The sequence below is a fragment of the Paenibacillus thalictri genome (genome assembly GCF_004307995.1).
In the GTDB taxonomy this organism is placed as follows: domain Bacteria; phylum Bacillota; class Bacilli; order Paenibacillales; family NBRC-103111; genus Paenibacillus_AF; species Paenibacillus_AF thalictri.
Genome location: NZ_SIRE01000027.1, coordinates 57333 through 115003 on the forward strand (window position 1 = coordinate 57333; position 57671 = coordinate 115003).

Here is a 57671-nt window from a genome sequence, read left to right on the forward strand (position 1 = left end):
GATGCGCCGGACATGTGCCCCATATGCTCCGATTGAGCCAAATGCAACATAGATACAAACCCCTTTCTTTGTAGGTTGTTCAAAAAATCTACTTAACGAAGTATTTCAAGATAAAGATTCGTATACTTTGTGAAAATTATTGCAAATTCGCCTAAAAAGAAGAGGCTTTTCGAATGGAAAAGCCTCCAGCTAGTTGAAATTTTCAATGATATAAGAGGCTTGGGGCCTCAAATTACCACCACAGCCACCATACAGCCATCGCTACCGCGGTTAATGCGATAATGAAGCCAAACATGATGCCGATAATCGGGAACAGGTGTCCCTTGTCTTTCATATGCATCCAATAAGTCAATTGAAACACGGCCTGAATCAAGGCAAGACCTACTAGAAACATCAGAATAAACGATCTGTCCAATTCTCCGTACAAAACAACGGCAAAAGCGAGCATTGTCAGCAGAATGGAAATAATATACGCCAGGTAGTGATTGCGCGGGCCTTCTTCACGTGGGTGTTGTCCAGCCGCGTTTGTGTCCGAATGGTGTTCACTTACCATCTTAGTGACCCACCTTCCCCATAAGATACACTACTGTAAAGATGAAAATCCAAACTACGTCGACAAAGTGCCAATACAAGCCGGCTACATAATATTTAGGAGCCGTTACGACCGTTAAGCCCTTCTTCATCCCTTGAAGAATAAGAAGCGAGATCCACAATACACCAAACAATACGTGAGCGCCGTGGAAACCGACCAATGTGTAGAAGGAAGTACCAAACGCGCTGCTTGTAAATTTGTGGCCTTCATGCACGTATTCGTTAAACTCGAAAATTTCAAGGCCAAGGAAAGCAAGACCAAACAATACGGTAATGAGCATCCAGAAGTTGAGCATTTTCAAGTTGCCGCGATGCAAAGCCATTGTGCCGAATACGCTGGTCAGGGAGCTGGTAAGCAAGATAAATGTCGACCAGCCCACTGTAGTAAGGTTAAACAGTTCCGCTCCGGTCGGTCCTTCCGGAACCTGATTGCGAAGAGCGATAAAAGAAGCGAACAAACATCCGAACAATACGCATTCGCCGCCAAGGAAGAGCCAAAAACCAGTGACTTTATTTTTGCCTTCCAGCGTGGCGGTTTCCGGATGATGCGGAAGCGCTCCACCGTGATGTGCTTGAGCCATTAGGACTTAACCCCCTTGTCTTCTAGCTCTTCGGGTTCGATATGGAAGCCATGATCGTCATATACGGATCTCAAGAACATGGAGCCCAGCATGAGCACGCCGCCGATGCCGGAAACAACATAGTGATGGTACATAAATCCGTAACCCGCAATAAAAAATCCAAGAGACAACACAAACGGCAAGATCGATGGAGATGGCATATGAATCGAACCAATTGGCTCGGCCGGAGTCATCTCTTTGTTGCCGGCTACTTTCTCTTTAAAGAAAGCGTCTAAACCGCGAACAAGCGGAGTTTGTTTAAAGTTGTATTCCGGCGGAGGAGAAGGAATCGTCCACTCCAGCGTCCGTCCGTCCCAAGGGTCGGCAACTGCGTTAGCAGGTTTCGCCCAGGAAGCTGCGATATTGATCAAGAAGATGATAAAACCGATACCCATGCCGAAAGCGCCGATGGAACTGATTAAGTTCCCCACGTCAAGATCCTGATTCGGCAAGTAGGTGAACACCCGTCTAGGCATCCCCATCAGTCCGAGGAAATGCTGCGGGAAGAATGTCAGATGGAAGCCGATAAAGAACGTCCAGAAGTGCCATTTACCAAGCGTTTCGCTCAACATGCGACCAAACATTTTTGGCCACCAGTAGTAGCAACCCGCGAACAAGGCAAGCACCAAGCCACCGACGATAACGTAGTGGAAATGCGCTACGACGAAATACGAATCGTGATATTGGAAGTCTGCCGCAGGTACCGCAAGCATAACCCCAGTGACGCCACCCATAACAAATGTCGGGATGAAAGCTGTCGCCCACAGGTTAGCCGTTGTAAAGCGGATCGAACCGCCCCACAGCGTAAACAGCCAGTTAAAGATTTTGACACCGGTCGGAACTGCAATCGCCATCGTTGCGATACCGAAGATCGCATTGGCCACAGGACCGATCCCGTCCGTAAACATATGGTGAACCCAAACCATGAAACCAAGGAAACCGATCAGTGCGGTTGCGAATACCATCGAGCTGTATCCGAACAAACGCTTATTGGAGAACGTGCTGACGACATCGGAAATGATACCGAAAGCCGGAAGGATCAAGATATAGACTTCGGGGTGCCCGAAGATCCAGAATAAATGCTGCCATAACATCGGGTTACCGCCGCGTCCCACATCGAAGAAGGCGCCGCCGAAGATCCGGTCAAACATCAATTCGACAAGACCTACTGTGATAACCGGGAAAGCGAACAAGATGAGAGCCGAAGTGATAAAGGAAGCCCATGTGAACATCGGCATTCTCATGAAAGTCATGCCAGGTGCACGCATGTTAATAATCGTTACCAGGAAGTTAATGCCGCCGATCAATGTTCCCGCACCCGCAATCTGCAGACCGAGCACATAGAAATCGACGCCGTGGTATGCGCTGTTAGGATCCTGCAAGGATGCGAGCGGAGAATACGCCGTCCAACCGGCAGCAGGAGCGCCGCCAAGAAACCATCCTGTGTTCAGCAGTACACCGCCGAAGAAAAACAACCAGAAACCAAGCGCGTTTACAAAAGGAAACGCAACGTCGCGCGCGCCGATTTGCAGTGGGATAACGGCGTTCATGAAGGCGAAGATAGCCGGCATCGCCGCCAAGAAAATCATTGTTGTTCCGTGCATTGTCGTCAACTGATTAAACGTGTCGCCGACAAAAATGTGCTGATCTGGATACATCAGCTGAACCCGGATCAGAATCGCTTCCAGACCGCCGAAGATGAAGAAAAGTCCGCCAGCCAATAAATACAGGATGGCTATCTTCTTATGGTCAACGGTAGTAAGCCAATCCATCAACCCGCTGTAACGTTTTACAGTGTGTGAGTGTGACAACGTATGTACCTCCTTTGGTCAAGATGTTTGTTACTTAAGGGAATCCAGATATTTCACGATGCTGTTGATTTGGTCATCCTTAAGGGTGGCACCAAATGCAGGCATTTTGTTGCCCGGTTTTTCCGCTTGCGGATCTTTAATCCATTTCACAATGTTCTCATCGGTATGGGCCAAAATGCCGGCTACCATCTCGCGAGACGCAAATCCGTTCAAGTTAGGTCCCATGCCAAGTCCTTGTGGACTTACCGCGTGGCAGGACATGCAGTTGTCTTTAAACAGCTGCTCGCCAGCTTTGGCATCGGCCGGAACGACAGCAGGCGTCTTCATTTTGTTGACCCATTTGTCGAAATCGGCTTGTTCCAAAGATTTCACTTTAAAGTCCATTAGGGCGTGGGACGCACCGCAAAGCTCCGCACACTTCCCTTTGAACGTGTCGACTTCGTCGGCTTGGAGATACAGCACGTTCGTGTTGCTTCCCGGGTTCGTATCAATCTTGCCGCCCAGAGACGGTACCCAGAAAGAGTGAAGCACGTCGGCAGAAGTAAGCTCAAACGCCACTTTCTTGCCTTTCGGAATAACCAGATCCTGCGCTGTAGCGATGCCAAGCTCCGGATACTCAAACTGCCACCAGAAAGCGTGAGCCGTTACTTTGACATGTACGGCATCTTTGTCTCCGATGTGGTTTTCAGAAAGCTTGAACGTATAAGCTACGGTTGGTACCGCAAGAACAACCAGCAGGATAATCGGAATGACTGTCCAGACAATCTCCAATACGTGGTTGCCTTCCACTTGCTTCGGAATCGTGTTGTCGCCTTTCTTCTTCCGAAAGCGCATCAGTACGTATATGTACAGTACGATAACGATCAGCACGACCACCATCATGATGCCTAATGACAATTTCATCAAAAACAGCTGATCCCGTGCGACCGGACCTCTTGGCTTCAAGGCGGATAACGTGTCTTGTCCGCACCCAGTCAAAAGGAACATCATCACCGAAAACAGCGGGATGAAACGCCATATTTTTTGCCATCGACTCATTCTCATAACCCCACCTTACAAACCCATATTTTTCGAACAAAAGGTCATATCTTGTCAATGAACCTAATCACCATATTAACTATAAATTCGCAATATCTTTTTGTCAATGAATCTGGGGAAGTTCACAAATTGTTCTCAAACCCTGAAAATCCTGTGATTTAGGTCACCGTTTCAGCATATTGCCTATCTTGGTTATTTCCATAAATAAGCCCTTTTATGCAAATTAGACTGTCCTGCTTTCACATGAATAATCGTCTCAAAATGAAGAATCCTATGAACAGACTTGTTACTTAAGAAGGGGGAATTCATATGCGTTTCATACGTCATACGGCGCAGCTCGTTTGCCTCGGCGCACTGGTCGCCTTGATCGGCTGCGGCACGGTGAAAGACGGCTTGAGCGAAGACAATTTCGGAAGCAAGAAAACCGCCGATCCGCAGCTCACGAGCCGGGCTTATCAAACTCAGCAGCAGGCGACGTCCGTCTCCCATAACTACAGCAAGCTCGAAATGAGTCAATATTTATCCGATCAGGTGCAGAACATCAACGGAGTCAACAGCAGCATCGTTATGCTTGCCGATAACAATGCTTTTGTTGCGCTTATGATTGACGACACCGCCAGCGGTACGCATGGCTCCACGCCGAAAGGCCGCAGCGGCGGCTACTCCGGTGAAACCAACAATGCCGGATTGGTACGCGGTCTGTACAATGCCAACAATCCAATGGATGATAATTACGATCCCAATCAGCTGAATCTTGGCGCCAACAGCTACGAAACGGTTAAGCACCATGAATATTTGTCCCACCCGTTTAAACAAACGATCGCCGAGACGATACGCAGCAAGCAGCCGACCGTCCATGATGTATACATTTCCGCTAACCGCGACTTTCTGAATCAGCTGAACATGTATGCGCAGGAGGCCTGGAAGGGCAACTCTCTTCAAGCGTACCTCCCCGACTTTAACGCCTCGGTCACGAAAATATTCGGGACTGAACCGAAGCCGTAACGGACATCTGCAAAAAACGCTTCTATAATAGATGGGCAGACGCAGCAATTGCGATCTGCCTGTTCTTTTGCTGCAGGTTGCTGTACAATGGGTTTCATCCCCTCATACGAATAGTTTGAAAATAGGAGTATATAATATGAAGCAAAACTTTTTATCACTTGGAATTGGAGCCGTTTTTTCAGACGCTCTGAAGACTTCGGGCATCACGGAACCGACGCCGGTTCAACAGGAAACGATACCGCTTGTGATGAGCGGTCATGATGTCATCGCCGAAGCGCAAACCGGTACGGGCAAAACGCTGGCGTTCGTACTGCCGATCCTGGAGAAGATCGACACCGCCAAAGACGAAGTGCAGGCCTTGATTATGACGCCGACACGGGAACTCGCCATCCAAATCACCAATGAACTGAAAAAGCTGGCTCCGCTCTCCGGTGCCAGGGTGCTTGCCGCTTACGGCGGTCAGGATGTGGAACGGCAGATCCGCAAATTGGACGGAGCTGTACATATTGTCGTGGGCACACCGGGACGGCTTGCCGACCATTTGAAAAGAGGCGCCATTCATTTCGGCAAGCTGGCGTTTCTCGTGTTGGACGAAGCGGATCAGATGCTGAATATGGGTTTCCTGTCCGATGTGGAAAACATTATTACGCAAAGCACGAGCCGCAGGCAGACCTTGCTCTTCTCTGCAACGATGCCCGCCGGCGTAAAAAATTTGGCCAAGCGTTTTATGAAGGCTCCGCGGCAGGTGTCACTTCCCGGCAAACGCATTACGCTGGAGGAAATCGAACAAACCGTTGTGCGTACGCCGGCGAATAAGAAAACCGATGCGTTATGCGAGCTGATCGACCGGCACAATCCTTATTTGGCCATGGTGTTCTGCCGGACCAAAACCGATGCGGCGGCGCTGACCGCCGAGCTCATTAAGCGGGGTTATGAAGCGGATGACCTGCATGGCGATTTGACGCAAGCCAAACGTGAGCAAGTGATGAAGCGATTCCGCGAAGCCAAGATTCAGCTGCTTGTTGCGACCGACATCGCGGCCCGCGGCATCGATGTAGAAGGCATCACGCATATTTACAGCTTCGACATCCCTCACGACGCCGAAACGTACATTCACCGGATCGGCCGTACCGGGCGGGCGGGTCAGCATGGAGCGGCATTTACCCTGATGACCGATCAAGAGCAGCGTTATTTGGACTTGATAGAAAAAGGCATTAAGATGAAGCTTCGCAAAGTGCGGCCGAACGGTGAAGCGGAGCCGCAAGCGCCAGCCCGGACACGGCAGGATGCTACAGGCAAACCTTCACCCAGAACCGGCGGACAAGGCCGCGGCGGTGAGCAACGCGCTGCCGGAAGAGCTCCCGGAGGACGCGGACGGCGAGCAACGTCTGGATCGTCCCGCGAATCTTACGCGGAAAAATCGAACCGCGGCAGAACGTCCGGTGCTGCTGAGGAGCGCCGCGGCGGCTTCAGATCGAATGGGACAGCCGGGGCCGGCGGGGCCGGAGAGTCTTTGGACGGACCACGCACGGCAAGCCGAAATGCCGGCTCTGGACGTAGAACCTCCAATACAGGGGGGACTGGACGCGGCGGCGGGCGGAATACGGCCGAATCCGGCATCAGTGGACGCGCCGGGCGGAGCTTTGATGAGGCCAAAAGCGCAGGACGCGGTGGACGGAATACCGACGAATCCAGCATCAGCGGACGTGCCGGGCGGAGCTTTGATGAGGCCAAAAGTGCAGGACGCGGTGGACGGAATACCGGCGAATCCAGCATCAGCGGACGCGCAGGGCGGAGCTTTGATGAGGCCAAAAGCGCGGGACGCGGTGGACGGAATACCGGCGAATCCGGCATCAGCGGACGCGCCGGGCGGAGCTTTGATGAGGCCAAAAGTGCAGGACGAGGTGGACGGAATACGGGCGCGCCTGGAAATACCGCACGTGGCGGACGGAGTTCCGACGATGCCGGGAACCCGGGACGCAGCGGTCCGGGTAGGAACCATTCGGGTACGGCTGGACGCGGGAAACGCCGAGGGAGATAGGAGAACTTGGAAGCAATGTTAAAGCTTCACTTTACCTGTCAAGGCAAAACATGTAAAATATAATAGTAGGCCTGCCGTTCTCCCCTTCTTCGGGCCGACCGTCAGGTACTCCTGTGTTTCTCGCACCTTCCCTCTTAGGCAGATGTCTCGCACCTTATAAGTTCAAGTTCATCTCGCCATCCGTGTTAGTTCTTTCTCATGAAGTATTCGAACTACAATCTATTGCCATTATATGAATAGGAGGGATTCGATGTACGAACTGAAGGACCAAGAAATGATTTTCGTTTTTACCGGACCCAACGGTGCCGGACGCAGAACGGTAGCAGAAATGTCGGGGACCACGCTTGGCATCAAGCAGGTGCTCTCTTATACGACCAGACCGCCGCGGCCCGGTGAAGTCGACGGGGAGGATTATCACTTTATTTCCGGAGAAGCTTTTATTGAAGCGGACCGCCGCCAAGAGTTTATGGAAGTCATTGAGATCGACGGTTTTATGTACGGGATCAAGGATTCCGACTTGGCCGAGATGATCCAAGCCGGCAATGCCATTTACGTGGTGCTTAACAGGTACGGCGCGGAAATGCTGAAACAGCTCTATGGAAAAAATGTCGTGCGCATCTCCATATACGCCGACCGCGAAACGATATTGGCCCGTCAAAGGGATCGCGGGGATTCGGCTTTGATGATCGAGCGATATATGTCCCATTATGATGAAGAGATGGCTTACCGCTCGGAATGTGAGCATGCCTTCGAAAATATTGATTCGGCGCATACGATGTTTGATTTGACCAAAATTTTGGACGGTTATTTAAACCGCAACCTGCTCGATCTGGACTAAAGCGAACAAGACTGCCGGGACCCGCACGGGTGCTGCCGGCAGTCTTTTCGTTTCTGCGGTTTGGCTGTCCCAGCAAAGCTTCATCGCTTGGGCAGTGCCTCACAGGCAGACATTGCCTTTGCCGTTATACACCTTTGTCCCGCGAGCTTGAAGCCGGCCGATCAAGTCATACTTTACAGGAGGGTATACGATGCGGATTCACTCTATTGAACCGACGCCAAGTCCAAACACGATGAAAATTAACGTTGACGAAAAAATTCCGGACGGTGTGCGGGTTACCTATACGGCCGACACCTCCGCGAAAGCGCCGGCGTATATTCGCAAGCTGCTCGGTATTTCCGGCGTGGCCAGCGTCTACCGCGCCGCCGATTTTATCGCCGTGGACCGTACGGCTAAAGCGGACTGGCAGGCCATCCTCGCCGGCGTCAGGGAAGCGCTGGGCGGAGACAATGCCGCAGGCGGTCCGGCCGCCGCGGGAGATGCCGGTACCGAAGCCGATGCCGCCGGATTCGGCGAGGTGACCGTGCTGCTGCAGACGTTCCGCGGCATTCCGCTGCAGGTGCGCGTCAGCCTTGGCACCGAGCAGCAGCGGGCGGCGCTGCCGGAGCGGTTCTCGCAAGCGGCCGTGCAAGCCGGCACCGCTGCGCCGAACCTGATCAAGGAGCGCCAGCTCGAGGAGCTCGGCGTCCGCTATGGAGAACTGCGCGACGTGCTGGACGCCGTCGTGCAGGAGATCGACGCCGCGTACGACCCGCCGCGGCTGGAAGAGCTGGTGCGGCTGGCGATGGCCGCGCCGACGCAAGAAGCCGTCGCCGCGCCGCCGGAGCGGCGGGAGCTGTCCGCGGCCGAGGTCGCGGAGCGCTTCGCGAGCGCCGACTGGAAGCAGCGCTATGCCGCGCTGCGGCAGATGCGGCCCGCGGCCGATAAGCTGCCGCTGCTGGAGCGCGCGCTCGGCGACGCGAACGCCTCGGTGCGGCGGCTCGCAGCGGTATACCTCGGGGACCTCAAGTCCCCCGAGGCGGTGACGCTGCTCTGCCGCGCGCTCGAGGACGATGCCGCGGCGGTGCGGCGCACGGTCGGCGACACGCTGTCGGACATCGGCGATCCCGCCGCCATCCCGGCGATGGTGCGCGCCCTCTCCGACCCGAGCAAAATCGTGCGCTGGCGGGCGGCCCGCTTCCTGTTCGAGGTCGGCGACGACACGGCGCTTCCCGCATTGCGCGCCGCCGAGAACGATCCGGAGTTCGAGATCAGCATGCAGATCAAGATGGCGGTGGAGCGCATCGAAGGCGGCCATGAAGCGGAAGGTTCCGTCTGGCAGCAGATGACACGCCGCGATCGTTCGAAATAACGCATGTTAACGGCGTTTCCAGGGGCATCCACCCGGAAGCGCCATTTTTTTTCATTTGGTCACCTTTCTTGGCATGGCAAGGTTCTCAATCCACCGCCGCTTTATAGCAGATCGATCCTGATTTAACATTACCATTCAGGTAGTTGATGGGCGGTTACACCTGATTCGCTTTAACGAACCTCGCTCGGGGACTTTTAATTCATTACGCATAGCCCACTGCCCCCTCTAAACGGACATGACCTGATCATTCATTGCGCACATGCCAATATGAGGTCAGCCTCCCCGCCTCTCTTACGGACATGATTGTTATTTCGTTGCGCATATCTCAATATGCGATCGGGCTGCTCCCTCTTACGGACATGATTGTTAATTCATTGCGCATATCCCAGTATACGATCAGCCTGCCCCTCTTACGGACATGAGCGCCGCAATTTAAACAAAATCAGAGGTTTGCCAAGCGTAACGGACACAGGGGTCCTTATTTTGCCTATCACCTATGGTTTCCCTGAGTTTTTGAGCGAATAAGTGCGTCTCTGTCCGTTAAAAAAGCAAAACTCGACTTTTTTGCCAAATAAGCGCACTCCTGTCCGTCAGAATTGGGCCGTGACGGTTCGTAGGTTAATGGTCTTCAGAACTGCCATTCGGCGGCCATCTCATATTGTCCTGATGAAATCGCAAAGGCACAGTACTGACTGTAAGCCCTGTCCATTAGCCATATTAACTGAAATTACGGATCGTGCTACTAGTATACGTTGGCGCCGACTATTCTTGGAGCCTGGCTCGGGCGCAGACCTAAGAACATCATTGCTCCACGCGCACGAACCACCGGGGGCGGCACCGCGTGGCGGTCGGCCACACCATCGGTGACGGCACGGCGCGACGGTCGGTGGCTACACCGGTGGCGGCACCCCGTGACGGTCGGTCGCTCAACCGTCCTCTCTCCTCAAAAGCGCAGCGTTTCTCCCAACGCCGGTACAAGCAGGCGCTCCGCCGGCAGTCCCCTTCGCTGCCATTCGGCATACAGCCGGTCCAGCGCTTCCTTCGGCGTATCGTCAGCCAGCCGGAACGCGCCGTAATGCATCGGAATCATGACCTCTCCGTTCGCATCAAGGAAAGCCTGCACCGCTTCCTCCGGGGTGACGTGCTGCAGCGCCATAAACCACTCCGGCTCGTAAGCGCCGATCGGCATCAGGGTATAATCCGGCTTGAACCGTTCGCCGATCAGCCCAAATCCGCGGAAATATCCGCTGTCCCCGGCGAAATAGATCGTTTGCTTGCCTGCGCTGTCTTCCCCTTTCCTGCTCTCGCCGGCTTGCGTAAGCCCTGCTGGTTTTGCTCCCTGGCTGCGGCCGCCTGCCTCCCCCGCTTCCTCCGCTGTCTGCCCATTCCGTTTCGCGTAATCCGGTTCGGCTGACTTCCAGCCGCCGTCATCCACTCGCCCAGTTCCTTCTACCGATAAGCTGCTCCCGCTCCGCAGTTCCGCTTCCTTAAGGTTGTTACCCGATTCTGCTCCCACTCCCGACGCTCCGTCGTCGCCGGACTTCTCCAGCACCCAGCCGCCCCAATGCGAGTTGTTGGTATCCCACAACGTTCTTCTTGTCCAATGCTGGGCCGGCACAAAATGAAACTCAACTCCGCCGGCGCGGGTTGTCCCCCACCATTGCAGCTCTTCGACGCGGCGGAAGCCTTTTTTTCGCAATGACTCGGAGAGTCCGGCCGGCACTAGCAGCATCGGCTCGCCGGAAGGCTGCCGCCGCAGCGATGATAAAGTTTTCATATGCATATGGTCATAATGGCTGTGCGATAACAGCACCACATCGATCGGCGGCAGCTCGGCCAACGTAAGCCCCGGAGCGGAAAGTCTTTTTTGAAACCCCATGCTCTCCGCCCATACCGGATCGGTTAACACGTTCAAACCGCCGATCTGAAGCAGGAACGTCGAATGACCGATCCATGTAATGGACATTTCCGACCGGTTCTGGCGCAGCCAGCCGATTTGCTTGGTTTTCGCGGACGGGACGACATACGATAAATCTTTCTTTTTGGCCTTGCGTTCTTTACGCCATTTCCGCAAATCTGCAAACGATTTGTTGACCCATTCGATATCCATATTGCCGTATTTATGACTCACATTTATCCCTCCACCCGCCGGTTTGTGCACTTTTTATATCTTTTCCTATGTTCGGGGCCACTGCATCAGGGGTTTGCAGCTCGAAATATTCCTTTATCAAGGCTTAACTTAACAAGGATCGGAAAATCAAATACCCATGGTCCCTGCTTCCAAAACAAGCCCCTATCTCATGTGATGGCCCGGTATCTATTATTCTCTCATATTCCGCGAAAATACGAAAACTGCTATAATGGAAGAAATGAAATTAGGGAGAGAGCACTATTGACTTTCAAATGGGCCATCGCTATAATAGCGGCTTTATCGTTATCCTCAGCCCTGCCCTCCGTCGCTTCCGCTGCACAATCTACCTCCCCCCAGGTCGTTTTTAACGGTGAAGTCATCTTCTTCGAACAGACGCCTTTCATGCAAGGAGAAACGTTATATGTGCCGATGCGGTCTTTTCTGGAAAAGCTGGGTTTCGAGGTTGCCTGGGAGGCGTCAGCCGGTTCGGTTACCGCAACCAATAAAGAGTTGAAGCTGGAATTCAGACCGGGCAGCGCTATCGTGCTTGTCAACGGCATCGTCACAGATATCGGGTATGTCACCCTTTCCAAAGAAGACTCCTTATGGATCCCGCTGCAGCCGCTCATTACCTTAATCGGCGGGCGTACCGTGTGGAATCCATTGTCGCAAACCGTTTACGTCAAACCCGATTTGGCGACCTATATTATAAACGTGCTGCAAAATGAAGCCGACCGGCTCACCTACGAGGGCGACACGCGATTTGCTCTAAAGCAAGGTGCCGGCAAACTGTTCTTGGACGGACAGCTGTGGTATGAAGGACTGTTTACAGATAACCAGCTTGACGGAGTCGGACAAATTTATGAGAACGGGCGGCTTTTATACGACGGGACATTTCAAAACAATATGCCCAGCGGCAGCGGCACTTTAACTTATTCGAACGGAGATACATATACCGGACAATTTGCCGGCGGCAAACCGCAAGGCAGCGGCACTTACTCCATCAGAGGCAAGATCGCCTATTCCGGCGACTGGAAAGACGGGACGATGGACGGCTTCGGCAGACTGTACACAAGCGACGGCAAATCGGCGTTTGAGGGCGGCTTTGTCCGCAACCAGCGAACCGGCTACGGTGTCAGCTTTAACGAAAACGGCAACAAGTCTTACGAGGGCAATTGGAAAAACGGCCTGAAAGACGGGCAAGGCAAATCGTTCGATAAGGACGGCAAAATCGAATATGAAGGCGGCTGGAAAAACGATAAAAAAGAGGGTTCCGGCACGACCTACATGCATTACGCTGGCAATTTCTTGACTACCTCGGGTGAAAAAGTGCTCAATACGGTCAGCGAACCCGCTATCGAAATCCAAAAAGTCCGCTACGTCGGCGACAGGCTGCTGAGCTCCGAGGATAAATTCGTTTACCGCGGACCGCAATCCGGCGACGGCCTGCCCCACGGTTTGGGCGAGCTGTTGAGGTCGACTTCCAGATCGGCTACCGAAAAGGGGGTTATTAGAAATAACCAGATCTATTACGAAGGTGATTTTGTCTACGGCGAAATGACGGGACGTGGGATCCTTTACGATAACAGCGGTAATCCGGTCTATGAGGGTGAAATGGTGAAAGGCGTCCGCCAAGGGCAAGGCATTCTTTACACCGGAGGTGTTGTGTATTACGAAGGCGGCTGGTATGAAGGCAAGGAAAGCGGAACCGGACGAATCTACAAATATGACAGTGAATTCACCGGGCCCGATTTCGCAGGACGTGCCGGAGTGTACATGTTCGAAGGCCAATACACGGCTGGCAAGCTGGTGAAAAACGGAAATATTTATAAATACTACGGACCTTTCTCGGGAGGCAAAGCGGAGGGCTTCGGACATATTGTGCTGCTTTACGATTTGGACAGCGAAACGAGACCGTCGCTGCCGCTGCTGGAGAAAACGGAAGGCAAGCTGCTGTACGAAGGCGACTTCAAGAACGGCCTGCGCGAAGGCAAAGGCAAGCAATACAAGGACTACCAGCTTGTCTACGACGGCGACTATAAGAAAGGCGTCAAAGAGGGCACCGGCAAATATTATGAGAACAGCACCGTATATGAAGGACCGTTCGTCAACGATGTTCGTTCCGGCAAAGGCATCGTGACCAACCGTTACGGCAGCAAAATTTACGAAGGCGAATACAAAAACGATATGAAAAACGGCTATGGCAAGCAATATGACGATTTCGGCAAGTTGGCGTACGAAGGCGAATTCAAAAGCGATCTTCGCCACGGCTATGGCAAGCTTTATAATTCGGACGGCGAAACAACGTATTATGAAGGCGAATTCCGCGAGGATAAGCTTTTGGCCGACTGGCTCAGAGACAGATAAACCGGCGGGCGCCATGCCCGCTAACGTTTTTTTCAATTGGATGGAGGAATTGACGTGAACAGCAAGACCGTCGTTTATATCGTTTTGTTCGCTTTTTGTTTACTTGCCGGAACGATGGGCTTTTGCGGCATCGACGGTCCTAACAAGTCGTCCGTTGTCAACCCGCTTGCTGCCGGCACGGTCTCTGCGGCCACTTACAGCAGTCAGGACAGTACCTCGCTGCTGAACTCCCTTGCGCTTAGCGTTTCGGGAGCGGATTTGACTCCGGGGTTCAGCCCTACCCAATATGCTTATTCGGCAACGGTCGACTATTCGGTAGACAAGCTCAATATCAACGCAACGGCGGAAAATCCGGCCGCTAGAGTGCTGATTAGCGGTTCGGAAACCAACTCGTATCCTGCTGCATTAAACGTCGGCAAAAATACGTTCCAGATCGTGGTGACCTCCCCCGATAAATCGAGTATCTCAACGTATACGATCGTCATCACCCGCAGTCTCGCTTCCGCAGACAGCTATCTCAGCGGATTGTCGGTAAACACCGGCCGCCTGGATCATAGCTTCGAACGCGACCGGTTTGAATATTTGGTCATCGTGGACCACTCTGTGGATTATCTCTATATCTCCGCGGCGGCTTCCAACATCAACTCCAAAATTTCGGCGGGCAGCAACTCGGTGACCGGATCGGGGATGTTCCGGAACATCGACAAGCTGACAGACGGAGAAACCTTGATAAACATCACCGTCACCTCCGAAGACGGCACATCCCAGGTATATAAAATTACCATCCGCCGGGGAACGGAAGTTATCGTCACCTCAGGCAGCCAGACGGCTTCCGCCGGTCTCGATTATGTCTCCCCCGCAGCCCAAACGGAATCCAAAGACGAAAACTCGGGTTCCGTGCTGAACGTCAAAGCTTCGGCCGATGATATCAAAACGGCGCTGGGCAACCCGTCGGTTTCCAGAGCCGTTATCGACGCTACCAGCTATTCCGCGATCGGCAAAACGGTTGTGACGTTAACCGGCAGTCTGTTGAAAGCCGCTGCGGACAAAAACAAAGCGATCGTGATTCAGACCAACAAGACATCTTTGGAGCTGCCGCCGGGTTCGGTCACCGTTTCCGCCGATGACGAAGAATTCAAATGGACGATCCGAGACATGGAAAACGGCGAAGCCGCCCTGTTAGCCAGACCCGCAGGGGTGGTTTCCGTACCGGCCGCCGTTGACATTACTTTATTCAAAAACGGAGTGCAGGTACCACAGCCGAACAAGCCGCTTCCTATTTCCATCAAAGCGGATCCTACGAAATACAAAAACGCAAGCAAGCTGGGAGCCTATGGATACAATGCTTCCAAAGGCGTTTGGGAATATATCGGCGGCACGATCAACTCCGACGGCGCCATACTGTTCACCATCGACCGGTATGCCAATTATGCCATCATGGAATATGCCGCTTCTTTTAGGGACACCGCAGGGCATTGGGCTGAATCTTACATTCAAGCGCTGGAGGCCAAACATATCGCAAGCGGAGTATCCGACCAGTTGTTTGCCCCGGATGCCAACATTACGCGTGCGGAGTTTGCGGCTTTGCTCGTTCGGGCGCTCAATGTGAATGTTCCGGAAAAAAGCGGATTTAACGATGTTCCTTCCGATGCCTGGTATCGCAGCGAAGTCGGCAAAGCTTACGCCGCCAAGCTGATCGACGGAATCGGCGAGAACACCTTCGCTCCAAATCAGACGATAACACGGGAACAGATGGCGGTGATGATGATTCGCGCCTATTCTTTCAAGACAGGCGTCCGGGTGCAGGACATGGTTAGCCCCCGCGAATCAAAATATACCGACGAGAGTGCCGCCTCCGATTGGGCCCGTCGCAGCATTCGGCTTACCGACGCCGCGGAATTGATGAACGGTAACCCGGACGGGACGTTCCAGCCTCAAGAGCGGGCCACGCGCGCGCAAGCCATCGCGGTGCTGAGCCGCTTGCTCGACCGCACGGCAGCGGCGGCCCCTTCGTCGCGATAACGCCGCACACTCCTGCGGCGATTTTGGGAAACAGGTGCCTGCTTTGTGCTATTGAGGGCGCTCATCCTCTACCTACAAAGCGGCATTGATAACAAAAATAACCTTGACCCGCGTCTTTGCCGAGCGGCCAAGGTTATTTTGCGCTCACAGCTTCTTGCGCACTTCAGCGATGTCCAGCCTTCGCTGCGAGCCAGGGCGGCTTGGAGCGGCGACAATTGCCGGGACGGCTTCACCGGCCTGCTGCATGCGGCGAAGCAACCGTCCCTTCAACTCTTCCGCCACGCCGTGAAACGACTCGACTCCGACAAGATTGTTCAGCTCGTAAGGATCCGCCTGCAAATCGTATAAAAATTCCTCTGTGTATACATCCGAACCGGCATCGTTCCAGCCATCTTTCTCCGGCGCGGAAACGCTGTATTTCCAGCGAGGCGTGCGCACAGCTCGGGCGACTTGGCTTTCGCTGATTTGCAGAAACGCTTCCTCCGGCCATTCGGTTCGTTCACCGCGAACCAGTGGCATAACGGATCGTCCCTGCATGCGCTCCGGCACTTCAAGGCCTGCCGCATCAAGCAGCGTCGGCGGCAAGTCGATCAAGCTGACCATCTCGCGGATTTGCCCGCGGTGCCGGAAGCCCGGACCCCATACCGCCGTCGGGACACGAATCGAACTTTCGTGACAGGAACGCTTGTATTCTCCGTTGCGTGTCTTGAAATGGCAGCCATGATCCGAGGTGAACAAGATGATCGTATCCTCCAGCATGTTCAGGCTTTTCAGCGCGTCCATCAGCCTCCCAAGCGCTTCATCCAGCCGTTTGACCATGCCGTAATAGCCGCCCAGGTGCTGTGGCGCGGTCCCTCCAAGCGCCGCCAAATCCGGCGGTGTCCAGCGTCCCGTATACATCTCGGCATAACCGTCCGGCGCCGGATAATCGTCCCGATGATTTTGATGATGCGGCTCCAGGTACGACAGGAACAGGAAAAACGGCTCGTGCCGGTGCGCATCTATATATCGGATAGCCGCATCGGTCTGCGCATCTACCCGGTAACCCGGCAGCTTGACCTCTTTCATATCGTTGTCATACAGCACGGTATCGTAAGCGTCTGAGGAAAACTCCAGCAGGTTGGCGGCAAGCCAATATTCATATCCGCCCCGCTCGTTTTCCGGGACCGGCTCTTGCCCCGCCAAATGCCATTTGCCAATATACCCGGTGGTGTATCCGGCTGCCTTGAAATCATGGGCCAGCGTCGGCTCGTCCTCCGGCAGCGGAATGCCGTTGCGATAGCAGCCGCTGGCGGTAGCATACCGCCCGGTTTGCAAACAGGAGCGGGCAGGCCCGCAGACCGGCTGACACGTAAACGAGTGAAACAGATGTGTCCCTTCTCTGGCAATCCGGTCGAAATTCGGCGTCAGCTGCAGCGGATTGCCGTGCGCGCCGGTCGTATCCCAGCGCTGCTGGTCGGTAAAAAACACAATCACATTCGGCTGGTCTTTCCCATCGTTACGATTTTCTGTTGCTTCGCTCATTGCGATTCCTCCCTGTTCTCGGCACGTCGCCCAAACCCGGAGGCGGCATAACTCCGGACTTCTGCCGCTTAAGCCCGCCTCCCGGCGGCGCACTTTCCTCCGTTATTTCACTTTACCATAATCCGCTGCCGCCGAGCCGCCTGGCCGCCCAATTAGAGAACAGCAGCATCATCAATCCTACAACCGACTGAAACAACCCGGCAGCGGCGGCAAGCGGATATCTCCCCATCGTCAGTCCGACGCGGTACACGTATGTATCCAAGATGTCAGCTACATTGTAAACCAGCGGATTGTACAAAATAAACACCTGATCGAAACCCGCCGACAAAATATGTCCGGTACGCAAAATAAGCAGGATAACAATCGTGGAAGCGATAGCCGGCAGCGTCACATATTTGACCATCTGCAGCCGGTTGGCCCCGTCCATCCGGGCGGCCTCGTAGAGCTCGGGGTTAATCCCGGCGATCGCCGCCAAAAAAATGACCGTGCCCCAGCCCGCTTCCTTCCAAATGTTCGACCATACAAGCAGCGAGCGAAAATGCTCGGGTTGCATCACCGGCGACTTCTCAAAGCCAAGCAGCGCCAATATGCCGTTGCTCGGCGACAGCAGCGTAAACATCATCCCGCCCAGCACTACCCACGAAAGAAAATGCGGAAAATAAACGATCGTTTGAATAATCCGTTTGAACGTGCCGTTCAGCACCTCGTTGAGCAGCAAGGCCAGCACGATTGGGGCCGGAAAACCAAATATCAGCTTATAGAAGCTGATGATGATCGTATTTTGAAAAGCGGTCCAGAAATCGTCCGTCTGAAACAACATACGGAACCATTTCAGTCCCGCCCAAGCGCTGTCCATAATGCCGACAGACAATTTATAGTCTTTAAAAGCGATCAATATCCCGGCCATCGGCACATACTTAAACACTAGAAAATAAACAAGGCCGGGGAACAAAAGCAAATAATGATACTTATACCGTTTTACGTTTCGGATGAGCCTGCCGGTCCGGACTTTGCCCATTCCGGACGATGCAAGCGCAGCTGGCTGTCCCATCGTTTCAACCTCCGTTGTCATTCAATTCCGCTCATGCCATCCGTGCCGTTTCTAACAGCTTCATCCTGCATTTGGCCTGCGGCAGATATGCAGCCCCCGGCGGCAGCCCCGCATCCGTCTTAAACTCCGGTCTGTTCATCCGGAAGCGGCGATTTGTTTTTCAGCAGCTTTTTGCGGTATTCTCCGGGTGTAATGCCTTCGTATTTTTTAAAAAACCGGATGAAGCTGTGGGCATCCTGGTAACCTACCAAACCGCTGATCTCCTGCAGCGAATATCGTGATACGGCCAGCAGCTCCTTGCTGCGGGCGATGCGCAGCCGGGTCAAATATTCGAGCGGCGGCTTGCCCGTTTCCATTTTAAAAATCCGGCTTAAATAGCTGCTGCTCAGCCCCACATAATCGGCGATATCGGCAATTGAAATGACACTGTGAAAGTGGCTTTCGATATATTCAACCGCCTTGGCGACGTACACGTTGTCGCCCGTTTTATCGAGCTGGTCTCCGAGCCTTGTAGCGAGCATATGCACATAACGGGAAATAAAGCGGTGCAGCTCCTCGTTATTCGGGCATTTGCTAATATCGAGCAGGTTCATGCCAATCGTCGTATCGTAGCCCTGTTGGTATAACTCGTGAATCGTATTGCTGAGCAGCATCAGGATTGTTTCCAGCAGCCTTTCACGGGAATCGTACCGGCTGTAAATATACTGCTTGAAAAAAGCGTCGACCGTCGATTCGGCCAGCTCCGCATTAGCCGCAATCAAATGGCCGGCCAGCTCCTTTTGGATATGAAGTGGATATTCCAACCGGGTGTCCGCCTCCATTTCCTGCATAAACACAATGTCGTTTTTGTTAATCAGCGCTTTACAGGCAATCACCCGCTTCGCTTCCAGATAAGATTGAGAGATGCCCGCATAATGAAAGTGGCATCCGCCGACCGCAAATTGTACGGAAATCCCCAGCTCTGTTTGCAACATGGCGTTGATGCCGTTGAAATGCTCCGTCATCTTCGTTTTGAGATCCTGATCGAAGTCCGCTCGCCCGATATTGAGGATAAATCCGAGCTGCCCGTGCTCCAGCATCGTTCCTGCGGCCCAGACCAGTTCGGGTAAAGCGTTTTCAACGATACTGAATACCATCAGCGACAGCTGGCTGTCCTTCTCCTCTTGATAATTCGGGACTACAATTAACACCGCAAAATATTCATAAGCAAAATACAACCCCGCCTGCAGCAGCTGCGTTCGAATCAGTTCGGTGTCGACCACATGATCGTTCAGCAGCATATAGATCAGCCTATGCTTAACGATCGGCTTATTTTGCTCCATCGCCAGCTTGATCTGCTCGTTCTCGCGAACGATCCGTTTCCAAGGCCGGTACATGCGCAGCGACAGCATATACGAAGCGATCAGCCCCAGTATAGTAACCAGCAGCGCAATGCGCAGAACCTCCCACTTCTTCACGTCCATGCCTTGCTGGTACGCGCTGTAAGGCGCATCCATGACATAAATCCATGAATTAAATCGCGATTTTACATAGGTGACGAGATGCTGTTCGCCACGTTCATCCGTGACGACACGGGATCCGGAAGCGCTGGATGCGGGTATACCGCCGATCGAAGCGCGAATCGCGCCCGGCTGGCTTTCGTAGACGGTCTCCCCGGTGTCGCCGCGCACAATGTACACGTTGCTGAGATCGGCACCCGCCATTTTGCCTAATATCTCAAAAAATACGTCCTTCTTCACATTAACGACCAGATAACCAAGCGCGTCCTTAGATGTGAGCGGCAGCGGTTTGGCGAAGCTGATGACATCCACCTCAGGGTCCATATTGCGGTGCAGACGCCGAACCTCGTAGTCGTTGGGATTAGCGGCCGGCCCCCGGCTGGCGATACCGTCGATAAACGCCTTATCGTAGAACTCCGCTCTGCGGTAAAAACCTTCTCCCGTCGTCAGCACCTTATCGTTCAGCTTGAAAAACACGTACAGCGAATAAATCAACCTGTTCGTCGAAATCTGGTTTCTGATCGTTTCCTTGAGCTGCTGAAAATCGTAAATATCATATACAAACGGGTTCATCAGCTTTTCGTTCAAATTCGGATTCATCGAGAACTGGACCGCCAAATTGTCGATATTGTCCACAACCATGCGGGTTTGCGACATCAAATACTGCAGATCGGTCAAGGCGTATTTCTCGAACTCTTCTTTTTTCTCCTTGGACAGATGATAATAATACATCACGCTAATGACCGCCACCGGAATAAAGACGGTTATCAAATAAGAGACGAACATTTTGTACAAGAACGGTTTTCGGTTGCTTTGGGCCACACGCTTCCCTCCCGAATGCGCTGCCTTCCGAAGAGCAGCGGCAAACCTATTATTCATCATAAGTTCGATATTCGGAAACGATACCCTTTTTTTGGCATGGGAAGGAGCGTGGGCCCGCGGCGGCCGCTGCATCATTTTTTCGTCTTTTTCCACTCCTCGTTAACCTGCTTTTCGATTTCTTTGCCGCCTTGGCTGTAATACTTCGTGACAAATTCGTCCCATTTGTCGACAGGCCATGTGCCGGTCACGATTTTCGCATAATATTCGGACCACAGCTTCGGCAAATCCGGGTAATCGAGCATCGCTTGAGTTGTGCTCCAGAACTGGTTTTTCACCGTGTATTTGTTGGCCGTTTCCATGGCGGTCAGCGCCTCGTCCACCATCCACCTTCTGTCCACGACCTGGATAAACCGGATCGGGTTGGAGAAGCCTTGAGCGTACAGGTCGGAATACGAATTCACGGTCATATTGATGCGGTTTTTCGCTTTGTCGAAGGTGTAATGCTCGTTTTCCACGCCATAGGTCACCAGCGGGAACCCCGCATCCGATGCGGACCAGTCGATCAGCTTCATCAGCTGCTCGGGGTTTTTCGCCTTGGCGGATATCGCGCGGATATCGTTGTAAGCCGGCATATTTTCAGGCCATCCATTCTTCCCGCCCGCACCCGACGGAGGGGCCAGCAGCTGCACATTGGCGGTCGGCGTCGCTTTCTTTAACGCCAGATTGACCGGCTGCTTCGGATCCACATTAAACGCATTGCCTTCGAAAATGCCTACCTTGGACCCTACCACCTTCTCATCCAGCTGCTTTTGCTCGGTAATGACAAATTCGGGGTCGATCAGCCCTTCCTTAAACCATTTTTGCAGCAGCGCAAGCACTTCTTTCGATTCCGGGAGCACCATGCCTTGCTTGAGCTGCCCGTCGCGTTCATGCCAGAAGTTGGGGATAATGCCGTAAGCCCCGAAGATCGCGGCAAATGTCGTATTTTGCGGATTGGATGGCTTGGCGGCACCCAGTCCGTACGTATCCTTCTTGCCGTTTTTATCCGGATCGTCGTTCGTAAAAGCCTTCAGCACGTTGTAAAATTCGTCCAGCGTTTTCGGCTGCTTCAGGCCAAGGTTGTCGAGCCAATCCTGGCGCACGTTGAACCCGCTGACATCCGGACCGTTAAACGCCTCCGGCCTGTAGCCGACCGGCAGCCCGTATTGTTTCCCTTTGTACTTCAGCGCGTCCAAATCTTTGCTGATTACAAGTTTGCCTACATTGGGCGCGTTTTTCAGCAAATCGTCAAGCGGCATAATCAGCCCTTCATCGGCAAAGCGGGTCAACGTCGGAATATCGACATTAAAGAAGTCCGGCAAATCCCCCGAGGAGGCGAGCAGGTTCAGCTTCGTAAAATATTCCGTACCGCTCGCCAGGTTAACCTGGTAATCGATTCCTTTAAGTCCGGCTTTCTCGAGCCCGGCCAGCACCTCTTTGTGGCCCTTGCCTCCGTCTGCCGGATATTCGGGTGCTCCGAAATTACGGAATATTTTGTACGTAACCGGCTGCGGGGGTGCGGCCGTCTCTTTCTTCTCCGGCTGTTGCGGGGCCGGGGTCTGCGGCTGTGCGGCGGACGGTTTATCCGGCGTGCCGGAGGAGCATGCGGCGACCGACAAGGCAAGCAGCGCGGCGACCGAGCAGCTGCCGATCGTGTTCAGGCGTTTTATCTTTTTCAACGAAAGACCTCCATTCAAGATTTCGTCTCTTTAGCTTTTGACCGATCCAATCATGACACCCTTTACAAAATACTTCTGCAGATAAGGATATACGCACAATACGGGAACTACAGCTACGATAATCGTTGCGGCAACAACGGAATCGACGGACGAGCCGGTCAATTCTCCGGTCATACGCGCCGTAATTTGGCCGTTGATGACATCCCGCAGCAGCAGGGGCAGCGTGTACTTGCTTTTGTCGTTCAAATAAATGACCGCGTTTAAGTAATTGTTCCAAATCCCGACGGCTTCCCACAAGGCGACAGTCGCCAAAACCGGCTTCGAAAGAGGCATCACAATGCCAAAGAAGATGCGCAGCGGATTGGCTCCGTCGATCATTGCGGAATCCTCCAGCTCGGCAGGAAGCGTGCGAAAAAAGCTGAGCATGATAATTACGTTAAAAGCGGAGATCGCGGTAGGCAAAATCAGCGACCATAAGGAGTTGATCAGTCCAAGCTGCTTGACGAGCAAATAAGTCGGAATCATGCCGCCGCTGAACAGCATCGTAAAAAGGACTAGAAACAAAATGACATTTTTGGCCGGCATCTCCTGCTTCGTCAGCGGATAGGCCGTCATTGCCGTAAGCAGCACGCCGATCAGCGTGCCCGCCACCGTCGAGAAGACGCTGTTGCGGTAAGCCACCCAGATGTAGTCCGAACCGAGCACCGTATGATAGGCGGCCGTTGTAAACGCCCTTGGCCATAGGAAAGCTCCGCCCTTCATCGCTTCCTCCATGGAGCTGAACGATAAGGACAGCTCGTGCCAAAGCGGATAGAAGGTGATGACGGCCACCAGCAGCAGAAATACCGTATTCACACCGTCAAACCATCTGTTTTTTAACACATTCAATGCCGATACCAACTCCTTCGCACCCTATGATGAATACGCTCTCATTCTGCCATTTTCCTTCCTCCCTTGAACAGAGGCACAATTTACGATCGTGTCGCATTTCCCGCGATAGGCGGGTGAAGTCAAAAAATAAACAGGATCAACAATTTTTAACATCCACGCCAAAAAAACATCGGGACCCTCCAACTTAAGGAGAAACCCCGATGCTTAAAAACTGCTGCCGGTATGAATCGTATCATTTGCCCAATTCGTTTGGCGCGAGCGAATCCTTTATGCGCGTTTTGCTGCTGTGAAGCAGCCGTTACAGCTTGAACTGCGACAGCCGGTCCAGCAGTTCCTGCACCATGGCGCTTAACGCTGACGAAGAGGAGGATATTTCCTCCATGGAGGCAAGCTGCTCCTCTGAAGCTGCGGCGACATTCTGCGAGCTTGCCGACGTCCCGCTTGACAGCTCGCTGAGCTGCTCGACCGTCGCTGCGATCTGCTGCGTGCCCGCAGACATTTGTTCGGCTGCGGCGGAAACTTCCTGAATTTGAATATTCACCGATTGAATTTCCGTTAAAATGGAAGCAAACAGCTTGCCGCTGTCCTCTACCGTGACAACCCCTTTACCTACCTCAACGGAGCCTTGAGCCATTGCCGCAGCTGCCGACTTCGTATCTTGCCTGATTTCACCGATCAGCTCAGACACCTGCTCTGCCGCCGTCTTGGTTTGCTCGGCGAGCTTGCGCACTTCGGTCGCCACGACGGCAAAACCTTTGCCGTGCTCGCCGACCCGCGCGGCTTCGATCGCTGCATTCAGAGCAAGCAGGTTCGTCTGTGTGCTGATTGTCGTAATCAGCGAAACGATGCCTTCAATTTCTTCGGATCTCCGTTCGAGCTGAAGCATCGCTTGTTCGGATTGACGTACGGTTTCGGAAACGACGCCCATCTGACCGATAGCTTCCTGCAAAGCTGCATTCCCCTGCTCCGTTTGTTTGGTCACTTCTTCGGCCGATTCCGATACGGCATAAGAAGATTCCGCAATCCGCTGGACGCCGGCCGATAAATCGCTCATCGTTTTGGCCGATTCCTCCAAGTGATTATGCGACGCTTCAGCCCCGATAGCCGTCTCCTGGATCGATTGGGTGATCGTCTCCGCCGCTTTGCTGGTCTGCTCCGCACTGGCCGTCAACTGCTGCGAGGTTGCGCCCACCGACATCGCCATATCCGTAACCATCTGCAGCATGGTGCGCAGCTTCGTGATCGTCTCGTTAAAGTGCCGGGCCATCTGGCCAAATTCGTCCTTGCCCCTGACAGGCAGCGTAAACGTGAAGTCGCCTCCGGCAAGCCGCCCCAGCGTTTCGACCGTTCTCTGAATATTACGGACCACCATATAGCGGATAATGACAATGAGCAGCGCTGCAAGCAGCAGCAATGAGAATATGGCAATACTGACGGATACGAGCATGTTGTCCCTATAGGTGGACAACACATTTTGTTCCGGAATCACTGTTTCTACGTACCACGTCTGATCGCTTCCGCTCAGTTGAATCGGCAAGAACGTGCGAAGCACGGAGTCACCGCTAGAATTGATCGAGAAATTTTGCAGCTTTCCGCCCCGGAGTTCCTCCCACACCCGCTGCTTCTCCGGTGTATCGATGTACGACTTGCCGACCGATTCAGGCGAATTGCCGTTGGCGATATAATTCCCCACGCTGGAAACGATGGTCATGTAACCGCCGTTCGGTTTGGTTTCCGCTGCTTTTTTCTGCAAACTGTCGATTGGAAAATCCACACCGACGATACCTACGAAATTGCCCGATTCATCGAGTATCGGCAGGACAAGCGAGGTCATCAGCACTTTTTTGTCGCCTACCTGATATGTATAAGGCTCCATCAGAACAAGCTTCTTCGATTTTTTGGGAAGCTGATAATAATTTCCTGCACCGCTCAGCTCATAATCCTTTAACGGTTCGATCGTCTTCTTGTCGCCGTTGCGGGCTATGTACGGAACGAATCTGCCGCTATCGTCGTCGTAGGCATGCAGCTTGGCGTTAGCTTTATCGTTATTGTCAAAAGCATTAGGCTCCCACGCGGTATAGATGCCGATGTAATCGGGATGCTTATCGAGCAAATCCCCCAGTATCCGAGTCACATCTTCTCGGGATAGTCGCTTTTTGTTCCGCGCATCTAGCAGCACGGTCGACATGGTTTGCAGCATGGACTGCGTATTGACGAGATTGTCCTCGAATTGCGTTGAAAATGCATTGCCCGCCTCATTTGCTTCCAACATGCCTTTACTTAAGCTGACTGTGCGAAGTTGATTCAAATTAAAGCCAATCATGGTGGTAAAAATAATGACCAAGATGAGACAGACAATGCCAATCAGTTTAATTGAAAGCCTTAAATTCCGATACCATGTCATAAGCAGCCACCCCTATATGTGCGAATATGACATATATCGACAAAAAACGAGTCTATTTTTAGTAGTGTTCCGCAGGTTTTGTAAATTTTTTTAACAACGTTTTCAGTAAATCCCGGGCACCTCCTTCATTCGCTCCAGCATCGGGAAACGCTGCTTCATTTCAGCGCCGGGCATCCGCATCACGCCCTCCCTCACATACTGCATATAATCTCTAACGTAGGGGAAAGATGTAAATGCTTTTTTAACAATCAGGATAAGGAGCTGAGGAGATCAGCATGCGTCACTCACCTGATGATAACAGCTCTTCGCCTGCTCCATCGTCATCTTCGGCTTCCGAAGCACCGTCTTCACCGGAGGCCATTTCTTCTTGTCTGGAACGCAATAAGGCGGCTATGGAAAATGCCTTTGTGCAGTGCGGCGATTTCCAGATCGTCCATTGGAACTACGGGCCGGATCTGGGACAATCGGCTTTCTCCGTTTATTTCGAAACGCTGACGAAGACAGCTCCCGCCAGACACCTTAAGGACGCACTGCAAAATCTGGTCACCTGCGAGATGGAATCGGCGACATCGTTTACGATTGAGGAGGTCATGGAGTTCTTTGAACGCTTCGGTGTATCTTCGCTTTCCGCTGAGCTGATAGAGGATCTGGAGCAAGCTGTTACCGGCGTTCTGGATGGGAAAGTAGTGATTTTCTTCAACGGCTGGTGCAAAGCGATCGCTTATATGGCGCTAGATGTCGAACGCCGGCAAGCTTCTGAGCCGATATCCGAGCCTTCGGTACAAGGGCCGCAGGTTGGCTTCACCGAAACGCTTGACCGGAATCTGGGAGTTGTTCGCAGCCTGCTTAAATCGCCCAAGCTGAAATTCGAATTTATACAAGCCGGAGAAGAGAGCCGGAGGGCCGTGTCATACGGCTATCTGGAAAACTCGGTCAAACCGGAGCTTCTCGATGAGTTCAAGAAGCGCTTAAATTGCATCGGCAAAGCGGAAATTTTGGAGGTTTCCTACCTGGAGGAATGGATCGGCGATAACCGCTTCTCTCCTTTTCCCCAGGTTCGTTATACGGAACGGCCGGATACGGTCGTCGCTTCCCTGCTGGACGGCAAGATTGTAGCGATGGTAAATGGAAGCCCAAACGCCATGATATGCCCGGTTACATTTATGGAATTTTTTATGACAAGCGAGGATTATTATAATCGAACGATCTTTTCTTCCTTGATTCGGCTGATCCGGGTAGCGGCTTTTTCCATTGCGTTGCTTCTGCCGAGCACCTATATCGCTTTGTCCACCTTCCATTCCGAGCTGATTCCGACCGTACTGCTGCTGGCCATTCTGAACACGCGCGAGGGGATACCGTTTCCCGCCATGATCGAGGCGCTCATCATGGAATTTTTCTTTGAGCTGCTGCGGGAAGCCGGCATTCGCTTGCCGCGGCCGATCGGTTCGGCCGTGAGCATTGTAGGGGCCCTCGTCATCGGGCAAGCGGCTATTCAATCGCAGATCGCTTCCCCGGTGATGGTCATTGTCGTCGCTTTGACCGGCATCGCGTCTTTCGCCCTTCCCCAATACAACATGGCGATTGCGATCAGAATCTTGCGATTTCCGCTCATGTTCCTCGCCGCTTCGTTCGGAGGTTTGGGCATTATGGTCGGCTTTATCCTGATATTCCTGCACCTGGCTACGCTTCGCTCGCTGGGCCAGCCGTATCTGGCCTCATTGACCACCCTGGACGCCCGGAGGATGCGCGATGCAATCATTGTCATGCCGCGGCAAATGCTGATTCATTCGCCGCGAAGCCGGCATTTGTTCAGAAAAAACTCGGAGAGGAAGAATGCGCCTTGAAACGGCTCACTTCCCTGCTCGCGGCCTTGTTGACCCTCGGCTTAACCGCAGGATGCTGGGATAATAACGAATTGGACGAATATGGGTACGTTCAGGCGGTGGCCATTGACCGCGATGCCAGCGGCGTTATCGGAGTGACTACCCATTTTTACAATCCTGCCAGCAAAATGAACGCTACCGAAGGCATTAAAGCCGGACAAAAAGGAATCAATATCCGCACAAGCGGTGAAACCTTTTTTGAAGCGATCAGGGACATTCCCACGGAGTTCGGACGTAAGGCCAAATGGGACCATATGCGTGTCATTCTGCTCGGGGAGGAGCTGGCCAAAACGGAAAACATCCGGGAGGTGCTCGACTTTTTCTCCAGAGATCACGAGCCGCGCGGCACCGTCATGCCGATGATTGCCGAGAAGGAGGCCGGCCCATTTCTGAACATTCAACCCTTTATCGAGCAAACGATTGGCCAGCAGTTCAAAAAGATGGAGACAACGGGCACCGTGTATTCTGCTGACACCTCGAGCATTCCGTTGTACGAGATGGCCATCCAACTGAAAAGTCCGTCCAAAACCGCGGTTCTTCCTTATCTGCATAGAAATCACACGCCACACAGAGCCGTCGTCTCCGGGGTTGCTTTAATCCGGGACGGCAAGCTGGTCGATATCCTTGACTCCCCCGATACCGAGTCGTTCATGATGCTGACAGGCCGTTATCGCAGCGGTGTGATTGAGTTTCCTTGCCTTCGGAACGGCAACGAGAACCAGAGCAGTAAGGAATCGCTCGAAGTGCTGACGTTTCAAAGCAGCATGACGCCGTTGGTGGAGGAAGATCATGTGTCCGTTCATGTCCAGATCCGAATTGAAGGTACCGTCGGCGAACTGCGCTGTTCTCATCTGAAAACTAAAAACGACGTTGCGCGCTTCGAGAAATCAATTAAGGAGAAGGTTGAACGGCAGCTTCAGCACACGGTCGCATATTTCAAACAACAGGAGGTCGATGCGATTGGCATTGCCAATCAGATTTACCGCAACTCTCCGAAGCTTTGGAAACGTCTTGAACCCGACTGGGGGAAACATTTTGCCCAGAGCGAATTTCACATTGATGTTACGGTAAAAACGTTGAACACCGGCTTAAATGTAGGCACACCATTCGGAACAAAGGAGAAGTAGTCGTGTACGGAAAATTAGCCTGCTTTCTGCTGCTGGCCTGCGCCATGTTGATTCACGATATACCAAAGTGCAAACAAGCCACCCGGCACGACCGCTTGGCCTACATCCTCATACTGGCTCCGCTTCTTTATCTGGGGATTGTCTTTATATGGGGCAAATCTTGGCCTAACCTGGATACGCTCTTTAATCTGTTTGCCCCTCCGGCCCGGCAAATCGTGCGCTGGCTTGATCCGGCAAGCACTTAAACATGAAAGGAAGGGGAACGCATGAATAAACAAGCAAGCGTCAGCTCGTTCCATATGGCTCTGCTGTTCCTCTTTTTCATGACAGGTTCGTCCATTGTTATCGTCCCTTCGCCGCTAACAAATATGGCCGGCAACGGGGCGGGGATCTCGCTTCTGATTGCCATGGCGGCAGGCACCCTGCTGCTTGGCGGCGTTCATTACTTGTACCGGCAATCGCCGAACCGTTCCCTCATCGAGCAGGGCCGATTGATGCTCGGAAGCCGCCTGACCCTTGTGCTGCTCATTCCGTTCACTTGCGTGATGTTCTGGAACGTTGCGGGGATCGTCATCGAAATCGGCATATTTTTTAAAAGTACGATGCTGAAGGAAACGCCGACTTACGCAGTCAGCACTTTATTTTTTCTGATGATCGCGCTTACGGCGATGGCCGGCATTGAGGCAATGGCTCGCATGGCCGTTATCCTGCTGGCTCTGATGTTCGGATTTATCATTCTCGTCTGGTTGCTGGTAGCCCCTTTATATCATCCCGAATACCTGCTGCCTGTTATGCCCGAAGGACTCCCGCCCGTGCTGCATGCGGCTTATGTCGTTTACGGCTTTCCCTACTCCGAACTTATCGTGTTTTCAATTATCCTGCCGTTTGTGCGGAGCGAAGATACCCCCAGACTTGGGAAGCAGCTGTATATAGCGCTAGCGATCAACACCCTCACGCTGATGGCCTCGGTCATCTGCAGCATCATGGTGCTGGGACCGCTGTCCGGGGACTTGAAATATTCGTTATTTCAGCTGGCCAGGTTGATCTATATCCAAGAGATTATCGAACGTATCGAGTCGGTCATCGGTTTCTCGCTTATTATCGGCTTTTATTTCAAAGCATCCATCCTGCTGCTGATCCTTATGCGGACATTGAAGGAACTGCTTAGGCTGAGCAACGAACGGCTGCTTGTTTTTCCTGTGGCCTTCATTTGTCTGCTTCTGTCACTCACCACCTACACCCAAGAATCGAAAATGGAGGAAATCGTCAACGTAACATGGCCCCTGCTGAACAGTCTTGCTTACGGTTTGCCCTTGCTGCTTATTATTGCGGCGACATTCATCCGCAAACGGATGAAGCGAAGCAAACCCCCGTCTGGGGAAAACCGAGAAACCGAAGTGCCGTAAGACAGTGTGTCATCAGCACCTTACACAATGTGCCTGAAAGTGATGGTTTTCAAGCAGATGTACGGCAAATAAACCGCTTCTAGCGGCGCACCGGCATGGATGAAAGTGGCTTGCCGGGGCATAATAACCTCCGATGACCCAATAAGGAGGCACAACATCCATGACCATCGACAAAGACATGAACCCGTTCTCCGGTGAAGAGGTGGAAACGGACGGCATTTACGCCAACGAGGCGGGACGCGAGGAGCTGCTGCGGCGCGGCGATACGTTCCCTTCCGACCTGACGCTTGGCAAAACCGAGTGGGAGCTCGTCAGTCTGCCGCTGGAAAGCCAAGAGGCCGAGCTGTACAAAGACGAATCGTCGGAAAACAAAGCGCTGCGCAAGCATCTGGATCTTGGCACACGTTCGCCAAAAACACGCACCTAGCGCATTTTTGCGATACCGTCATTTAGATATACATTGATTAAAAAGGGCTGTCTCCTGCGTTGAATATGAGCTGCCTCCCGGCCTGGCCAGAGGAGTGCAGCCGTATCCAAAACGCCGGAACAGCCCTGTTTTTTTGCGGAATGGTTATTTCCGCCCGTAGTCGGCTTTGATTTCGCCCCACTTCTTGGTCTCCCACTTGAGCACCTTGTTCGGGTAGCTGTTGCTCTTGAGCCATTGGACGGCCCGGTCGACCAGCGTCCAGATTTGCTCGGTGGAGGCGTCGCGTACGAGGTTGCTCGCTACCGCTTTGTTGCGCACCCAGCTGAGCGCCGTTCTGGAGTCGCTGTACACGGTCATGCTGCTGCCCTTCTTCTTCAGATACGCCAGCGCATGCACGATGGCGAGAAACTCGCCCATGTTGTTTGTGCCCTTGGGAATCGGCTCATGGAAAAAAATCACTTCTCCCGTTCGCGTACTGACCCCCTTGTATTCGACAATGCCGGGGTTGCCGGAGCAGCCGACGTCGACGGAAATGCTGTCGTAGTCGACTTCCTCGGGTTCGCTCCCCGCTTGCGAGGAACGCGTGCGGCCGGCGCCGTAGGATCCCGCCGTCTTGCTTCCGCCGCCGCTTGCTGCGCTCTGCGCTTTGCTTGCCGCGGCGAAAGTCGCCTTCCAGCCTTTGGCGTAGGCCGCCTTCGCTTCCGCTTCGCTCTCGAACGCTTTAAATTTTGCCTGCGGATAACCGTTCGTTTGCGCTTGGCATTCCGCCCATGTCGTGTAAACGCCGGGCTGCTTGCCTACCCAGACGACGTAATATTTCGATTTGGCCACGGATTTGTTCAACTTCCTTTCTGTTTACCGTGCATTCGCCTGCTTGAAGAAGTCGATCAGCACCGCGCCGTATTTCATAAACTTCGCTTCGCCGATCCCTTTGATCTTCAACATCGCCGCCGGATTCGTCGGACGCACCTCAGCCAGCTCGCGCAGCGTGCTGTCGGAGAAGACGACGTATGGCGGCACCTTGTCGCGGCGGGCGATGTCCATCCGCAGCTGCCGCAGCTCCTCGAACAGCCCGTCCGGCGCGGCCGGACGTTCTTCCTCGCGGCGCACCCGCTGCACGACCTTCGCTTCGCCGGTCAGCACTTCCAGCGCCGCCGGAGTCAGCTTAAGCACCGGATACTGGCCGTCGGTCAGCGACAGGTAACCTTCGGCCGCCAGCATGTTAATCATGTCGGCGATGTCTTTTTCCGTAAGCTTTTTCAGCAGCCCGTAGGTAGGTAAGCTGTCGAAGCCGAGCTCCAGTACCCGCTTGTTACGCGATCCCTTAAGCACCGAGGCAACCGTCGTGACCCCAAACCGCTCCCGCATCCGCTTGACGCACGAAAAAATCATCTGCGCCGTCACCGTAATGTCGGTCATCTCGGTATCGCCGCTGCAGTTGCCGCATTTGCCGCATTCTTCCTCGGACATATCGCCGAAGTAACGGACGATATATTTTTGCAGGCACATCGTTGTATGGCAGTAGTCGATCATTGAGCGCAGCTTGCGCTGTTCGTGCGTTTTGCGTTCGGGATCCATCACGGACTGTTCGATCAGAAACTTCTGGATATGAATATCCTGGGGGCTGAACAGCAGGATGCAGTCGCTTGGCTCGCCGTCGCGTCCGGCGCGGCCCGCTTCCTGGTAATACGCCTCCATGTTTTTCGGCATATTGTAATGGATGACATAACGCACGTTCGACTTGTCTATGCCCATGCCAAACGCATTGCTCGCCACCATCACCTGCACCTCGTCGTACAGGAACGCGTCTTGGCTCTCTTTGCGCTCCTTGTCGGTCATGCCCGCATGGTAACGGCCGACGGCCACGCGTTTCTTCAGCAGCGCTTCGTACAGCGCGTCGACTTCCTTGCGGGTGGCGGCATAAATGATGCCGCTCTCGCCTTTGCGCGCGCCGATGTAGCCGCCCACGAAGTCGCGTTTGTTCTCGCCTTTGACGATGCCAAACGTCAGATTGGCCCGGCCAAAGCCGGTCATAAACTGGTTTGGTTCCTGCAGGCGAAGCAGTTCGACGATGTCGCGGCTGACCTCCGGCGTCGCCGTCGCAGTAAAGGCGGCCACAATCGGCCGCTGCGGCATCTGTGCGATAAAGCCGTGAATCGCGCGGTAGCTCTGGCGAAAATCGTGGCCCCACTGCGATACGCAGTGCGCCTCGTCGATCGCCACCAGCGGCACGTCCAGCGTGTTGATCAGCTCCTGAAACCGCTCCGTCTCCAGGCGTTCGGGAGCAATGTACAGCAGCTTGTATTCGCCTTTGGCCGCCTTGCGGATGCGTGTCTCGGCTTGCGCATAAGTCAACGAGCTGTTGATAAAAGCCGCGGAAATACCGTAGCTGTCCAGACCGTCCACCTGATCTTTCATCAGCGAGATCAGCGGCGATATGACGATCGTCGTGCCGGAGAACAGCAGCGCGGGAATTTGGAAGCAGATCGACTTCCCGCCGCCCGTCGGCATAATGCCCAGCGTATCCTGCCCGCTGATGATGCTGCGGATGATGTTTTTCTGCCCCTCCCTGAAGGCCGGGTAGCCAAAATATTGCTGCAGCAGCGCTTCCGCCCGCGTCAAGCTTACTTGCTCCAAACCCACCGTGTGTTCCTTCCTTTCCATGCTATGGTTAATTATTATTATCTTGCTTGTCCGCTTGGACGCGGCGCGACACGATCGGCTGGCCGTCCCATAATAGCTGGGTCTCCGCTCTGCGGTTTTGCATATCCGGTTCTTCGAGCAGCAGGAAGAAATTTTTGGTCGGCAGCTCCCCCAGCCCATGCTTGGCGGACAGCTTATCCAGGTACGGCCGCATGTTCTCGTGGTTGCCGGACATGTTGTCGCCCATCCCGGAGAAAGCGTAGAGCGCGCTGGCGACCGGCACTCTTTTGACCCGAAACCGCTCGACCGTCCGCAAATAAAAATCCCAATCCCAGTAATGGAACATCTCCGTATCAAACGGCCCCAACGTGTCGTGAAGCACTCTGCGATACAAGCAGCCTGACGAGAAAAACGTGGAAAACTTCCGCATCCCTTCCACATCGTGCTCATAAGCGAAGGTAAACCGTTTGGTCGGCCGCCGCATGCCATCTTCGATCACATAGTCGAAAATCTCCACATCGGAGTAAACGAGGTCGCTGTCCGCGAGCTCCGCGATCATCCGCTCCAGGTGACCCGGCAGCAGCAGATCGTCGTCGTCACACAGCATAATCAGATCGCCCGTTACTTCCTGCAAGCCGCGATTGCGGGCAAACACATGTTTTTGGTTGCCCTCCTGGTTAACGACCTTGATATTTAATTCAGGGTATAACTCGGCTGTAAAATCTACCGGCTCCCCGTTGTCATTCACAATGATGATTTCCATATGCCGGTACGTCTGCCGCGACAACGCCTCCAGCAGCTCGCACAAAATATCCGGCCGGTTATAGGTCGGAATGATGACCGAAACAAGCGGTCGCTCCATAAGCTCATCTCCCGCAACTTCGTCGTTCCCTGTTTGATGCAGGGCGCGATTTTTATGGATTCTATTATAGCACAATTTCAGACCGCCTTCGCAGCTTCGATAGAACGAATTCCGCCCGACTGCACCAACATGGTTTCCCGGCACACGCGATTCTTGTCGATTATTAGACCGCTCTCTCTAGTGGCGGAAGCCCGGATATGCTAAGATGAAATTAGGCGGATTTTGCGAAATGGGGATGAATGGATGGATTATTTCAAGCAATTTTTTTCCAATTTGACGGTGAGGCGCTTCTTCATCATCTTACTGATCTGCGTTCTGTTGATTACGATAAGAGATATGCTGAATTTGGTGCTTTTAACCTTCTTAATTGCTTATGTCATGAACAGTATGCAGCAGGCAGTATCCCGGAAGACGAGCAAATTTCTGGTCATTAACAGCAAGATTATCATTGTCGTTTTATATTTGGCGCTGGTCTCGGTTGTCGTTCTGGCCCTCGTCCATTATTTGCCGAAGCTGCTCGTTCAGCTTATACAGCTCAAAAACGTGATGATCAGCTTGACGACCATGCCGATGCCGGAAGATGAATTTTTGCGTTATATCTACCGTACGCTGAAAGAATTGAACCTGCAAAACTACGTCAAACAAGGGTTTGAATATATTTTGCGGGCCAGCAATTGGGGAACGACCTTCGTCATGTCGCTCATTTTGAGCTTTGTGTTTATTCTCGAGAAAAACCGCATCGTCTCTTTTACCTCAAGGCTCAAACAAAGCAAAATTTCGTGGCTGTATGATGAGCTGGAGTATTTCGGGAGAAAGTTCCTCTTGTCCTTCGGTAAAGTCATCGAAGCGCAAATTTTGATAGCGCTGTGCAACACAGTGCTGACTACGATTGGCCTGTGGATTCTCGGGTTCAACTATTTGTTTGCGCTGGCGATTATCGTCTTCCTGCTGAGCTTGGTCCCGGTGGCGGGATTCCTCATTTCGCTCATTCCGCTTTGCATCATCGGTTACAATATCGACGGCATCACGATGGTTATCTATGTGGTCATTATGATCGCCGTGCTTCATTTCATCGAAGGTTACTTCCTGAATCCAAAGCTCATGTCCTCCAAAATGAACCTTCCGATGTTTTACACGTTCCTTGTGCTTCTTTTCTCCGAGCATTATTTGGGGGTATGGGGCCTGATTGTGGGTATCCCGATTTTTATCTTTTTGCTGGATATTTTGGATGTGGATACGTCGAGTTGAAGAAACGCCGGCCCGGGTTGGGTCGGCGTTTTTTAGTGGTCGGTTGTGGTACAAAGTACTGGACTAAAACATCTTTGCTGCCCAAAGTTGCTAGAATCCATATGAAAGAAACTTAGTGAGTATAGAACCAATTTAGACTAGCACTGCTAAGCTACAATCCTCGACTGAGTGACGAACACTCAATCAAAGTTGACAATTACAACGCACAATTTGTATTGGATGCCAAGCTTGCCAGTCTTTTAATAAATCATCGAAAATTACTAAGCCACTTTCCGTCTTATTATCCATTATTTCCATTCATTAACATCTTTTAAACCAACTACTCCTTTATCTAGCACCGCTGTGTAAACCCATTTAAATTCTTTTGTTTCCGAATCAGTTCTGTTCGGGTATGTTATAGAAATTTTTTCTTCAACATAAATTTGATACTCATTGCTTTTTTTATCTATTTTTATATCTTTAATAGTATATTCAATTAACTCTTCTTTGATTTTTTTCACATTTAAATTGGAGATAAGCTGTTTCTGAGAATTGTATAAATTACTTTCTGAAATTAAAGAAGGTTCCACTAGTGAAAAATCATTATTATTTATTGCATCAATCAATGTTTGTTCATAATTTTGAATTAACAATTCTAGATAAAACGTATCCGCTTTCGCACTTCCTTGTTCTAACAGCTCCTCCTTGGAAGGAACTAGATTAGGCAAAGAAGCGGGGGCAGGCGTAGGAGTAGCGGCGGGAGTCTGAGTATCTAAATTACTTTTTATTTTAGCATTCTGTGGATTTTCAGCGCGCTCTGAAGTAGATGGTTTTAGGAAACTACAAGCTGAAAGTAAAAGTAGTACTATTATAAAAGAATAAAATAATATTTTTTTCATAGATCTATACTCCTTAAAAAATATCAGAATAAAATTGTTTGTTCCAAAAAGCACCAGATGGATATTTTCCCCTCCAACTTACATTAAGTTGGAGGGCCACACATTTTATTCCGACTGTATCTAATTTCGTTCTTTTGAAAGCATCTTTAGAGCTTCATTTGGTTCGTCAACATTCAATCTTTGCCATACTGATGCTTGAACTGCTGCAGAATTCCCACCAAAATACTTCAGATTGTTCTTAGAACCACTTCCGCTTTCTGCATAAATTGTTCTTATAATTTCTTCTTCACTTGCGCTTTTAATATCTAAGCCACTTAATGCATTTATAATGACATTCGCCCCTCCAGTAGCACCATGTTGAACTGATCTTGACCAAATAACATTTTTCAATGCGAAACTATGTTGATCTACATCAAATCCAATATCGTTCTTTAATTTACTTATAGTCTTATCATAATACTGCTCTTTCGTATAATCGTGTTGCAATTGTAAAAATACGTTACTATTTTCATTTGCTATTTCCTTCCATGTACTATTGAACTTCTCGCCATATTTATTTCCATCTTTTTCGTAAGCAGAAAGTAATCTTGCATAATAGTCATCATCCTTATCCTTCAGCCACTTAGTAAACGATAATGGGACATTAAATGTACTTGCAAATTGATAGGCACCATAAGAGGCACCACCTAGATCCCCATTCCCGTTCGAGACTGTCCCTGGCTTCCCATTAGATTCATACTTTTTAGATAATATCCCTAACTGTGAATTATTACCCGTCCCCTCAGAACCATTAAATGATTGATTACTACTGGTTTCTTTCGAAGAAATCCCATTACTAGGACTCGGGTCTATGCTTGGCACAGCTCGATACAAATCTGCAATTCGTTTTAGATCGTCCGCACCTGTTACAGTAGGATCCTCTGAAGCTGTTTTTATAGTAACGTTGACAGTCCCAGAATCTACAGATCATGTAATCTGGTTGGCAGAGGAATCTTTACCCGATGCGTTTGCAGTCGTCGCTACGTCTCTGACCGAAACTTGTAGTTTATTATCATTTGATATTCTAAACATGGTTCCATCACTTGCTACGCCTTGCCCGTGTACCATGTCATTCAAATTGTAAGTCACGATCTGATTGCCTAGAGCAAGTGTCGCCGTTCTCGTGTTCTCATTCCACTGTACAGATCCACCCAGTCCTTTGGCTATATCTGTCAAATTACCCGTAGATACTCCATTCTCCACTCGGGCATTTCCAATCTGTTCCCCTCCCACTGTAATATTCGCTGGAGTGGAATACCAATCTGGATATAGCGCATGTAAAACTTCATCTTTGCTATACACACTTCCATTCTCGTCCTTATACCAACCCTTATTCTCTATTTCATTTTGAGCCCATATTGCATTACCATCATCGCCTTTCGCCATTTCTCTTAACGCATCTTCATACTCTTGACTATAAGTCGCCGTCGCCGCAGAATGTCCACTTGGATCAACAAACATAATTGGATTATTCGTCACATACGTATATAGATTCAAGCTGAGTGGATTAGAATCCTCGCCCCAATAGCTATCTTCGGAAATAAATCTTCCTGGATCGGCTACACTAAGTTGGACAATAAAAATGAGGGCTTGTAGAATAAACCTATCATTCAAAGGAGCGGATCTCTACAATGCCAAAACAACAACGATGTACCTTTACAGCAGAATTCAAAAAACAAATGGTGGAACTCTATGAAAACGGAAAATCCAGAGCAGCAATTGTAGAGGAATATGACCTCACAGCCTCCGCTCTAGATCGCTGGATCAAACAGGCCCAATCGACGGGCTCCTTCAAGGAGAAGGACAATCGCTCTTCCGAAGACAATGAGCTGGTTGCCTTACGAAAAGAGAACCAGCGTCTGAAAATGGAGGTGGATATTTTAAAGCAAGCCGCGCTGATCATGGGACGAAAGTAGCTATCATCCAGAACAACCGTGATAAATACTCGGTATCAGCAATGTGCGACGTCCTGCAAATCGCAAGAAGTACGTTTTACTATGAAGCGAAGGAACAAGCGAATGAAGACGATGTCACGGAAGCGATTACGGACATTTTCCATAAGAATCGAAAAGCTTACGGTACGCGCAAGATCAAAGTCAAGCTCCAGGAACGTGGTTTCGTCGTCTCCAGGCGTCGAATTGGTCGGATCACGAAAGAGCAAGGGCGCAATATAAACCTCTTAAGGTCGCGTGTAATGAAGCGTCTACAGCCAATACACTGAGTCGCCAATTCGATCAGACCGAGGCTAAACGATTCGTTGTCAGCGATCTAACGTATGTGAAGGTTCAAAATCGTTGGCATTACATTTGTGTACTTATCGACCTGTTCAATCGAGAGATCATCGGCCATAGTGTAGGTCCTCATAAGGATGCTGCGTTGGTTTCTCGTGCCTTTGCGACGGTTCAGGGTGATTTATCTCAGATTCAATGCTTCCATACCGACCGCGGCAGCGAGTTTAAAAATCAAAAGATGGATGAGCTTTTGGAGACATTTGAAATTGGCCGATCCCTAAGCGCGAAAGGCTGCCCTTACGATAACGCTGTGGCCGAGGCGACCTACAAGATTATGAAAACGGAGTTTGTGAATCAGATGAATTTCCAGAGTCTTCGTCATCTGGAACTGGAATTATACGATTATGTGAACTGGTTTAACAAGCATCGGATTCATGGATCACTAGGATACATGACACCTGTTCAGTATCGCCATGCAGCCCTTAAAAAAGTTGTCTGATTTACTGTTGACAATCCATCCCGTATACGAATTGTAATAACGTGCACGTAGGTAATACAACCCTGTTTCCTCATCTAAAAACTCTCCTGCGTACCGAATCGCGTTGCTATACTGCTCCACCGTCAAGATTGCGTTGCCGAAAATATCATAGTCGTACTGATTCTCCACAACGCCTGCTTCACTCACGGTCTGAACGACATCTCCATGACCGTTGTACAAATAATATGACAGCTTGTCTAAGTTATCGATTCGAGCTATGTAATTAATACCTTTAACATACCTTACCGTCACCTGATCGGTTGCATCGGTTTCCAAAATGACATACTGCCGGTCGTATAGATAGTTCGTCACTTTCTCTGCATATCCATCCTTAGAATTGCGTACGGTTTTACGTGTCCGGAGATCGTCGCCATTGTACACATAGTCAAGAGTGACCCGCTCCCCGGCTTTCACCTTCTCCATCTGCTTCAACCGGTTGAAGCCGTCGAAGGTACTGCTAACTTTCTCCAGCAGCGTGTTCAGTTCGTCCGCCACTTCGTCGCCGTACAGGTTGCCTCCGGTTGTCTGCCTCATGCTCTTGGAATGTGGACGCAAATAGCTGACCTTCTGGCGTATTTCATTGCCATTCTCATCGTACAGATAGCCGGTGGTCTTTTCCAGCGCTTTCTTGCCCTCAGCATCCAGCATCGTTTCCACAAGCTGAAGCAGCTCGTTCGCCGCGGAATACACGTACTCGCTTTTCTTTACCGTGTACTGCACTTCCGCTTGGGTACCGGGGTCGTTGTAACCGCTCGGCTGCTCGGACGTGTAGGTCTCCTGCTGAGACTGACGGTTACCTGCACGGTCATAGCCGTATACGGTAGTCTTTCCAGGAGCTTCCACCTTCTCAATTCGCCCTGCGGCGTCATAGCTGTAATTGGTTTTACCGAAGCTATCCGTCTTCGTCGCTTGACGTCCCGCATCGTCATAAGTGTAACTGTATAGGGATATTTCGCTGCCGTCCGGTTTTTTGTTAGCCAGCGATACAAGCCTGTTGTTCCGGTTAAAAACATACTCCTCACGTACGCCGCCTTGATACTCAATCGACGTCCGGTTGCCGTTCACATCGTAGCTGTACGCTGTGATTTTGCCGTTAAAGTCAACATGCTCCATCCGGCTCGATTTGTCGTAACCATAGGTCGTCGTAAAGCCCTTCGCATCGGTTACAGTCTCGATGTTGCCGATGTCGTCGTAGGTAAGGCTAGCTGCATAACCCCGTCTTTTTCAATGCGTTTCAATTGGTTGCGACTGTCGTAGGTGAAGCTGCTTGTGCCGCTATCGTCCTTCATTGAGATTCGGTTACCCACTTCGTCGTAAGCATACATAATCCGGTCGCCGGTTTCCGCTACTGATTTCTCTACGAGGAAGTTGCGGTTGTCGTACTGGTACTTCGTATGGTTGCCGAGGCGGTCAATCATAACCGCCACGTTCGCAGTGATGTCGTACTGGTAGCGGATCGAACGGTTTGCCGCATTCGTCGTTTCCCGCAGCAAACCGAAAGCGCCGTAGCTATATTTCGTTGCTTTTCCTAGGCCATCATCGATCATGTATAGCTTATTACCGGCTTTGTCATAGTCGTATGCTGTGGCAACACCAAGCGGATCAGTCACCTTGGTTAGTCGGCCTGCTGCATCGTACTCGTAGGAGGTGGAGTGACCCAATGCGTCGGTTTCCTTGACCTTCTGCCCCGTCGCATTGTACCGGTATGCCTGCGTAAACAGCCCTGGCTCGTTACGCGCGGCCAGTTCCGGATCGATCATTTTCACCAGACGGTTGGCTAGATCATACTCGTACAGCGAACCGTACCGTTCTTCATCGGTATCGCCCGACAAATATCCTTTAGCATCGATTTTCTTGATGATGTTGTCGTTCGCATCGTACATATTGCGCTGAACGACAACATGATACGCATCAGTTACAGTAACAAGTCGATTGAGCTTGTCGTAGCCGTAAGTCACACTATTTTGCTGAACGTTTGTTACGACGATCCTGTTGCCGGCAAGATCGTACTGGTAGGCCAGCGTATGCTGCTCCGGATCCGTGACCGTTTGCAAACGGTTCATGTTGTCGTACGAATAGCGGGTTTCGAAATTTCGTTCGTTACGCTCAGAGACTTTGTTGCCTACTTCGTCGTAATTATACTGTTTAAACAGGGCGGCTCCGTTCAGCAGTTATTAATCGAAGCCTGGCCTGGGTTATTGGATGTTTTAGAAGTGGACACATCAAGTCGAAAAAGGATCGCCGACCCGGAGAGTGTGAGTCGGCGATCCTTTTTTATCTTTGTGCTGGGAGCAGCGATTCTCTGATTACTTCCCTTTTTGGGTATTCACCTTGTTCATTTTATAGTTAATTTCTTCTATAGCTTCTTCTGCACATTGTACAATTTGCTGTTTAGGATGGCTTAAGTATGTTTTGATCACCGAAAGATACTTAGCCTTGCGGGAAAAACCAAGACATAAAATAATATCTTCAAGATAGGTAACGTTGACAGTCTCGAGATCGTTAAGTAGAGGATCCCATTCTATATCTTCCCCAATATTTTGATGAACGGCAGCAAGACTCATAGCATTAAATAAACTTTCCTTAATTGCCCCATCCTGTTCTCTACGGGCATGTTCCATCATTTCGTAAATAAGAACTTTCACCATCTCTTTATTGACTTTACCATATTCAAGTATGTCCGCAATTTCATCTATCTTGCGCTCTGGACAATCCGAATTTATAGCATCTCGGTACATTTGCAATATATCAGCCATGTCAGCCTCCTTAATTAATCGTTGATATTAAAGTTAGTTTTGTTAACTATAGAAATGATCCCTTTAAACCTCCTCACTTTGACATGTGCATATCGATAACCAACAATATTATATTCCATTAGTTAATATAATAGGCCCCTTCCGGCAGCACAGTATTATTATTAACAACAACTTCCCCCACACCATTGGGAATCCAAGCAACTCTTGAATCATTGTCAAACTCATAGTTTCCTGTCACAGTATGTCCCCGCACATCGGTATGCACAAAACCATCGTTAGTATAGTACGCATTTGGAGCGAGCCTCCTCTCAATCGAATCAGAAATAAATATTCCCTTATCTCCAGAAATGATCTGGCTAATGTAAAAGTTTATTGTATTACTCGAAGAACTTGGCCCTTCAATACTTGGTGTGATAGATGGTGCGGTGATAGGGATATGAACGTCATTTATCAACTTTTCATCGTAGAAAGGACTATCTGGACTGAAGATTCCTCTCGGATGGAAGACTCCGTCAGCATCCATGCTCTTTTTTCCTTTTAAAACCCTTACTATCCAATCTTCCGCAGAATTTGACCCAGCCGGTGCACTTGCATCAGGCCCATGAACTCTCACTGTCCATTTTTCTCCATCCTGATCCCATTTATATTCGAATCCTTCCTGTGCCCCTCCCTCAATTGGAGTTAAAATCCTTCCTTTTGCATTTGAGGGTATCCTTGAAAGAATATCCTCAATAGTGGTTCCTTTAAGACCAGTAAAATCTCCTACTTTACCGCTTCCAAGTAGATTCGAACTCACTTTTAGACCAGTAAGATATATTATTAACTCCTCTTGGGTAATTGGAAATGTTTCTACTTCCATTCCTCTGATAGTTGTCGGAAATCTCGTTATAACCGGCTTATCCTGTAATATCGGGAAACTATCTATGTCGGGTTCTTGCATTTCATCTAGAGGAAAGATTTCAATCCCCAATTCAGGTTGAATTATAGGAAATTCGTTTACTAACGATCCCAAATCCTTTTCTATTTGATTAGATAAAAATAATATTTGTCCTTCCCTTATTTTATTAACGTCTTGAATATTGTTTAATCTTGCAATTTGGTCAATGGAAACACCGGTCGCATTTGATATCCTTGTTAGATTATCTCCAGATTTAACAGTATAAGTGTTATCATCATTTAATGTAAAATCCCTATTAACAAATGAAGGAGACGCAGTATCTATTGGAGCTACTGTTAGTGTAGGTTCAATAGCTGGGGCTTCTGGTACATTTATATGCAGAGGCTGAACCAAGGGTCCAATCAGTGGCGGTGATATTGTTGGTCCAACAAATTGTGTATTCTCCAGATTATTTGCCCTAATTCTATCAATATCCTCCTGGGACTCTCCCGCAGGGGTTGGATTTGCAGTTAACCCACCAACAAATACACCAGTTACCATGCCCCATAATCCAGCTCGTGAAGCAGATGCCGCTGTTTCGAATACATCAGTAATATAAGATCCAATTGAAACTGTTATAGAATGTCCGGTTGGATCAAGATATTTCAATGGATCATTATGCGCATAAGTATACCTGTTTAAGCTAAGCGGGCTCGTATCCTCACCCCAATAACTATCTTCCGATATAAACCTCCCCGTATACGGGTTATAGTAGCGCGCTCTGAGATAATACAGTCCCGTTTCCTCGTCCAGAAACTCTCCGGCATACCGGATGGCGTTCCCATTCTGCTCGATCGTCAATGTCGGGTTACCGAAAATATCATAGTCGTATTGGTTTTCCACAACGCCTGCTTCATTTACCGTCTGAACGACATCTCCATGACTGTTGTACAGGTAATACGACAGCTTGTCTGACTGATCGATGCGAGCAATGTAGTTGATTCCTCTAATGTACCTTGTCGCCACCTGATCGGTTGCATCGGTTTCCAGAATAACGTACTGACGGTCGTACAAATAATTCGTCACTTTTTCCGCATAGCCGTCCTTCGAGCTACGAACCGTTTTGCGGGTGCGGAGGTCGTCGCCGTTATAAATATAGTCGACGGTTACCCGCTCCCCGGCTTTCACCTTCTCCATCTGCTTCAACCGGTTGAAACCGTCAAACGTACTGCTTACTTTTTCCAGCAGCGTACTCAGTTCGTCCGCCACTTCGTCGCCGTACAGGTTGCCTCCGGTTGTTTGCCTCATGCTCTTCGTATGCGGACGCAAATAGCTGACCTTCTGGCGTATTTCATTGCCATTCTCATCGTAAAGGTAACCGGTCGTCTTTTCCAACACTTTCTTGCCGGCATCCAGCATCGTTTCTGTAAGCTGAAGCAGTTCGTTCGCCGCGGAATATACATACTCGCTTTTCTTCACCATGTACTGTACTTCCGCTTGGGTGCCGGGGTCGTTGTAGCCGCTCGGCTGCGTGGACGTATAGGTCTCCTGCTGAGACTGACGGTTACCGGCACGGTCGTAGCCGTATACGGTCGTCTTGCCAGGCGCCTCCACCTTCTCAATCCGCCCTGCGGCATCATAGCTGTAATTGGTTATCCCAAAGCTGTCCGTCCTCGTTGCTTGACGTCCCGCATCGTCATACGTATAGCTGTATTTGGAAATTTGGCTGCCGTCCGGCCCTTTATTGGCAAGCGATATCAATCTGTTAGTTCTGTCAAAAACATACTCCTCTCGCACACCGCCCTGATACTCAATCGACGTCCGATTGCCGTTCTCATCGTAGCTGTAAGAAGTTGTTTTGCCGTTAAAAGCAACATGCTCCATCCGGCTCGATTTATCGTAACCGTAGGTCGTCATAAAGCCCTTCGCATCAGTTACAGTCTCGATGTTGCCGATCTCGTCGTAGGTGTACGCTAGCTGCATCACGCCGTCTTTTTCAATGCGCTTCAATTGATTGCGGCTGTCGTAGGTAAAGCTGCTTATGCCGCTGTCGTCCTTCATTGAGATCCGATTACCCGCTTCGTCGTACGCATACATAATCCGGTCGCCGGTTTCCGCTACCGATTTCTCAACGAGGAAGTTACGGTTATCGTACTGGTACTTTGTATGGTTGCCAAGCCGGTCAATCATAACGGTTACGTTCGCCGAAAGGTCGTGCTGATAACGGATCGAACTGTTTGCGGCATTCGTCGTTTCTCGCAGCAAACCGAATGCGCCGTAGCTATATTTCGTTGCTTTTCCTCGGCCATCAATCATATATAGCTTATTGCCTGCTTTGTCATAGTCGTATGCCGTGGCAACACCAAGCGGATCAGTCATCTTGACCAGTCGGCCTGCCGGATCATACTCATACGAGGTGGAGTGACCCAATGCGTCCGTTTCCTTAACCTTCTGTCCTGCCGCATTGTACCGGTATGCCTGTGTAAGCAACTCCGGCTCGTTACGCGCGGCCAGTTCCGGATCGATCATTTTCACCAGACGGTTGGCTAGATCATACTCGTACAGCGAACCGTATCGTTCTTCATCGATACCACCCGACAAATATCCTTTGGCATCGATTTTCTTGATGACATTACCATTCGCATCATACATATTGCGCTGAATGACAACATTGTAGGCGTCGGTTACAGTAACAAGTCGATTCAGCTTGTCGTAGCTGTAACTCACGCTATTTTGCTGAGCATTCGTTACGATGGTTCTGTTTCCAGCAAGATCGTACTGGTAAGCCAACGTATGCTGCTCCGGATCTGTGACCGTTTGCAAATGGTTCATGTTGTCGTATGAATAGCTGGTTTCGAAGTTTCGTTCATTGCGTTCAGCGATTTTGTTTCCTGCCTCGTCGTAATTATACTGTGTAGACAGATCGGCTCCGTTCACCTTGCGAATCGTTTGCTTAACTCGATTCAAGGCGTCGTACGTATAACGCACCGTAAAAGCTTCCCTATCTTCTGAACTTGACACGGCAAATGCGCGCGGTTCGATTTCTTTCACCCGATTGCCCACCGAATCGTACTCGTAGCCGGTGATTACTCGAAGCTTGTCCGGATATTCGTCATCCTTCAGTTCGGGAACGTTATACCCGGCCTCGCTATCGAAATCGTCCGAATCGACCAGTTGAATACGCTGCGTCACCCTGTTCATGCTGTCATACGTAAATTTCGTAAAGTCGTATTGATCTCCGTCACGCAGCTTTTCAGTCTTGATGATGTTGCCGTTCCGATCATAACGATTTCTGGCAAATGCCCCGCTGTTATCCGCAACAGTAGCAACTGCGTTATTATCGTAATACGTATAGATTGTTTCCCGATAAAATGCCTCATCCTTGGAATCCGAGATGCTTTTCTTGATCATATTGCCCATAGGGTCATATGTATACGCTTCTACGGCATACACCACATTCCCGCTCTTATCCAAATCAAGCTGCGTTCGCTTCTCGGTCACTTTTCGATTGGCGTCATATTTGAATAATGTAATACTTCCCCGTTTATCCTTCGATGCTGTCATATTGCCAACCAGATCGTACTTATCCTCTGTCACCTGCCCGTAAGGATCTGTCGTCGTCTTCATTTGGCCGAACGCATTGTAGCTATATGAATTCGTATTGTTTAGCTGGTTTGTCTCTGAAATTTTGCGTCCCTGCTTATCATACGTATAAGCGATTGTTCCTCCATCAGCAAATGTTGCTTTCTCCAATGTGCCGTTAGGATTATAATCATACCTTGTCGTATTATTCCTTGCATCTGTATGTACCGTCACGTTCCCTAGCACATCATATTGATACGACGTGCTGTACTCCATTGCGTCGACAGATCTCACAACATAGCCTAAGCCATCGTATGCATAAACCGTTCCCAAGGAAGAGGAAATATCCCCCATAAACTGTATACCCGATACGACTTTTACCGCTTGCCCCCGGGCATTATATGCGATGTACTCGATACCTCGGCCATCCGGCGCAATAGTTGTCGTCCTTCTGTTTCTGGCATCATAAACATAGACCATGCCTGCCATTGTTTCGAGCAGGGTAGGAATGTCCTTTAGCGGGTCATAATCATTCGGGGCAATCTGTTTTATGAGATTGCCTGCTGCATCATACAAGTACCTCGTGACCGCAGTCAAAGTTCCATCAATCGGCGTAATTTTGCGGATCAGCAGGTTCACTGCATCGTATTCGTACCAGGTTGAAACTCCTCTTGCATTCACTTCTTCGATCAGATTGCCAGCTAAATCGTAACGATAAGCCATTGCTGCGCCAAGAGGATCCTTCTTTTTCTTAGGTCGTTTATCGTAATCGTACTCGTATATAGTTGCCTGTCCTTTGGCGTCTTTTTTACTCTTCACCTTGCCGTTCTTGTAATAATCGTAGCTCGTTGTCGATAAGACCCTGTCATAATATTCATTATCGAACTTCGCCGCGGCTAGCTGATCCGAGCTTAAGTCTGAAGTAGGAACGAGCAAAGCCTCTTGCATAACCCGGTTCCGACTATCATACACATACCTCCGTACATCGTAATTGCCATCCTCAACCTTCTGCAGCTTTGTAATTATGTTCCCTGCACGGTCGTACTCTTGAATCGCTTCCCGGCCAAAAGGACCGGAGGTTGTCTTAAGTCGTCCAGCCTTATCATATGAATACTCTACAAGATCACCGGCAGACGTTTCTACCGTATCCGCTTCCGATCCAGACTCTTGTCGCAGGAATGTCTCGCTGTTGATTAAATGGTTCAATTCGTCAAATTGCTTCCGTGAAACCTTATAGAAACGGTTTACACCGTCCGTCCGGATATATTCCTTCTTCGTAATCGAATTTCCGGAAGGATCGTATTCCTGTAGCGTCCGATTACCTACCTCATCAAAGCTCTCTATTTGATCTCCTTTAGCGGAATAGGCAAACTGCACAGAAGTTCCGTCAGGATAGTCGATCCGATACGGCTTGTCGAAGATCGTCAGGAATGTCGTCGTTACACGTCCCGCCCGATCTGTTTTCGCCCCCATGGCCTTGCCGCTAAGATCGTAATCGTAACGCTCCGCAATGCCGTCCGGATACGTCTTCTCTTTCGGCAGGCCGTTCAAATAGTATGCAATCTTCGTTTCTCTACCGAGTCCATCCGTCTCCGAAATGACGTTGCCGGAGCCGTCGTAAACGAATCTCTTCGTAAAGTACGCCGATCCGCTACTCGCATTAAGCGAAAATGTTTGGGCGGAAATAACCTTGGTCTGTTTATCATTCATATCGTACTCATAGACGGTCCCGATCGAGCTGCCGGGCTGAGCCGCATTATACCCTTCGCCATCCGCTTCCTTAACCAGATTGCCTCTAGCATCGTATTCCCGATAAGCCAAGACTTCACGGCTGGTCCCGTCGAAAGCCACAGCCTTTACTAACCTGTTTAGAGGGTCATACTCGTATTCAATGCCAGGCGCCTTATCGTCAGCTATATTGGCATAACGGGAATCGATTTCTTTGATGCGATTGCCAACCTCGTTATATATAATTCTGGATGTATTGCCCAACGGATCAATTGTTTTCACCACTCTGCCAAGCCCGTCATATTCGTAGGAGGTAACGTTTTCTGCTCCCAATACAGTTATCGTTTCCGACAGATTGTTGCCTTTCTTATCGTTACGATAGGTGGTTATCTTGATGCCACCGCCGTTTCCGTACGGCTCCGTTTTGGCAACCAGCTTATTGCGGTAGTCGTAAGCATATTGTGTCGTATCGTAGCCGCTGCCGTTAAAAATCTGCGCCAGCACCGTATTGCCGGCGTAGTCCTGCTCGTATTTTCGCAGATAGGAGCCGTGCTCCGTGTAATCGCCGTTTCCGTCCGACTCCCGGTAAGCCCCGCTTTCTTCCTTCAGCCGTCCGGCGAAGTCGTAATGGTACGAAAATAAACGGAACGCTGTCTCGGCGGCGTCGGCATATTGCTTCATCTGCGTCTTGTTGCCGTTGTTATCGTAGCTGTAACTAATATGGCCCGTTCTTGCGTCGTCGATTTTACGAAATTCGTCCGTCAGCTTGTTTACCGCATTATACGCGGAAGATATATCGGACGATACCGTATCCACTCCGTCCGTGAACTGCCCCTGCTTTGTTCTTATGGCGTTGCCATTCAAGTCATAAGCGTATGCCGTGTACAGATAGTTCGGAGAGCCGTCCCGGTATAGCTTTTTCATCGTCATTCTTCCAAGTGCATCAAACAATGATTCGGTTACTTTGCTGCCGGGAACTTTCTGAACCGCAATCTTCCCTAACGCATTGTAAGCATAGGACGTTTCGTTGCCGAGTGCATCCCGCTTCACGGTCATGCGTCCTAGGCTATCGTACTCGTAGCCGGTCGTATAATTTCGCGCATTGGTTTCGCTCAGCTTGTTGCCCGTATAGTCATAAGTATAGGTTACCGCATCCATTCGGACGCGGTCCGGGGTAACTTCGGCCTTCAGTACCTTGCCTGCGATATCCGAATACAACTTCTGCACATAGCCTTCTTCATCGGTGATCGTTACAATGATCGGCATCTCGGTATCCCCGCTAAAGTTGTAGGCGATGGTTACGGCCCCCTTATCCACCGTGTCCTGCTCCATATACGTCTTTCTCGTTAAACGGTAGTTGCTGTCATAGTCGAGCAGAACACTATGTCCGTTCGCATCCGTTTCTTTCGTTTTGTTTCCTTTCGAATCGTATTCAACTTTTTTCAGCACATGCCATGCCCCGTTGTCGAACACGCTTGCTTGGACTAGAGCGCCCAGAATATCATATTCGTTGAGAAATGGCGTCTGCTCCGGGTCAGTATATTGAATTTTCATATTGGCAAAACGGTTCTCTTCGTAGCTGTATGCTTTGACACTGTTATCCGGCATCGTTTTCTTCATCAGCCGTTGAAGTGCGTCATATTCATACATTGTCTTGTTTCCCATGGCATCGTTTTCAGCTAGAAGACTGCCGTTGTTAAAGTCGTAAGCAAGTGTTCTGGCCGATTCCTGACCGTCTACCGTGCCGTACTCTTTCGTCAAATACGCACCCTTGACATCAGTTCCATTCGCATCGATACCATATTCGTATTGGGTGATAAAAGACTGTGAGCCAGTGGATACCTCCTTACGGGTCAAGTTGCCATAACTGTCATATTCATAGTCGGTAATTATATTTCCGCCTGCAACTTTGGCATTTACCCTTGTTTCTTTCGTAATATTTCCCTTGTCATCGATAGCGTAAATAATTTGATTCCTGGTATCCGCGTCTTGCTTCCAGCTTTTTTGCGAAAGAATGTGATATTTATCGTAAGCATAGGCATATACGACGGTCCTCTCATCATCCACAGGATAGCCGGTAGCATCCCTGATCGCTTCCGGTCCGGTGTAGTTGGTTAAGTTCCCGTATTCGTCATATCGGTAATTTTCAATCTTCTTGACCGGTTCGCCTACGGGCTCTCCACCGGAAACGTTGTACATAGCGGTCTCCTGCTTTTTGACCAACTTCAATTCATCTCGTTCACTGGTGATCGTCTCTTTATGATCTGCGCCGCTCTTATCCGTCACAACCAACTGCTGCAAACCATCATACGTATACTTGATCAGGTTGCCTCGCATATCGGTCTGATCGGTATAGTACCTGTATGTATCGCGCAAATAAATTTCATTGTACCCTTGATAGCCATCCGCTCCGAAGCCATCAGCTTCACCGGTGTATTTGTAGGTTGCCTTATCTTTCGTGTCTGTCACGAACCTGTCGGTCCATACCGCCTGCGTTGCATCGAACCCCTTCTTGATCAGCTCGCTTTGCTCAAAAACCTTACGGTATTGCATACTGCCCTTATCTTCATTCAGCTTTTTGGTGTACGTATCGTACACATAACGTTTGACCCGGTTCGTCTTCACATAATCGACCTGCACCAAATTCTCATACCGGTTATATGCGGAATATTGCGTGCCATTGCTGAAGGTGAAACCAAGGTCTGGCTGCTCGTACCAGTAGTGGTACTTGGGTTGGTTATCGACATCATACACTCGCTGCAATCTTGTCCGCATAACCTGCTTAGTCATTGAATCGACGAGAGTAGCCGATTTGTCGTACACCAACGCCTTATCTCCAGGAAGATGCACGATGACCTGATATTTCCCATCCAAATCTCCTGAATCCTTGGCATTTGGCCCCTGCGAGGCTTTATGACTATCGCTCGGATCCATCGGCAAGCTGCCTGCCGCTCCTACCCTATACTGATAGTCCTCTTTATATTCAAAGGTGATTACGCGCCCTACAGTGTCGGTAATTTGTGAGATGAGTCTTTTATTCCGAAACAAATCCTTCACATCGGCATATTCGAACTTGATCGTATTTCCGTATCGATCCACGATACCAAGCACACGCCCATCCTCGGCAAAATACGTTTTCTTCCCATCGTTACGGGTTACAACGAACTTGGAGGTCCCGTCCTCCTGTCCATTGCTGAAATCCGAGGATTCCGTAATGATGGTATCTTTGACGGTTTGGCCTTCCACGTTATAAAAGAATTTGCCGCCTTCTTCCTTCTTCTTTAACCGGTACACATCACCGCTGTCCGTGTGTAAAAAGATGTGGCTTGTGCCGTCCAAATTTTTTCGAACTTCCATTGCAGGAAAAGAAAACCTCATACCGACCCCTAGATTATATCGGTCTTCATAAAAAGTGGATGTCGACCAATCCGAAGATGCAACATCCACCCAAGCTCCATTTACATACTTCACTTTCATTTCTTGGATGTTGGATATCCCGCTTTTGTAAATGCGACGGATTTCCAGATCCATTCCACGCCTTCCCGGCAATACATAATCGGTTTGATTTAAAACAAGCTCGCCGCTCTGAGGATTGATACGCTCCTCCGTCGTATTGTTTTTTAAATAAACAGGAGACAGTAGCGTATTGTACTGATCTTTCGGGCCGATCAGGTTGTTCAACTGCTCCTCTACCGTTTCAGCCCACACCATCTGTGTCGGAATTGTCAGAAACAGCAAGACAAACACCCATACTTTATATAATTGATTCAAAAAATGACACCTCCAGCATATATCACCAACATAGTTCCGGTTTATTCATATTTGCTTTGATAGCTTTCAGCCAAAATAGCCTCTTGACTGGAGCCGCCGTTCAGCTTCTGAATGACATTTTCAGGCTGCTCCCCGGTTTTAAACGCCAGTACAAACGCTGCAGCCACCTGATCCTCGATCATATTGCCCGCCTGCATCCAATAATTGAGCTGCTCCGCCGTTAATGGTACGCGTGGCAGTGCGGCAGCGCTATTAATGATGTTCCTATCGGCTTTAATATCCTTCCAGCTGCCGCCCGATTTTCTCGATGCGATAAGTTGCTTAACAGCCTCTCCCGTTTCAAAGGAAATGCGGTCGGCTATCATCAGGTCATCGGAGGTAAGCCCGGATTTCGTAAGCAACGTTTCCAGTTCGTCTGAATCAAATGCACGTGGAACGAACGAGGCGTGGGTGTCGTGATAACTCTTAAATACCGCTGCCCACGACTTCCCTGCTTGCTTGTCCTTAAGAAGCAACTCCATTTGTTGTATCTGAGCATATTCATCGTTCAGAAATTCCAAGGCGATTAACAAATCGGGAAGTCTATAGCCCGCAAGGATAAGCTGCTCTATTTCATCTTGAACTTTTTGATGTGCGTCAATCTTGGCAAGCAAGTTTTTGTAATCCGATACACTTTGATCGAAACGAGCCGGACTCTCTTCTCTGATTTTATCCAATACAGCTTGCGAAATTTGAACTTCTCTCACGGCGGCAGCTTCTTGCTGATTGCCGGAGGAAATCGGTGCTGCCGGTTGCTCTGCATTTATTACAGACGATGGTCCGCTTTCCGCTTCCGCCATTCGATATGCGGTCAGTCCCATTTGAAGTGTTGTGCCTATAAAGACGATAGCAACTACCGTTCTGGCTATCCTTTTCATTATTTTTTTTAATTGTTTCAACATCGTTCGCTCCTAATCTTTTTTATTTGGATTGATGCTGTCGATTTCTTTGCGCACTGCATCTCCAGGATTTTGAGGTCGTACGTCTTTGACTACAGGAATCGGAACGTCCGGGATCGGACTTTTTAAGTCCGCTTCCTTTCCCGATTTGTTCGACGGCATTGTTGAGAAGAACTCTTCTTTAGTGGCGTTATTTGAAGTTTTCATCTTTTCCAGTAAATCTTGTTCTAGAACGGATAGAGTGACGATGCTTTCTTTAAAAACACCTAGCTTCTTTTCTTCTTTATCACGCTGATATTGCTGCTTATCTTTTGAATAATCCTCCAAATCGAGGTCCAACTGCAACGATAGCAAGTACTCGTCCATTACTGCCTCGATATCTCCATAATCCTTCTTTAACTTAAGCATGAAGGTGACGACTAACTTTACACTGAATTGCTCAGCAATTTTCCGGTATACGTTTTTTCTGTCATCATCTTTTTTAGTAAGAGAAGCCTCTACATGAGGCTTCTCTATTTGTTGCAGCGGGGACTCTGCGGTCATTTCTTTAATTTGAAACTGTACACGCTCAGCCAGCAACTTGGATTCAGTGATCTCCTGATTACTATAACCTTGAGCCGTTAACTGCTTGACGTCCTCTTCCTCCAACCCCGACTCCGTTAATACCTGATTTCTTCTCTCCTTCTCCGCCAAATTGCCGGTTTTGTCAAAAGTTTTTAGTATTTGAATAACTTCATTCCATGTTTTACCTGTCTTTTTAATCTCCATAATTTTCGAGATAGAGACACCTGTCATATTGGATATATCCGCCGCTATTTTGCGCTCATCGCCTCCATCGGCGTTAGCATACGCTTCTGGCGTTTTTGCCTTGCCAAACGGATAAAAGGCAGCCAATTCGACGATCAACGCGATCCCTAGAAGCACCGCCATATATTTCTGATACTTTTTCAAAAAGAGACTCATTGTCGGCTCTTCTCCCCCTCGATCACTTACTCTACCGTTACATCGATAGCGGTTTCTCCATCAATCTTCGATTTGAACAGGAGGGAGCTAACGTCCCCTGACCACGAAGTGCCTGGTACAATATTTTGCTGCACCTTAAATTTGATTCTCCCCGGTGTATAGACAGCCTCCAAATTAGACCCGGGGATTTTTCCAGTGCCGGTATCTTGTTTTGGCGTATACGCGTATAAATCAATAACTTCAAGCTCATCAGGATTATATGCAACGACAAAATTCAATTCGCTGAAATCCTGCACATTGGAAGCAAGCAGCGACAAATCAAACGTTTGGCCGTTTGTCGCCTTCACTTTGTACGTCGGACTGGTTGTACTTTTGACAAGCGCTGCGCTCCAAGCTGTCACACTGGTTACATTTTTGGCCCGTACCCTATAAGTATGAGAAGTCCCCGGAGCCAGTGGAATATGGATATAACCTGTATCGCGCCCAAGTTCAAGCGTATTTCCGTCAATCTCAAGGTCGTAACCGTCGGCTCCCTCAATTTTTTGCCAACGAAGCTCGATGCTGTTGTTGGTAGCGGTGGCTTCTATTCCTGTGGGAGCATCTGGCGGATCCGGCAAAGTAGCCAATGATAAGATGGCAACCCAATCGCCCGTTTGATCCTGATTTTTAGGCCTAATTTTATACGTATGAAATTCGTTCGCTTTCAGATCCGAATGCTGGTAGATCGTATTCTTGCCGTTATCGCGCAATTCTCCGTCAACTTCGATTTCATACCCTGCCTGCATAGCCACAGTATCCCAAGAAAGCGTAATATACCGATTTGTCACTACAGCCACAACGTTAGTAAGCGCCTTATTTTCCGCACTTCCTTTAGGCAAAGCAGCCATCTGAATAGGAGCGCTCCATCCGCTGTCTCCACTAATGTTCTTGGCCCGTACCCGATAAGTATGCTTGCTATCGGGCTGCAAACCACTATGGACAAACTGAATGTCAGGGATATTGGCAATTTCCGTACCATCAATTTCAACGTCGTAGCTGTCTGCATGTGGAACTTTATACCACATGACTGATACGGACGTTTCATCCGCTGTAGCCATTAAGCTAGAAGGGATATCCGGTTTCTCCGGATGTGTCGTAATATTCAAAGGCTCGCTCCAGGGACTTTTCCCGCCTGCGTTTTTCGCTCTAACACGGTAGGTATGTCCTGTCAGTGCATCCAGGCCCTCATGAATGTATTGCGTGACATTACCCAAATCGACAATCAGACCGTCGGTCTCAATCTCATATGCCGTTGCGCCTTCTGCCGCCTCCCACGTAATCGTTACATTATGAATTAGAGGTTGCGCCCTTACGTGTTCCGGCATATTGGGCGGGTAAGGAAGCGTCTTCTGAACATGCGGATCGCTCCAGGGACTACTGCCGCCGATATTTTTGGCTCGAACCCGGTAACTATGGTTGGTTAACGGCTGAAGCCCGCTGTGAATGTAGGACGTCTGATTTCCAATATCCGCAATATTTCCATCGGCTTCTACTTCATATCCCGTTGCCCGAACTACAGAGTCCCAGGATACGGTAACCTCTGTCTGCGTGGAGTCAGTATTCACATTTGCAGGTGTTGGCGGCGGGTCTGGCCATGTATACGCTGTGACAATTCCGCTCCATGCTCCTGTTCCCCCAATATTTTTAGCTCGAACCCGGTAACTATGTTGGGTGTTCGGCAATAATCCGTTGTGCACAAAACTGGCAGATGTTCCATTATCCCAAACAACCCCATCCGCTTCGACGTCATAAGCAGTTATCCCCGTTTCGGGGTTCCAACTCAATTGAATGAATCTTTGCGACACGTTCGCCGTAATACCTGCCGGTGCACCGGGCAAAGTCGTAAATTGAACCGGAGAACTCCACGATGTTTCCGCACCTGCAGTATTTTGTGCCTTTGCTTGCACACTGTAGGCTGTATTTGCAACCAGTCCGGAAACACTTATGATTTTACTGGCCGAAGCCGAAATCCAAACCGGTGTCGTTGTTAATGTCCCTGACTGATTAACATACTGTCCGCTCACTAATACCTGATATTTTGTTTGCGAGGGGTTTGCATCGGCAAACGTAAGCTCCAGTGAGGTTTCCGCCGTTCGATTTAGCGATACGGCTGGCAACTGCGCCCCAGTGTATACCGTTTCTTCGCGAGCCGAAATCTGCCCTAGCTTATCCCGCGTTTCTAGTTTGACGTAATACCCGGTATCCGGACTTAAGCCTCCCTTTACATAAGTATTGCTCGGTGACCATCCGCTTACCTCGGAGCCTACCGTATACCGATAAGGATTGGAGTCAAGACCGGACAGAGCGTCTGTGGCCGTACCCGATATCTGAATGGATGAATCGGAAGTCACAACGTTATAGCTATCCAATTGTGGTGGGGACTTGTCAATGAGAATGTTGACTGACTTTTCCACGGGTTGACTGCCTCCGTTTACGATAACCTTTATCGTATGCCATCCTTCTGATAATTCATTGATATAAAGTCCGTTAAAACTCACTACTTGAGAAGTTGCTGTATTTGAAACTGATTTTGTGTCTCTCGGGGACGGTTCACCATCCATATAATAATTCAAGCTCAACGTATTATTATTAGTATCACTAACTCTTGCTGTAGGAACCAAAGTTACTCCCGCCCCAAGCATTTGATTAGACACCGGTGATACGATTTCCAATTCAGGCGGCGATGGAGCTTGATATGCCACATACCGGTCTCCCCCGTAGATTCCAATGCCAATCCCATCCTTAACGGGGGGAAAATATTGTGTTTGTTCGAATACCGGACCACTAGCGGTCTTCTTCTTAATAATTCTTCCGTCATTCTGTAGCGTGTAAAAGTCCGCGGAATCAATTGTTATTGCTTTAGCTGTCGTTGTGTTAGGAAACGAGCCGCTCACATCAGTGAATGGCCCTCCACTTGGGCCTGCCGTAACAACACCGTTGCGATAGAGCACATAGTGATACCCCCCGTTTGAAGCAATGGAAATGGCATCAGTTAATGGCGGGAACCAAGCCGTTACGTCTTCTATTTCGGATGTAGGGCTAACTTTCGATTTAACCGTTCCATCCTTGTAGAGAACGAAATATCGTCCTCCCCCTATGCTGATCGACTGCGCATTCGTTACGGGAGGAAAATAGCTACTCTTATCCTTAATAGAGCCGTTTGTATAATCTTTCGCCAACACTAACCCGCTTGGCATAGAAGGTGCGGCCGAAGTCCAAGTAACGTATCTCTGATCCGACTCTCCCCCGGCATTTGTAACGGTGACTCCATATATGCTTCCCGGAGTGTTATCTGTAAAGCTCTTGGAAGTCGTACTTCCAATGAATATTCCGTTTCTATAAATGTTGTATCCTTCTGCGTTATAGCCCGGTGCCCAAGATAAGGTAACTGCCCCCCCATTAGCGGTTCCTGATACCTTAAGCGGAGGAATCGGACGTAACAACCAGGTGTAATAATAATAATCATATCCGCATGGACCAGGAACGTGACCGGTATAATTGGTACAATTGGATGCTCCTGACGAAGTTATCCTGATCCAACTTCGATTAGAGTTTCTTCCTATTCCTGAGGTTTCCGTATTTCTCCCGGGGGTTTGTTTCCCCGTATTCCAGTTTTTGGTTTGTGGTGTCCAGTATCGAGTTACATAACTAGGCAAACCGAGGAGACTAGACGTATACCGATCTGGGGTGTCCATTAAGTAGTCTCCGTAGTAATCAATGGCTTTGTACCTGTTATTTGTGGAAGGAAGCAGTGTCATCCTGGTATCTCGAAGCTCGTAAAGCATTTTCACCTCGCCAATGCAAGTATATCTAGGGTTTGGGGTAAATTTAAGAGCCATCATTAACCTATTACCGCTTCTTGGCACTAGCATTTCAACCTCAGGTTGAAAATAACAAGAAGTATTATAGGGATATCCATACTCATCCATTGGATACGAACCTAGAAGCGTCTCTGTGACGGCATCGTACAAATTTACAACCTTTGCCCCCAGATCGGCGACAGCAAGTCGA

37 protein-coding genes and 1 pseudogene (2 of these 38 cut by a window edge) are annotated in these 57671 nt (G+C 50.1%); 13 read left to right on the forward strand and 25 right to left on the reverse strand.

The window, feature by feature from the left end:
* The 5 genes from EYB31_RS31060 to coxB all read right to left on the reverse strand — a co-directional run.
* Window positions 1–50 carry the 5' end (the start) of a cytochrome c oxidase assembly protein gene (locus EYB31_RS31060; RefSeq protein WP_240763064.1) on the reverse strand. The gene continues 865 nt to the left of window position 1, outside the view, so 50 of the gene's 915 nt are visible here — the first part of the coding sequence; it begins with the start codon at window positions 48–50; its stop codon lies beyond the left edge, outside the window.
* 182 nt (window positions 51–232) lie between these two features.
* On the reverse strand, window positions 233–553 hold the full coding sequence (locus tag EYB31_RS31065) for a cytochrome C oxidase subunit IV family protein (protein WP_131017383.1): 321 nt from the start codon (window positions 551–553) through the stop codon (window positions 233–235).
* A gap of 1 nt (window position 554) precedes the next feature.
* The gene (locus tag EYB31_RS31070) at window positions 555–1172 is read right to left on the reverse strand and encodes a cytochrome (ubi)quinol oxidase subunit III (protein ID WP_131017384.1); all 618 of its coding nucleotides are present in this window, start codon (window positions 1170–1172) and stop codon (window positions 555–557) included.
* A complete protein-coding gene (gene ctaD, locus EYB31_RS31075; RefSeq protein ID WP_131017434.1) occupies window positions 1172–2983 on the reverse strand; it encodes a cytochrome c oxidase subunit I in 1812 nt (603 codons plus the stop codon). Before ctaD ends, EYB31_RS31070 begins: the two co-directional genes overlap by 1 nt.
* A 69-nt stretch (window positions 2984–3052) precedes the next feature.
* Window positions 3053–4060, reverse strand: a complete 1008-nt coding sequence (gene coxB, locus EYB31_RS31080) for a cytochrome c oxidase subunit II (protein ID WP_131017385.1) — start codon at window positions 4058–4060, stop codon at window positions 3053–3055.
* 309 nt (window positions 4061–4369) lie between these two features.
* Here coxB and EYB31_RS31085 point away from each other — a divergent pair, with 309 nt between their 5' ends.
* From EYB31_RS31085 to EYB31_RS31100, 4 genes are all read left to right on the forward strand, one after another.
* Entirely contained in the window at window positions 4370–5065 is a 696-nt protein-coding gene (locus EYB31_RS31085) for a YhcN/YlaJ family sporulation lipoprotein (RefSeq protein WP_131017386.1), read from the forward strand.
* A 136-nt stretch (window positions 5066–5201) separates the two neighbouring features.
* The gene (locus EYB31_RS31090) at window positions 5202–7106 is read left to right on the forward strand and encodes a DEAD/DEAH box helicase (RefSeq protein ID WP_131017387.1); all 1905 of its coding nucleotides are present in this window, start codon (window positions 5202–5204) and stop codon (window positions 7104–7106) included.
* Between the two features lie 250 nt (window positions 7107–7356).
* Window positions 7357–7944 (forward strand): guanylate kinase, encoded by a 588-nt coding sequence (locus tag EYB31_RS31095; protein WP_131017388.1) that lies wholly within the window; start codon window positions 7357–7359, stop codon window positions 7942–7944.
* A 190-nt stretch (window positions 7945–8134) separates the two neighbouring features.
* Window positions 8135–9295 carry a conserved virulence factor C family protein gene (locus EYB31_RS31100; protein WP_131017389.1) on the forward strand — a complete coding sequence of 387 codons (1161 nt, stop codon included), beginning with the start codon at window positions 8135–8137 and terminating at the stop codon, window positions 9293–9295.
* Window positions 9296–10238: 943 nt separating this feature from the next.
* On the opposite strand, the gene EYB31_RS41045 is transcribed toward EYB31_RS31100, so the two are convergent.
* Window positions 10239–11426, reverse strand: coding sequence for an MBL fold metallo-hydrolase (locus EYB31_RS41045; RefSeq protein ID WP_240763066.1), 1188 nt, complete (start codon window positions 11424–11426; stop codon window positions 10239–10241).
* Between the two features lie 261 nt (window positions 11427–11687).
* Here EYB31_RS41045 and EYB31_RS31110 point away from each other — a divergent pair, with 261 nt between their 5' ends.
* Window positions 11688–13793 carry a stalk domain-containing protein gene (locus EYB31_RS31110; RefSeq protein WP_165452705.1) on the forward strand — a complete coding sequence of 702 codons (2106 nt, stop codon included), beginning with the start codon at window positions 11688–11690 and terminating at the stop codon, window positions 13791–13793.
* Window positions 13794–13847: 54 nt separating this feature from the next.
* Window positions 13848–15815, forward strand: coding sequence for an S-layer homology domain-containing protein (locus EYB31_RS31115; RefSeq protein ID WP_131017391.1), 1968 nt, complete (start codon window positions 13848–13850; stop codon window positions 15813–15815).
* Between the two features lie 144 nt (window positions 15816–15959).
* On the opposite strand, the gene EYB31_RS31120 is transcribed toward EYB31_RS31115, so the two are convergent.
* From EYB31_RS31120 to EYB31_RS31145, 6 genes are all read right to left on the reverse strand, one after another.
* Window positions 15960–17339 (reverse strand): sulfatase family protein, encoded by a 1380-nt coding sequence (locus EYB31_RS31120; protein WP_131017392.1) that lies wholly within the window; start codon window positions 17337–17339, stop codon window positions 15960–15962.
* Between the two features lie 112 nt (window positions 17340–17451).
* A complete protein-coding gene (locus EYB31_RS31125) occupies window positions 17452–18390 on the reverse strand; it encodes an ABC transporter permease (RefSeq protein WP_240763068.1) in 939 nt (312 codons plus the stop codon).
* A 119-nt stretch (window positions 18391–18509) separates the two neighbouring features.
* The gene (locus tag EYB31_RS31130) at window positions 18510–20711 is read right to left on the reverse strand and encodes an AraC family transcriptional regulator (RefSeq protein ID WP_165452706.1); all 2202 of its coding nucleotides are present in this window, start codon (window positions 20709–20711) and stop codon (window positions 18510–18512) included.
* A 131-nt stretch (window positions 20712–20842) separates the two neighbouring features.
* Window positions 20843–22429 carry an extracellular solute-binding protein gene (locus EYB31_RS31135; RefSeq protein WP_165452707.1) on the reverse strand — a complete coding sequence of 529 codons (1587 nt, stop codon included), beginning with the start codon at window positions 22427–22429 and terminating at the stop codon, window positions 20843–20845.
* 30 nt (window positions 22430–22459) lie between these two features.
* Window positions 22460–23311: a carbohydrate ABC transporter permease gene (locus tag EYB31_RS31140; RefSeq protein ID WP_240763074.1), complete on the reverse strand. Its 852-nt coding sequence runs from the start codon at window positions 23309–23311 to the stop codon at window positions 22460–22462.
* A 307-nt stretch (window positions 23312–23618) separates the two neighbouring features.
* Window positions 23619–25724, reverse strand: a complete 2106-nt coding sequence (locus EYB31_RS31145; RefSeq protein ID WP_131017396.1) for a methyl-accepting chemotaxis protein — start codon at window positions 25722–25724, stop codon at window positions 23619–23621.
* 275 nt (window positions 25725–25999) lie between these two features.
* Here EYB31_RS31145 and EYB31_RS31150 point away from each other — a divergent pair, with 275 nt between their 5' ends.
* The 5 genes from EYB31_RS31150 to EYB31_RS31170 all read left to right on the forward strand — a co-directional run bounded on the left by EYB31_RS31150 (window position 26000) and on the right by EYB31_RS31170 (window position 30567).
* Window positions 26000–27568: a spore germination protein gene (locus EYB31_RS31150; RefSeq protein WP_131017397.1), complete on the forward strand. Its 1569-nt coding sequence runs from the start codon at window positions 26000–26002 to the stop codon at window positions 27566–27568.
* The gene (locus tag EYB31_RS31155) at window positions 27565–28734 is read left to right on the forward strand and encodes a Ger(x)C family spore germination protein (RefSeq protein WP_131017398.1); all 1170 of its coding nucleotides are present in this window, start codon (window positions 27565–27567) and stop codon (window positions 28732–28734) included. The genes EYB31_RS31150 and EYB31_RS31155 overlap by 4 nt, the downstream gene beginning before the upstream one ends.
* Before the next feature lie 2 nt (window positions 28735–28736).
* Window positions 28737–28979, forward strand: coding sequence for a hypothetical protein (locus EYB31_RS31160; protein WP_131017399.1), 243 nt, complete (start codon window positions 28737–28739; stop codon window positions 28977–28979).
* Window positions 28980–29000: 21 nt separating this feature from the next.
* Window positions 29001–30140 carry a GerAB/ArcD/ProY family transporter gene (locus tag EYB31_RS31165; RefSeq protein ID WP_131017400.1) on the forward strand — a complete coding sequence of 380 codons (1140 nt, stop codon included), beginning with the start codon at window positions 29001–29003 and terminating at the stop codon, window positions 30138–30140.
* Between the two features lie 160 nt (window positions 30141–30300).
* A complete protein-coding gene (locus tag EYB31_RS31170) occupies window positions 30301–30567 on the forward strand; it encodes a hypothetical protein (protein WP_131017401.1) in 267 nt (88 codons plus the stop codon).
* Window positions 30568–30711: 144 nt separating this feature from the next.
* Here the strand turns inward: EYB31_RS31170 and rnhA are convergent, their stop codons facing one another.
* Genes rnhA through EYB31_RS31185 form a run of 3 tightly spaced genes read right to left on the reverse strand, consistent with a single transcriptional unit; the run spans window position 30712 to window position 34072 of the window.
* Window positions 30712–31398, reverse strand: a complete 687-nt coding sequence (rnhA, locus tag EYB31_RS31175; protein WP_131017437.1) for a ribonuclease H — start codon at window positions 31396–31398, stop codon at window positions 30712–30714.
* Between the two features lie 24 nt (window positions 31399–31422).
* Entirely contained in the window at window positions 31423–33231 is a 1809-nt protein-coding gene (gene recQ / locus EYB31_RS31180) for a DNA helicase RecQ (protein WP_131017402.1), read from the reverse strand.
* A 7-nt stretch (window positions 33232–33238) separates the two neighbouring features.
* Complete coding sequence (locus EYB31_RS31185; protein WP_131017403.1) at window positions 33239–34072, reverse strand: glycosyltransferase family 2 protein; 834 nt, start codon at window positions 34070–34072, stop codon at window positions 33239–33241.
* A gap of 243 nt (window positions 34073–34315) precedes the next feature.
* Here EYB31_RS31185 and EYB31_RS31190 point away from each other — a divergent pair, with 243 nt between their 5' ends.
* Window positions 34316–35320, forward strand: coding sequence for an AI-2E family transporter (locus EYB31_RS31190; protein WP_131017404.1), 1005 nt, complete (start codon window positions 34316–34318; stop codon window positions 35318–35320).
* A 287-nt stretch (window positions 35321–35607) separates the two neighbouring features.
* On the opposite strand, the gene EYB31_RS31195 is transcribed toward EYB31_RS31190, so the two are convergent.
* The 3 genes from EYB31_RS31195 to EYB31_RS31205 all read right to left on the reverse strand — a co-directional run bounded on the left by EYB31_RS31195 (window position 35608) and on the right by EYB31_RS31205 (window position 37851).
* Complete coding sequence (locus tag EYB31_RS31195) at window positions 35608–36198, reverse strand: TcaA NTF2-like domain-containing protein (protein ID WP_131017405.1); 591 nt, start codon at window positions 36196–36198, stop codon at window positions 35608–35610.
* A gap of 120 nt (window positions 36199–36318) precedes the next feature.
* Window positions 36319–37059, reverse strand: coding sequence for a VgrG-related protein (locus tag EYB31_RS31200; protein WP_131017406.1), 741 nt, complete (start codon window positions 37057–37059; stop codon window positions 36319–36321).
* Window positions 37060–37164: 105 nt separating this feature from the next.
* Window positions 37165–37851: an RHS repeat-associated core domain-containing protein gene (locus EYB31_RS31205; RefSeq protein ID WP_131017407.1), complete on the reverse strand. Its 687-nt coding sequence runs from the start codon at window positions 37849–37851 to the stop codon at window positions 37165–37167.
* A gap of 17 nt (window positions 37852–37868) precedes the next feature.
* Here EYB31_RS31205 and EYB31_RS31210 point away from each other — a divergent pair.
* Window positions 37869–38967, forward strand: a pseudogene (locus tag EYB31_RS31210) (IS3 family transposase).
* Here EYB31_RS31210 and EYB31_RS31215 read toward each other — a convergent pair.
* From EYB31_RS31215 to EYB31_RS31245, 7 genes are all read right to left on the reverse strand, one after another.
* Window positions 38911–40119 carry an RHS repeat protein gene (locus EYB31_RS31215; RefSeq protein ID WP_131017408.1) on the reverse strand — a complete coding sequence of 403 codons (1209 nt, stop codon included), beginning with the start codon at window positions 40117–40119 and terminating at the stop codon, window positions 38911–38913. The pseudogene EYB31_RS31210 and the gene EYB31_RS31215 sit on opposite strands and share 57 nt — an antisense overlap.
* Window positions 40120–40169: 50 nt before the next feature.
* The gene (locus EYB31_RS31220; RefSeq protein WP_131017409.1) at window positions 40170–41069 is read right to left on the reverse strand and encodes an RHS repeat protein; all 900 of its coding nucleotides are present in this window, start codon (window positions 41067–41069) and stop codon (window positions 40170–40172) included.
* A 243-nt stretch (window positions 41070–41312) separates the two neighbouring features.
* Window positions 41313–41762 carry a hypothetical protein gene (locus EYB31_RS31225; protein ID WP_131017410.1) on the reverse strand — a complete coding sequence of 150 codons (450 nt, stop codon included), beginning with the start codon at window positions 41760–41762 and terminating at the stop codon, window positions 41313–41315.
* Between the two features lie 118 nt (window positions 41763–41880).
* The gene (locus tag EYB31_RS31230; RefSeq protein WP_131017411.1) at window positions 41881–51720 is read right to left on the reverse strand and encodes a polymorphic toxin type 30 domain-containing protein; all 9840 of its coding nucleotides are present in this window, start codon (window positions 51718–51720) and stop codon (window positions 41881–41883) included.
* 41 nt (window positions 51721–51761) lie between these two features.
* The gene (locus EYB31_RS31235) at window positions 51762–52661 is read right to left on the reverse strand and encodes a hypothetical protein (protein WP_131017412.1); all 900 of its coding nucleotides are present in this window, start codon (window positions 52659–52661) and stop codon (window positions 51762–51764) included.
* 9 nt (window positions 52662–52670) lie between these two features.
* Entirely contained in the window at window positions 52671–53609 is a 939-nt protein-coding gene (locus EYB31_RS31240; protein ID WP_131017413.1) for a hypothetical protein, read from the reverse strand.
* Window positions 53610–53647: 38 nt separating this feature from the next.
* Window positions 53648–57671, reverse strand: partial view of a fibronectin type III domain-containing protein gene (locus tag EYB31_RS31245; protein ID WP_131017414.1) — the 3' portion only. Its footprint extends 323 nt past the window's final position; the window shows 4024 of its 4347 coding nt (coding positions 324–4347); its start codon lies off the right edge, out of view — the gene reads right to left on this strand; the stop codon is at window positions 53648–53650.

What these genes read in the sequence shown, in the direction of transcription:
- EYB31_RS31065 (WP_131017383.1), bottom strand. Translation starts at nt 553, where the DNA reads ATGGTAAGTGAACACCATTCGGACACAAACGCGGCTGGACAACACCCA.
- EYB31_RS31070 (WP_131017384.1), bottom strand. Translation starts at nt 1,172, where the DNA reads ATGGCTCAAGCACATCACGGTGGAGCGCTTCCGCATCATCCGGAAACC.
- ctaD (WP_131017434.1), bottom strand. Translation starts at nt 2,983, where the DNA reads ATGGATTGGCTTACTACCGTTGACCATAAGAAGATAGCCATCCTGTAT.
- coxB (WP_131017385.1), bottom strand. Translation starts at nt 4,060, where the DNA reads ATGAGTCGATGGCAAAAAATATGGCGTTTCATCCCGCTGTTTTCGGTG.
- EYB31_RS31085 (WP_131017386.1), top strand. Translation starts at nt 4,370, where the DNA reads ATGCGTTTCATACGTCATACGGCGCAGCTCGTTTGCCTCGGCGCACTG.
- EYB31_RS31090 (WP_131017387.1), top strand. Translation starts at nt 5,202, where the DNA reads ATGAAGCAAAACTTTTTATCACTTGGAATTGGAGCCGTTTTTTCAGAC.
- EYB31_RS31095 (WP_131017388.1), top strand. Translation starts at nt 7,357, where the DNA reads ATGTACGAACTGAAGGACCAAGAAATGATTTTCGTTTTTACCGGACCC.
- EYB31_RS31100 (WP_131017389.1), top strand. Translation starts at nt 8,135, where the DNA reads ATGCGGATTCACTCTATTGAACCGACGCCAAGTCCAAACACGATGAAA.
- EYB31_RS31120 (WP_131017392.1), bottom strand. Translation starts at nt 17,339, where the DNA reads ATGAGCGAAGCAACAGAAAATCGTAACGATGGGAAAGACCAGCCGAAT.
- EYB31_RS31125 (WP_240763068.1), bottom strand. Translation starts at nt 18,390, where the DNA reads ATGGGACAGCCAGCTGCGCTTGCATCGTCCGGAATGGGCAAAGTCCGG.
- EYB31_RS31145 (WP_131017396.1), bottom strand. Translation starts at nt 25,724, where the DNA reads ATGACATGGTATCGGAATTTAAGGCTTTCAATTAAACTGATTGGCATT.
- EYB31_RS31150 (WP_131017397.1), top strand. Translation starts at nt 26,000, where the DNA reads ATGCGTCACTCACCTGATGATAACAGCTCTTCGCCTGCTCCATCGTCA.
- EYB31_RS31165 (WP_131017400.1), top strand. Translation starts at nt 29,001, where the DNA reads ATGAATAAACAAGCAAGCGTCAGCTCGTTCCATATGGCTCTGCTGTTC.
- EYB31_RS31170 (WP_131017401.1), top strand. Translation starts at nt 30,301, where the DNA reads ATGACCATCGACAAAGACATGAACCCGTTCTCCGGTGAAGAGGTGGAA.
- recQ (WP_131017402.1), bottom strand. Translation starts at nt 33,231, where the DNA reads ATGGAAAGGAAGGAACACACGGTGGGTTTGGAGCAAGTAAGCTTGACG.
- EYB31_RS31185 (WP_131017403.1), bottom strand. Translation starts at nt 34,072, where the DNA reads ATGGAGCGACCGCTTGTTTCGGTCATCATTCCGACCTATAACCGGCCG.
- EYB31_RS31190 (WP_131017404.1), top strand. Translation starts at nt 34,316, where the DNA reads ATGGATTATTTCAAGCAATTTTTTTCCAATTTGACGGTGAGGCGCTTC.
- EYB31_RS31195 (WP_131017405.1), bottom strand. Translation starts at nt 36,198, where the DNA reads ATGAAAAAAATATTATTTTATTCTTTTATAATAGTACTACTTTTACTT.
- EYB31_RS31215 (WP_131017408.1), bottom strand. Translation starts at nt 40,119, where the DNA reads ATGGAGCATGTTGACTTTAACGGCAAAATCACAGCGTACAGCTACGAT.
- EYB31_RS31220 (WP_131017409.1), bottom strand. Translation starts at nt 41,069, where the DNA reads ATGAACCGTTTGCAAACGGTCACGGATCCGGAGCAGCATACGCTGGCC.
- EYB31_RS31225 (WP_131017410.1), bottom strand. Translation starts at nt 41,762, where the DNA reads ATGGCTGATATATTGCAAATGTACCGAGATGCTATAAATTCGGATTGT.
- EYB31_RS31235 (WP_131017412.1), bottom strand. Translation starts at nt 52,661, where the DNA reads ATGTTGAAACAATTAAAAAAAATAATGAAAAGGATAGCCAGAACGGTA.